This window comes from Streptomyces changanensis (assembly GCF_024600715.1).
In the GTDB taxonomy this organism is placed as follows: Bacteria; Actinomycetota; Actinomycetes; order Streptomycetales; family Streptomycetaceae; genus Streptomyces; species Streptomyces changanensis.
In genome coordinates this window covers 4,678,198-4,735,868 of record NZ_CP102332.1, presented here as the reverse complement: position 1 = coordinate 4,735,868, position 57,671 = coordinate 4,678,198, and the positions used below count along the sequence as shown (strand labels likewise).

The window sequence follows — 57,671 nt, the reverse complement described above, 5'->3', positions numbered from 1 at the left end:
TCCGTGGCGAAGAGGCCCGCGAACCAGTTGCGCTCGACGGCGAGGCCCGTGTCGATGTCCGTCTCCAGGCCGGTGTCGACGGACTCCTTGGCGGCCCGCAGCGCCAGCGCCGGGCCCTGGGCGAGCTTGGCGGCCCAGGCGTGCGCCTGCTCGTACACCTCGGCGGCCGGGACGACCCGGTCGACGAGGCCGATCGCCAGCGCCTCGTCGGCCTTGACGTGGCGTCCGGTGAAAATGAGGTCCTTGGCCTTGGAGGGGCCGACGAGGCGGGCGAGCCGCTGGGTGCCGCCGGCGCCGGGGATGAGGCCGAGCAGGATCTCGGGCTGGCCGAGCTTGGCGTTGTCCGCCGCGATGCGGAAGTCGGCGCAGAGCGCCAGCTCGCAGCCGCCGCCCAGCGCGTAACCGGTGACGGCGGCGACGACGGGCTTGGGGATCCGGGCCACGGCGGTGAAGGAGTCCTGGAGCCCCTTGCCGCGGCGCACCATGGCCGCGTGGTCCATGACCTGCATCTCCTTGATGTCCGCACCGGCCGCGAACACCTTCTCGCCGCCGTACACGACGACGGCGCGGACGTCGTCGCGGCCCGCGGCCTCCTCGGCGAGCTCCTTGAGCCGGTCCTGCGTGGCGATGTCCAGCGCGTTCATCGGGGGGCGGTCCAGGCGGATCGTGCCGACGCCCGCGGAAACTTCGAGAGTCACTGTCATACGGGGCAGGTTAGCCGCCGTTAACGACGGAGGGACCGGTGCGGTTCGTCACAGCACCGGTCCCTCCGAACGGAGCGCGTCCGTCCGCTACTTGGTCCACTCCGCCCAGGACATGTTCCAGCCGTTGAGGCCGTTGTCCGGCTGGATCTGCTTGTCCTTGGAGTTCTTCACGACGACCACGTCGCCGATGAGGGAGTTGTCGTAGAACCAGGCCGCCGGCATGGAGCCGTCGTAGGCGCCGCGCACGTCGCGCAGGCCGACGCAGCCATGGCTGACGTTGGCGGAGCCGAAGGTGCCGGCCGACGCCCAGTAGTTGCCGTGGACGAAGGTGCCCGAGGAGGACAGGCGCATCGCGTGCGGCACGTCCTTGATGTCGTACTCGCCGCCGAAGCCCACGGTGGCGCCGTTCATCCGGGTCACCTTGTACTTCTCGCTGATGACCATCTGGCCGTTGTACGTCGTCGTGGACGGCGCGCCGGCGGTGATCGGAATCGTCTTGATCAGCTTGCCGTCGCGGACGACCTTCATGGTCTTCTCGCTCGCGTCGACCGTGGAGACCTGGCTGCGGCCGACGGTGAAGGTCACCGTCTTGGCCTGCTTGCCGTACACGCCGGGGCGGCCCTCGACACCGTCCAGGTCGAGCCGCACGGTCACCTTGGTGCCGGCGGCCCAGTACTTCTCGGGGCGGAAGTCCAGGCGGTCGTTGCCGAACCAGTGGCCCTCGATCGGCACAGCCGGGACGGCGGTCACCTTGATGGCCTTCTCCACGGCCTCCGGATTGGTGATGCCGCGGGTGAAGTTGATCGACACCGGCATGCCGACGCCGACGGTCGAGCCGTCCTCCGGCGTGTAGTGGCCGAGGAAGGTGTTCTTCGGGACGAGGGTGGTGAAGGTGGTGTCCTTCGCCGACTCCCGGCCGTCGGCGTCCTTGGCGACGGCGTGCACCTTGTACCTGGTGCCCGCCGCGAGGTGCCTGACCGGCTGCCAGCCGGTGGCGTCGGCGGACAGCTTGCCCTCGACGGGCGTGCCCTTGGAGTCGGTCACCTCGACCGTGGTGAGCGTGCCGTTCTCCGCGGCGACCTTCAGCACGCCGCTCGTCTCGACCGCCTCGGCGCCGTCCTTCGGCGTGACGGTCACGACGGCCTGCGAGGGCCCGGTGGCGACCTGTCCCGCGCCGTCCTTGCCCGCGGCCCCGCCCTTGTCGCCGTCCGCCTGGCCGCCGCCTCCACAGGCGGTCACCAGCAGCAGCAACGTTCCGGCAACGACGGCCAGCGGCCCCCTGCCCCGGCCGCGCCGCCCCTGCGGCGCCGCCCCGGCCGACGCCCCCGATATCGGCTGCCCCTTCACGCTGTACCTCTTCCCCTCGCACGGCCCCCGGCACCGCCGTGGCCTGCACCCCCGCGCGCTGTAGCCGCGCGCACCGCGATAGATAATCACACCGCGCGCCTGGTGGAGCGCCCCGGATTGTCACCGTTGGGTCCCAACTTGTTCACACGGCAACTTTCCCGGAGGGGGTGCTTCCGGTCGAGGGGGTCAGCGCAGCGCCGAACCGGCCCTCCACTGCCGCCAGTCCATGTTCCAGCCGCCCAGGCCGTTGTCGGGAGCGACCTTCCGGTCACGCGAGTTGACCACCTCGACGACGTCCCCGACGAGGGTCCGCTCGAAGAACCAGCCCGCGGGCGTCTCGGTGCTCCCGCCCTTCACATCGCGCAGTCCGACGCAGCCGTGGCTGACGTTGGTCCTGCCGAAGGTGGTCGGGGACGCCCAGTAGTTGCCGTGCAGGAAGGTGCCCGAGGTGGTCAGCCGCATGGCGTGGGGCACGTCCTTGATGTCGTACTCGCTCTTGCCGCGGGCGTCCTTGAAGCCGACGGTCGCGCCGTTCATCCGGGTCACCTCGTACAGCTCGGTCACCACCATCCTGCCGTTGTAGGTGGTGGTCTTCGGGGCGCCGGCCGTGACGGGGAGGGTGGCGAGGAGCCGGCCGTCGCGGCGCACCTGCATGGTGTGGGCCTCGGCGTCGACGAGGGACACCTGCGAGCGGCCGATGGTGAAGCGCACCGTGCGCTGCTGGATGCCGTAGACGCCGGGCGCCGCCTCGACGTCCCTCAGCCGCACGTCGACGGTGACCTCGGTGCCGGGCCGCCAGTACTCCTCGGGGCGCAGGTCGAGCCGGTCGGCGCCGAACCAGTGGCCGGCGACCTCGACGGGCGGGTCGGCGGTGACGCGGATGGCCCGCTCCACCGCCGCGCGGTCCCGCACCGGCCGGTTGAAGCGGAAGGAGACGATCATGCCGGTGCCGACGGTGGAGCGGTTCTCCGGCGAGAAGTAGCCGATGAAGCGGTGGTCGGGGACGAGCGTGGTGAAGGCGGAGTGCCGGGCCGAGCGGCGTCCGTGCCCGTCGAGGGCGACGGCGTCGACGGCGTACTTGGCCGCCGTGGCCAGCCGTGTGCCGGGGGCCGGGCGCCAGCTCAGCCCGTCCGGGGAGAGGGCGCCCGGCACGTCGGCGGGCTGCGCGTCCTCGATGCGGCGCACCCGTACGGCCTCCAGCCGGCCGTCCGGGACCCGTACCTCCAGCCGGGCGTCGGGGGCGACGCCTTCCGCTCCGTCCCGGGGGGTGATCCGGATGGTGTCCCCGACCGCCCGGTCCGGGCGCCCGCCCGGCGCACCGGGGGCGCCCGGCGCGCCCGCGCCGCCCGCCGCCGCGCACCCGGTCAGCCCGACCGCCACTCCCGCCCACAGCGCCGCCGCGGCGACGCCCAGACCTGCCCTTTTGCGTAGGTGTCTCACGCCCCGCCCAACGACGGGCCCCCGGCGGGGGAAACGTCTGTACGGGTCCTGTTCGGGCGGGTCATGTTGGGAGCAGGTGCGCGCGGGCAGAACACGGGGAGGACCGGGGCGGGGTCGTCGGGGACCCCGGCCCGGACGCCGCACGAGCCGCGGGAGGCCGGCAGGTGTCGAGCGCAGCCGAACAGAGGCCAGTCGAGGGCGCGGTGCCGGGGGCACCGGACGCGCCCGCCGGGGCGCGTCGCACGCGGCCGGACGGGGTACGCCGGGGCGCGGTCCCGGTGACGAGCACGGGACCGGGGGCCGGTACGGGGGCGGAGGCACCGCCGCCGACGCCACCCGCCTGGCCGGGGGCGCCGACCCCGCTGGGCGCCCGGGTCCGCACGGGTCCCGGCGGGGTGACGGGCACCAACTTCGCCCTGTGGGCGGGCGGCGCGGAGGCCGTCGAGGTGTGCCTGTTCGCGCCCGACGGCGCGGAGACGCGGGTGCCGCTGACGGAGCAGACCCATGGCATCTGGCACGGCTTCGTGCCGGGCGTAGGGCCGGGCCGCCGGTACGGCTACCGGGTGCACGGGCGGTGGGACCCGTGGACGGGCGCCCGCTGGAACCCGGCGAAGCTCCTCCTCGACCCGTACGCACGGGCCGTGGACGGTGACTACACCCTGCCCCCCGAGGTGTACGGGCACGTGCGGGACTGGCCGGACCAGCCGGTCGCGGACACCGTGCGCGACGACCGCGACTCGGCGCCGTACGTGCCGAAGGGCGTCGTGGTCCACGACGACGTGCCGGGCGACGAGTGGGCCGACGACCGCAGGCCGAAGACGCCGTGGGCGGACTCGGTCATCTACGAGCTGCACGTGCGGGGCTTCACCATGCGCCACCCGGGCGTGCCGCGGGAGCTGCGCGGCACGTACGCGGGGCTCGCCCACCCGGCGGCGGTCGAGCACCTGGTGCGCCTGGGGGTGACGGCGGTGGAGCTGCTGCCGGTCCACCAGTTCGCGCACGAGGACCACCTCCTGCGGCGCGGGCTGCGCAACCACTGGGGGTACAACTCCATCGGCTACTTCGCGCCGCACGCCGCGTACGCCGCGACGGGCACGGGCGGGGAGCAGGTCGGGGAGTTCCGCCGGATGGTGCGCGCCCTGCACGAGGCGGGCATCGAGGTGATCCTGGACGTCGTCTACAACCACACGGCCGAGGCGGGCGAGCTGGGGCCGATGCTGTCGCTGCGGGGCATCGACAACCGGGGCTACTACCGGCTCCAGCACGACGCCCGCCGGTACGCCGACTACACCGGGTGCGGCAACACCCTGCACGTCGTCCAGCCGCAGGTGCTGCGGCTCATCACGGACTCGCTGCGCTACTGGGTCACCGAGATGGGCGTGGACGGCTTCCGGTTCGACCTGGCGGCCGCGCTGGCCCGGTCGATGCACGACGTCGACATGCTGTCGCCGTTCCTGGCGGTCATCGCGCAGGACCCGGTGCTGCGGCGGGTGAAGCTGATCGCCGAACCGTGGGACGTGGGCAGCGGCGGCTACCAGGTGGGCGCCTTCCCGCCGCTGTGGACGGAGTGGAACGACCGCTACCGTGACGCGGTGCGGGACTTCTGGCGGGGCGCGCTGCCCGACGTGCGGGACCTCGGCTACCGGCTGTCCGGGTCCAGCGACCTGTACGCGTGGGGCGGGCGGCGCCCGTACGCGTCGGTCAACTTCGTCACCGCGCACGACGGCTTCACGCTGCGGGACCTCGTGTCGTACGAGCGCAAGCACAACGAGGCCAACGGCGAGGACAACCGCGACGGCACGGACGACAACCGGTCGTGGAACTGCGGTGCCGAGGGCGCGACGGACGACGAGGCGGTGGGCGCGCTGCGCCGCCGCCAGATCCGCAACATGCTCACCACGCTGCTGCTGTCGACGGGCGTCCCGATGATCGTCGCGGGTGACGAGATGGGCCGTACGCAGGGAGGTAACAACAACGCCTACTGCCAGGACAACGAGACCGGCTGGGTGGACTGGTCGCTCCTCGACGAGCCGTGGGCGCGGGAGCTGCTGGCGCTGTCCCGTCGGCTGCTGGCGCTGCGCCACGCCCATCCGGTGCTGCGGCGCCGGGCGTTCTTCTCGGGCCGGCCGCAGGGCACGGACGGGCTGCGGGACCTCGCGTGGTTCACGGCGGGCGGGGAGGAGATGACGGAGGCCGACTGGTACGCGCCGGCCCGGACGATCGCCTTCTACCTGTCGGGGCGTGACATCCCGGGGCGCGACGAGCGGGGCGAGAAGGTCGTGGACGACAGCTTCCTGGTGATCCTGCACGCGGGTGACGGCCCCGTGGAGCACCGGCTGCCGGGCGTGCCGTGGGCGGCGGAGTACGCGCTGGTGGTGGACACCTCGCGGGAGGAGCAGGAGCGGGCGCCGGAGGTGGTGTGCCCGGGCGGCGGGACGGTGACGGTACCGGCCAGGTCGGCGCTGCTGTGGCGGGTGGCCGACTGAGGGGCGGCCGGGCCCGCCGGGGCGCGGGACCGGCCGAAGGGGCCGGACGGCCGAAGGGGCGGGGGCGCGGGGCCGGCCGAGGCGCGGGGGCGGCGGGCGCGGGCTGGTGAGCGGCGCGTGCTGCTGGTGGGCGGCGCACGCGGGCGGGTGGGCGGCGCGGCTGTTCGGCGGAAAACCGCGTGAGACCTGTCAGTGGTGAACCCTACGCTCGGTCCTGATGCCTTCCTCGCCCCCACCCGCCGCCCCGTCCCCCGTCGCCAAGCGCTCCGCCGTGCGTTCCCTGCTGCGGCTGTGGCCGTACCTGCGCCCCGTCCGGGGGCGCTTCTTCGCGGCGGCGTTCGTCGCCGTCGTCGCGTCCTGTCTGAGCCTGGTCATCCCGCTGGTCCTGAAGTGGATGGTGGACGGGCCCGTCGCGGACCGCGACCCGGGCGGGGTGTGGCTGGGGGCGCTGGCGCTGCTGGGACTGGGCGTCACCGAGGCGGTGCTGTTCGGGCTCCGCCGCTGGCTGGTGGCCCGGCCGATGACGGCGGTGGAGGCGGCGCTGCGCCGGGACCTGTACCAGCGGCTCCAGCGGCTGCCCGTGGCCTTCCACGACCGGTGGGCGTCGGGTCAGCTGCTGTCGCGCGGGACGACGGACCTGTCGCTGCTGCGGATGTTCCTCGTCTTCCCGCTGACGTTCCTCTTCGTCAACGCCGTGACGGTGCTCGTGGGCTTCGTCGTGCTGCTGTGGCAGGACTGGGGCCTGGGGCTGGTGCTGCTCCTGCCGGTGGTGCCGCTGATCGTGGGCTGCTCCCTGTTCGAGACGCGGTACTCGCGGGTGGCGCGCGCGGCGCAGGACCAGGTGGGCGACGTGACGACGGTGGTCGAGGAGAGCGTCCTCGGCATCCGCGTGGTCAAGGGCTTCGGCCGGCACCGCAGCCAGGCCCGCGCCTTCGCCGTGCTGGCGGAGCGGCTGCGCGGCACCGAGCTGGGCAAGGCCCGGCTGCTGGCGTCGATCTGGGCGTTCATCACGATCGTCCCGGAGCTGGCGATCGGCGCCGCCCTCGTGCTGGGCACGGTGCGGGTCGCCGACGGGGAGCTGTCGGCGGGGACCCTGGTGGCGTTCCTGTCGACGGCGCTGGCGCTGCGGTGGCCTGTGGAGTCGATAGGCTTCCTGCTGGCCATGAGCCAGGAGGCCGCGACGGCGACGGAGCGGTACTTCGAGGTGATGGACCAGGCTGAGGAGGACCCGGGCGGCCCGCCGGCCGCCGCCGCTGCCGCTACCGCCCCGCGGGACGCGCGCGGCGGGGTGGTGTTCGAGGGCGTGTCCTTCCGCTACCCCGACGCGCCGCCGGACGCACCGCCCGTGCTGCGCGGGGTCGACCTGCACATCCGCCCCGGCGAGACCATGGCGCTGGTGGGCGCGACCGGGTCGGGCAAGACGACGCTCACGGCGCTGGTGCCGCGGCTGCACGAGCTGACGTCGGGGCGCGTCCTGCTGGACGGCGAGGACATCGCGGCCATGCCCCGCGAGCGCCTGCGGACGCTGGTCGCGGTGGCGTTCGAGGAGCCGACGCTCTTCTCGGCGAGCGTCCGGGAGAACGTCCTCATGGGCGCCGGCGCCGGCGCGGGGGACGTGGAGCTGCGGCGCGCGCTGGACGTGGCGCAGGCGGGCTTCGTCGACGACCTGCCGCAGGGCCCGGCCACCGAGGTCGGCGAACAGGGCCTGAGCCTGTCCGGCGGGCAGCGCCAGCGGCTGGCGCTCGCCCGGGCGGTGGTGGGCGAGCCCCGCTTCCTCGTCCTCGACGACCCGCTGTCGGCGCTCGACGTGCACACGGAGGCGCTGGTGGAGGCCGCGCTGCGGGAGGTGCTGAGCGGTACGACGGCGCTGGTGGTGGCGCACCGCCCGTCGACGGTGCTGCTGGCCGACCGGGTCGCCCTCCTCTCGGAGGGCCGGATCGCGGCGGTCGGCACCCACCAGGAGCTGCTGCGGAGCAGCACGGAGTACGCGTGGCTGATGTCGGGTGCGGAGGGCGAGGGGCGATGACGACACGGGAGGAACGGCGGGGAAAGGGGCCCGCGCCCCGGGCGGAGCACGCGACCGCCGCACACGAGGAACGGGCGGAGCCCACCCCCGAGGAGCGGGCCGCGGCGGAACAGGCGGCGGAACGGGACCGGTTCGACCGGGACCAGCTGCCCGCCCCCGCGGGCGCCACGGGCGCGCTGCTGCGGTCGCTGCTGGCGCCCCGGCGGGCGCGGGTGGCGCTGTCGGCGCTGCTGCTCCTGCTCCAGCAGGCGGCGGTGCAGGCCGGGCCGCTCGTCGTGGCGTACGCGATCGACCGGGCCGTGCCGGCCCTGCGCCAGGGGGACCGGGGGCCGCTGGTCGCGGTGGCGGTCGGGTACGGGCTGTGCGCGGTGGGGGCCGGGCTGTTCCAGTACGCCTTCACCCGGACGTCCGCGCGCGTCAACCAGGACGTGCTGCTGGACCTGCGGGGCCGGATCTTCCGCCACGCCCAGGCGCTCAGCGTCGACTTCCACGAGCGCTACACCTCCGGGCGGCTCATCTCCCGGTCGACGACCGACGTGGAGTCACTGCGGGAGCTGCTGAGCGAGGGCCTGCAGGAACTGGTCAACGTGGTGGTGTCGTTCGTGGCGATCTCACTGCTCCTGCTCTGGCTGGACCTGGGCATCGGCGCCGTCGCGGTGGCGTCGTTCGGGCCGCTGTACCTGCTGGTGCGGTACTACCGGCGGCGCGCGTCGCGGGCGTTCAGCGCCCGGTCCACTGCCATCGCGGCGGTCATCGTGAAGTTCGCGGAGACGATGAACGGCATCCGGCCGGTGCGCGCGTTCCGCCGGGAGCGCGGCAACGACGAGGTGTTCGGCGCCCTCAACCACCACCACGAGCGGCGCAACGGCGACGCGATCCTGGAGATGGCCCGGTACGTGGTCGGCTCCCGCCTCGTCGCCAACACGGCCGTCGCCGGCATGGTCCTGTGGGGCGCGTACCGGGTCGCCGACGGCACCCTCGCACTGGGCGTGCTCGCCGCGGCCGTGCTGTATGTGCGGCGGCTGTACGACCCGATCGACCGGCTCGCGATGTTCCTCAACGCCTACGAGTCCGCCGCCGCCTCCCTGGAGAAGATCGCCGGACTCCTCGCGCAGGAGCCGACGGTGCCCGAGCCGGCCGTCTCCCGCGAACTGCCGCCCCGCCCGGCCGGCGCGCCGGGCCGGGAGGTCGTCTTCGAGGGGGTGCGCTTCGCCTACCGCACGGGCGGCGAGGTGCTGCCGCGCTTCGACCTGACGGTCCCGGCGGGCCAGACGGTCGCGGTCGTCGGCTCGACCGGGGCGGGCAAGTCGACCCTCGCGAAACTGCTGGCGCGGTTCTACGACCCGTCCGAGGGGCGCGTCCTCCTCGACGGCGTCGACCTGCGCGACCTCACCACGCCGGAGCTGCGGCGCGGGGTGGTGATGGTGACGCAGGAGGCGTTCCTGTTCTCCGGGACGGTCGCCGAGAACATCGCCCTCGGCCGCCCCGACGCGACCCGCGACGAGATCGAGCGCGCCGCGAAGGCGATCGGCGCGCACGACTTCATCGCGGCCCTGCCCGACGGGTACGACACGGACGTGCGCAAGCGCGGCGGACGCATCTCGGCCGGCCAGCGCCAGCTGGTCGCCTTCGCCCGCGCGCTGCTGGCCGACCCGGGGGTGCTGATCCTCGACGAGGCGACCAGCTCCCTGGACATCCCCGGCGAACGGGCGGTGCAGCGCGCGATGGACACCGTTCTGCACGGGCGGACGGCCGTGGTGATCGCGCACCGCCTGTCCACCGTGGAGATCGCCGACCGGGTGCTGGTCATGGAGCACGGCCGGATCGTCGAGGACGGCCCCCCGGAGCGCCTCATCACCGGCGACGGCCGCTTCGCCGGACTCCACCGGGCGTGGCGGGAGAGCGTCGTCGGCTGAGGTCGTCAGCCCGTGTACCCGTCGCCCTCGTGGGTCTCGGCCAGGTGGCGGCGGAGCAGCACGTTCGCGTCCGTGGCGGCGCTGACGTCCCCCCGGTGGCGGGCGCCGGCGCGCTGCGCCGCCAGTTCCAGACACGGCAGGCAGCCGGGCCTCGGCACGGGCGGCCGGTCGTGGACAGGTGTGCCGTATTCGGGCTGGCGTTCCATCGGTGCTCCGTAGGTGGCTTCGCGCCCCGCGTCGGCGGGGCGCTGGTTACGTTGGGTTCCCTCAGCGTCGCGCAGCGCGGTGACGCAACTCAACGCTGACGGCGTGCCAGTGATCGACTGTCACGGAGGGGGCCACGGTGAGCAGGAGGAACGCGACGGGAGGGGCGGCGTCCACGACGGCCGCCCTCTTCGGCGAGGTGCTGAAGCACCACCGCGAGGCGGCGGGCCTCACCCAGGACGCCCTGGCCCGCGACATCCCCTGCGACCGCTCCCACATCGCTCGCGTCGAGTCGGGCACGCGGGTACCCCAGGACACCTTCGCGAGCCGCTGCGACGAGCTGCTGGGCACCGGCGGGATGCTGCTGCGGCTGTGGGGCAAGGTCGACTGGTATCCGAACGTCGAGCACCCGGACTGGTTCGAGCGACGGGTCCGCATGGAGGCGGAGGCCGTGGTCGTCCGCGAATACCAGGCCCTCGTCATTCCGGGGCTCTTGCAGACAGCCGCGTATGTGCGGTCGCTGTTCTCCCTCCACTGCCCTGACGCCGAAGAGGTCGAGGAACGCGTCCGGGCCCGCCTGAGTCGCCAACCCCGCTACCTGTCACCGCAGGGGCCGCTCTACATCGTGGTGTTGGACGAGAGTTGCCTACGGACGGTCATGGGAAGCCCAGCAGTCATGCGGGACCAGTGCGCGCACCTGCTCGATGTCGCCGAGCGGCCCAACATCCGCCTTCAGGTGGCGCCGTTCGCGGATCCGCGGATCGACCGCCCCAACACGTCGTTGTCATTGATCAGGCTGCCCGACGGGGAGGAGTTGCTGTACTCGGAATCGCTTCTCCGAGGTCATTTCAGCACGGACCCATCCGACTTGGCGCGCTACAACCGCACCTATGATGTGATGCGGGCGGATGTTCTGTCGGCTCGCGAATCAGCAGCCCTGATCAGGAACGTGATGGAAGGGTACGAAGGCCATGGACAGGCGAAACCTCCACGCGGCGCACTGGATCAAGAGCAGCTACAGCGGAAACAACAGCGGCAACTGCATCGAAATCGCCCCCGCTTTCCCCGGCGCCGTCCCCGTGCGTGACAGCAAGGACCCGTTCGGGCCCGTCCTCGCCTTCGACCGGGCCGCCTGGGCGGCGTTCGTCGGTGCCGTGCGTGACGGGGGCCTCGCTGAGTAGCGCCGTCACCTGGGACCGGGACCTCCCCCTGCGGTACGTGCTGGGCCACGAGGAGTGGGACGGCGAGCAGGTCGTGTGGGCGCGGTGCGTCGACGTCGAGGGGCTGTTCGTGGACCGGGAGCCGGTGCGCGAGCGGCTGGTCCTCGAAGGGTGCGAGCCCTACGGGCGGCTGCGGCTGGCCGCCGAGCGGTGTGCGCGCGGGCCCGTACCGCTGGGGGAACTCACGGTCCTGGTGCAGGACGAGGCGGACGACTCCGTCGGCGACTGGTGGACGCTCGACCAGGCCGTCGTGGTCGGTGCGGCGGACGGCGACGTCGTCGTCGAGGCCGTCGTGACCGAGGAGCCCCGCGACCCCGCGCGGCCCGTGAAGCCCGAGGTGCTCGTGTTCAACGGGGTCTCCGGCGACGTCATCGGACGGGCCCGGGGCGTGGCGGGGCTCGACCGGGTACGCCGCCGGCCGCAGGCGCCGCCGCTGCGCCTGCTCGGGTGCGAGCCGTGGGAGCCGCTGCTGAGGCGGATGCGGCGCGAGCGGAACGGCGGTGACGGCGGGCTGCTGCTGCGGGCGCTGGACCGGTCCGGCCGGACGCTGTACGTGGAGGAGGCGGTGTCGGTCGAGGTGACCGAGTGCCGCCCCTCGACGCTCGGCGGGGCCCTCGTGGACGTGACTCTGCTGTACGGGGCGCCCGACCCGCGCCCGTCGGCCGCCCGCGCGGCGCGGGACGCCTGGTTCGAGGGGCCGCCGCGCGAGCGCAACGCCTGGGCGGGGCTGTCGACCGAGGGGCGGCGGGAGTGGCTGCGGTACACGGAGCCGCGGCCCGGCCCGGACGCGGCGGGCGCGGTGTGCGAGCTGGACGGCCGGTTCGTCACCGACGTACCGGGGCTGGAGTGCGCCCTGGGCGAGGCGGTCGCCGGGCCGGGCCGCGGCTACTTCCAGTGCTGGGCGGCGCTGCGCGGCTGCCAGTGCGGCGGGGAGGCGCCCCCGGAGCCCTTCACGCTGGTGTGGCACGACGCCGACGTGGCCCGTGAGGCGCTGGCCGGGGTGAGTGTGGACAGCGCCGGGGAGCTGGGTTACGTCGAGAGCGTCGTGAAGCTGCTGCGCCGCGTCGGCGTCACGGTGGAGCTGCGCTGAGGGCCCGGAGCGGCACGCGCTCCGGGCCCTCGGCGGACGCCCCGGCGGCTCACATGACGCCGAGCCGCTCCAGCAGCGGTTCGCGGTTCTTGCGCCGCTGCACGTACCCGCGCCATCCGGCGAGCGGCACCATCAGCGTCCAGGCGGTGACGCCGATGACGAGGCCGGCGCGGCGGCCCCGCGCGTCCACGTCGGCGGCGTCGGCCAGCGGCACCTCGCCCTCCGGGTCGCGCACGATCTCGATGCGCTGACCGATCCGGTAGCCGGGGTTCGAGCCCCGGTACTCCAGCGGTTCGTCGAGCCGGCCCTCCGGGCCGACGAGGGTGTAGCTGTGGTCGTTGCCGCTGCCCTCGTGGGCGAAGACGAGCACGCTCTCGCGGACCCCGCGCCGCTCCAGCGCGGCCTCGGGGGCGTACTGCACCGAGCCCACCAGGACCAACAGGGCGGGCACCGCCGACAGCAGCGCCAGCCACCACGCCTGGTGGAGCAGGCGCAGGACGATGACGAAGGCGAGGCTCAGCACGACGCCCACGGCGATCGGGACGGCGTCGTAGCCGAGCGTGACGTAGGCCAGCGCGGTGTTGCCGACGGCGATGCCCCAGGCGAACAGCAGCACCAGCAGTGTGCGGAGCAGCATGGTCCGCCTGCTCGTACGGGTCCCCTCACTCATGGGAGCAGCGTACGGAACCGGGCCCTACGCGCCTGTCCCCGGGGTGGCGGGCCCGGCGGTCCCTACGCCCGCAGGGCGGTGATCAGCCAGGTGAAGGCCGGTGCCTGCGGCGGGAACGGCGGCCGGCCGTTGAGCACCCCGAGCAGCTGCCAGTACCGCTCCACCCGGACGTCCGTGAAGGTGGCCAGGTGGTCGGCGAGCCGGGCGCGGTCCGCCGGGGCCAGGGCCGGGTCGACGATCCGGTGCAGGACCTCCCTGCCGGCGGCCGACTGCGGGGCGACGCCCTCGCGCACCGCGCGGCCGGCGTGTTCGGCGACCAGCGCGGGGTCGGGGCCCTGCGGCCGCGGCTCCGGGCCGGTGGGCGCGCCGGCCACCGCCATCTCCCGCACGCGGGCGCGGAATGCCTCGTCGCCGACCAGTTCGGCCAGCTCCACCCAGGCGTCGAGCTGTTCCGAGGTGGGGTCGGTGGGCAGCTCCGCCGGGAGGGCGCGCATGGCGTCGGCGATGTGCCCGCCGGGTCCGTCGGTGGGAAGGCCGTCGAAGGTGGCGTGGACGAAGTCGTCGATGATGCGCTGCCGTTCGTCGGCGGACATCCGGGTCAGTTCGTGCATGAGTCTCATCTCCTCGGTGGTGGTTCCGTGCCGGGCCACCCGCCGCAGCACCGCGCGCCGCACGTGGAGCGTGCGGAGCTCCGCCTCGACGGCGCGCAGGTGCGCCGCGGCCACGTCGTGGACGGTGACCTGCCGGGCCAGCACCCGGCGGACCGTGTCGAGGTCCAGGCCCAGTTCGCGCAGGGTGCGGACCAGGTCGAGGCGGGCCACGGCGTCCGGGTCGTAGAGCCGGTAGCCGCCCGTGGAGCGGTCGGTCGGCTCGACGACGCCGTTGTCGGACCAGAAGCGGATGGTGCGCACCGGCAGTCCGGTGCGGCGGGCGAGCTCGCCGATCGTCAACAGGGCGGCGCGGTCGCTCACGGGATCCATCGTCGACCTTCCAGCGGGTGGAGACTCAAGTCCTGCGTGGGAGGGGTCCGGTGACGGTACCGCCGGGGGACCGCCCCGCACCGGCCGGGCCGCCCGGGGAAACACGGGGTTGACGTCCGCTTAACGAACATGACTTTTCAGGCAACGGACGACTTCCGGCCAACTTCTTGACGCGGTCCTGACAGGGCGCGCACTCCAGTGCGACTCTTCCCCCGTTCTTGCTCCGCCAGCTCTGTTTGCACCGCCCGGGGACACACCCAGGTCCCCGGTACCCCCCTCGCAAAAGGAGTCCGCGTGAGATCCACGCCAAGCCGTCGCGCGACCGCGACGGGCGCTCTGATAGCCGCCGCCGCCATGTTCGCCGTGGGCGTCCAGACCGGACCCGCCTCCGCCGGCGCCGCATGGGGCACCGCGGCCCCGAAGGGCCAGGCCGCCGGCCAGGCCGATCCGGGCGCCCTCCCCGCCGACCTCTCCCCCGCCCAGCGCACCGCGCTCATCCGCGCGGCCGACGCGGGCAAGGCCGAGACCGCGAAGGAACTGGGTCTCGGCGCCCAGGAGAAGCTCGTCGTGCGCGACGTGACGCAGGACCGGGACGGCACGACCCACACGCGCTACGAGCGCACGTACGCCGGCCTGCCGGTCCTCGGCGGCGACCTCCTCGTCACCGAGACGAAGGCGGGGAGGACCGAGGCGGTCGCCAAGGCCGCCCGCGCGGAGCTGAAGAACGTCGACCTCAGCGCCGACGTCGCCCCGGCCGCGGCCGAGAAGCAGGCGCTCGGCGCCGCCCGCGCCGAGGGCTCGAAGGCCACCGAGGCGCAGCAGGCGCCCCGCAAGGTGGTGTGGCTCGCCCAGGGCAAGCCCGTCCTCGCGTACGAGACCGTCGTGGGCGGCCTCCAGCACGACGGCACCCCCAACGAGCTGCACGTGGTCACCGACGCCGCGACGGGCGCCAAGCTGTACGAGTGGCAGGCGGTCCACAACGGGACCGGCAACACCCAGTACAGCGGCCAGGTCACCCTGGGCACCGCCCAGTCCGGCAGCAACTTCACGCTGACCGACACGGCGCGCGGCAGCCACAAGACGTACAACCTCAACCGCGGCACCTCCGGCACCGGGACGCTCTTCTCCGGCTCCGACGACGTCTGGGGCGACGGCACGCCGACCAACCTGGAGACCGCGGGCGCCGACGCCCACTACGGCGCGGCCCTCACCTGGGACTACTACAAGAACGTGCACGGCCGCTCCGGCATCCGGGGTGATGGCGTCGGCGCGTACTCGCGCGTCCACTACGGCAACAACTACGTCAACGCGTTCTGGCAGGACAGCTGCTTCTGCATGACGTACGGCGACGGCTCCGGCAACGCCAAGCCGCTCACGTCCATCGACGTCGCCGCGCACGAGATGACGCACGGCCTGACCTCGGTCACGGCCAAGCTCGTCTACAGCGGCGAGTCCGGCGGCCTCAACGAGGCGACGTCCGACATCTTCGCCGCCGCGGTCGAGTTCCACGCGAACAACGCCAAGGACGTCGGCGACTACCTCGTCGGCGAGAAGATCGACATCCGCGGCAACGGCACCCCGCTGCGCTACATGGACAAGCCGAGCAAGGACGGCTCGTCCAAGGACGCCTGGTACTCGGGCATCGGCAGCATCGACGTCCACTACTCCTCGGGCCCGGCGAACCACTGGTTCTACCTGCTCTCCGAGGGCAGCGGCACCAAGACGATCAACGGCGTGGCCTACGACTCGCCGACCTCCGACGGGTTGCCCGTCACCGGCATCGGCCGCGACAAGGCCGCGCTGATCTGGTTCAAGGCGCTCACCACCAAGTTCACCAGCACCACGAACTACGCGGGCGCCCGCACCGGCACGGTCGCCGTCGCCACCGAGCTGTACGGCGCCGGCAGCGCCGAGGTCAAGGCCGTCGAGCACGCCTGGGCCGGCGTCAACGTCGGGGCCCGCCCCGGTGGCGGCGACCCGGGCACGGGCAAGGTCTTCGAGAACACCGCGGACGTCTCCATCCCGGACAACGGCGCCGCCGTCACCTCGACCGTCGACGTCACCGGCGTCGCGGGCAACGCCCCCTCCGCCCTCAAGGTCGACGTCGACATCGTCCACACCTGGCGCGGCGACCTGGTCGTCGACCTGGTCGCCCCGGACGGCTCGGTCTACAACCTGAAGCCGTACAGCTCGTCCGACTCGGCCGACAACGTGAAGGCGACCTACACGGTCAACGCCTCCAGCGAGGTCGCCAACGGCGCCTGGAAGCTCCGCGTCCAGGACCGGGCCGCGCAGGACACCGGCTACATCAACGGGTTCAAGCTCACCTTCCCGTAGCCGCCCGCCCGGCGACGGGCGCACCGCCCGGTGACGGGCGCACCGCCCGGTGACGGGCGCACCGCCCGGTGACGGGCGCACCGCCCGGTGACGGGCGCACCGCCACCCCCCACGGATGCAGAGGCCGCCGTCCCCCTCGGGACGGCGGCCTCCGCGCGTACCCGGGGACGGCGGTCGCCCGTGTGCCCGGTGCCGCTCCGTCACCCCCGGCCCACCGGGTCGGGACCGGCGGACTCCTCCCGCGGTACCGGTCGGGGTCCGCCGTACGGCCGAGGCGGCCCGGGACCGCAGGACGATGCCGCAGCGGCGGGCGGCACGGCAGGCTGGCCCCGGGCCCGTCGCCCCCCACGAGGGGAGGGGGCGACGGCCCGGGGCGCCGCTCAGCGCAGCAGGACGCCCGCGCCCTCGCCCGGCGACTCGGCCGGCAGTGCCACCAGCCCGAGGTCCGCCCCGGCGGCGAGCAGCCGGTGCGCGGGCAGCACCCGCACGGTGTAGCCGAAGGGCCCGGTGCGGTCCAGGCTCAGCGGACCCTCGTACACCCAACGGCCCTGCTGGTCGGGACCGCCGCCGCCGGCCGGCTTCAGCGGGAAGGTCCGGGCGTCGGCGAGCGCGTCCCGCGTGTCCACCCGGCCCGCGACCGCCTGCACCTCCACGTCCTCCGGCTGCAGCTCGCCGAGGGTGACGCGGACCCGCAGGGCGAGCGTGGCGCCCAGCTCGGCGACCTCGCTGCTCTCGTCCGCCTCCACGTGGTCGACGGCCACGCCCGGCCAGGCCGCGCGGACCCGGGCCTTCCAGGCGGCCAGCTCGCCCGCCCCCTCCAGGTCCAGCGCGCGGTGGGCCCGCGCCGCCGGGGTGTACAGCCGCTCGACGTACTCGCGCACCATGCGCCCCGCCACCACCTTCGGGCCGAGCGAGGTGATGGTGCGGCGGACCATCTCGATCCACCGCTCGGGCAGGCCGTTCGCGCCCCGGTCGTAGAAGCGCGGCGCGACCCGCTGCTCGATCAGCTCGTACAGGGCGTGCGCCTCCAGGTCGTCGCGGCGCTCCTCGTCGGTGGTCGGACCGTCGGCGGTGGGGATCTCCCAGCCGAAGTCCGGGTCGTACCACTCGTCCCACCAGCCGTCCCGCACCGAGAGGTTGAGGCAGCCGTTCAGCGCGGCCTTCATCCCGCTCGTGCCGCACGCCTCCAGCGGGCGCAGCGGGTTGTTGAGCCAGACGTCGCACCCCGGGTAGAGCTTCCGCGCCATCCCCATGCCGTAGTCCGGCAGGAAGACGATGCGGTGGCGGACCCGCGGGTCGTCGGCGAAGCGGACCATCTCCCGCACCAGCCGCTTGCCCCCGTCGTCGGCCGGGTGGGCCTTGCCCGCGACGACGATCTGGACGGGCCGGGTCGGGTGCAGCAGCATCTCGCGGAGCCGGTCGCGGTCGCGGAGCATCAGCGTGAGCCGCTTGTAGGACGGCACCCGGCGGGCGAAGCCGATCGTGAGGACGTCCGGGTCAAGGACCCCGTCGATCCAGCCGAGCTCCGCCGACCCGGCGCCGCGCTCCCGCCAGGAGGCCCGCAGCCGGGTCCGCACCTCGTGCACCAGCTGCTCGCGCAGCTCGCGGCGGAGCTCCCAGACGGCGGCGTCGTCGATCTCGGCGAAGGCGTCCCAGCGCTCCGAGCCGCCCACGCTGAGGGCGTCCTCGGCCCGCTGGGCACCGATCCTGCGGGCGCCCAGCCGGAGCACCTCGGGCGCCACCCAGGTGGGGGCGTGGACGCCGTTGGTGATGGAGGTGATCGGCACCTCCTCCGCGTCGAAGCCGGGCCACAGCCCGGAGAACATCGAACGGCTCACCGAGCCGTGCAGGGTGGAGACGCCGTTGGCGCGCTGGGCGAGGCGCAGCCCCATGACGGCCATGTTGAAGACGTGCGGCTCGCCGCCCGGGTACGTCTCGCGGCCCAGCTGGAGCAGGCGCGTGACGTCCACGTCCGGGAGCTCGGCGCCGGGGCCGAAGTGGCGGGCGACGAGGTCGCGGTCGAAGCGATCGATGCCGGCGGGCACGGGCGTGTGCGTGGTGAACACCGTCCCGGCCCGCACGGCCTCCAGGGCGGCGTCGAAGTCGGTGTCCTGATCGGTCAGCTCCCTGATGCGCTCCAGGCCCAGGAAGCCGGCGTGGCCCTCGTTGGTGTGGAACACCTCCGGGGCGGGGTGGCCGGTGAGGGCGCAGTACGCCCGTACGGCCCGGACACCTCCTATCCCCAGGAGCATCTCCTGCAGGAGCCGGTGCTCGCTGCCCCCGCCGTAGAGCCGGTCGGTGACGTTCCGCTCGCCCGGCCCGTTCTCCTCGACGTCCGAGTCGAGCATGAGGAGCGGGACCCGGCCGACCTGCGCCACCCACACGTGGGCGAAGAGGGAGCGGCCGCCCGGCAGGGCGAGGGAGATCCGGACCGGGGTGGCGTCGGGGCGGCGCAGCAGGGTCAGGGGCAGCTCGTTGGGGTCGAGGAGCGGGTAGTGCTCCAGCTGCCAGCCGTCGCGGGAGAGCGACTGGCGGAAGTAGCCGTGCCGGTAGAGCAGGCCGACGCCCACCAGCGGGACGCCGAGGTCGCTGGCGGCCTTGAGGTGGTCCCCGGCGAGGATGCCGAGGCCGCCGGAGTACTGGGGCAGCGCGGCGGTGACGCCGAACTCCGGGGAGAAGTAGGCGACGGCCGCGGGGGGTTCGTCGCCACCCCCCTCCGCGTGGTTCTGGTACCAGCGGCGGCCGCGCAGGTAGTCGTCGAGGTCGTCGGCGGCGGCGGTCAGGCGGCGCAGGAACCGCCGGTCGCGGGCGAGTTCGCCGAGCCGCGCGGCGGAGACGGTGCCGAGAAGCCGCACCGGGTCGCCGCCGGCCGCGCGCCACCCCTCGGGGTCGACGGCCTGGAACAGCTCACGGGTCTCGGCGTGCCAGGACCAGCGCAGGTTCCGCGCGAGGTCGCTGAGGGGTCGGAGGGGTTCGGGCAGGACGGGGCGGACGGTGAACCGACGGATGGCCTTCACGTGTTCCACCTTCGCAGGCGAGGTACGTACAGTGGCGGACCCACCACGGTATGCGTCCGCCGTTCCGGGATGACGGTAGTGCCACGGCGCCGCGCGCGGCCATGGCGCACGGCGCACGTGGCACGGGGGGCGCACTCAGGGGCGCGCGCGTACCGGCGTGTCGCCCGGACGGGTGCGCGCGGCCGCCAGGTCCCGCACCGGCACGGCGTACGGGGTCCCCCGGTTGACCGCCTCCGGGTCGAACGCGCCCGTGGCGGCGTACCGCGCGGCGATGGCGCGGCGTTCCTCCGGGGGGACGACGGCGTCGGCGTCGGTGAACCCGCCGGGGGCCCGCTCGTGGGCCAGGTGGATGACGGCCTCGGGCCCCAGGCGCCGGTTGGCGCGCTGGAGCTCCGTCATGGCCGGCCGCCGGTGCGCGTCGTAGGCGGCGAGGGCCTCCACCGGGTCGCGGTGGACCCCCAGGGCGTGGGCGAGGGCCCGAGCGTCGACGATCGACTGGGTGGCGCCGTTGGAGCCGGTCGGGTACATGGCGTGGGCCGCGTCCCCGACGAGGGTGGTGCGGCCGTGGCTCCAGCGGCCGAGGGGCTCGCGGTCCACCATGGGGTACTCGTACGCGCCGTCGGCCGCGCGCAGGACCTCCGGGACGCTGACCCCGCCGAACTCCCAGCCGGCGTAGTGGTCGAGGAACCGCTCGACCGGGACCGGCCGGTTCCAGTCGCCGAGGAACCGCTCGTCCACGGCGTCGGCCGGCATGGCCAGCGCCCAGTTGACGAGGACCCCGGGGCGGCGCGGGGACGGCTCGGTCATCGGGTAGACGACCGCCTTCTGCCGGTCGTCGCCCGCCACCAGCATGAACGGCGCGGTGCGGTGGGCGTCCATCGGCGACACGCCCCGCCACACCAGCACGCCGTTCCACGGCGGCTCGCCCTCGTCCGGATGGAGCGCGGACCGCACCGCCGAGCGGATGCCGTCCGCGCCGACCAGCACGTCCGGTTCGAGGTGGGTCACGCCCCGCACCCCGCCGGAGCAGTGCTCGATCCGCACGCGCGGCCGCGCGCCGCCGGGCGGTTGCTCCACCCCGGTGACGCGGGCACCGGTGACGAGCGTGCCGGGGCCGAGGCGCTCCTCGACGGCGTCGGCGAGCACGCGCTGGAGGTGCGCGCGGTGCACGGACAGCTGCGGCCAGCGGTAGCCGGCGCGCAGACCGCGCTCCTCACGGGCGATCAGGGCGCCGCAGCGGTGGTAGTAGCGCAGCTCGCGAGTGCGGACCGCGTCGGCCTCCAGCCGGTCGAGCAGGCCGAGCGCGTCGAGCTCCCGCACGGCGTTGGGCATGAGGTTGAGTCCCGCGCCGAGGGGCCGCAGCCCGGGCGCGGCCTCCACGACGGTGACCCGCCCGTGGCCGGCGGCGTGCAGCGCGAGCGCCGTGGTGAGCCCGGCGACGCCGCCGCCCGCGACGAGGATGTCGGGTGACGTGTCGCGCAGGGCGCAGCGCGCGGCGGCCCGCCGGGCGGGGGTGTCGGGGCGGACGCCCGCTCCGCCGCCCAGAGTGGCGTCCTCGACGGCGCCCGGGGCGGTGCCCGGGGCGGTGCCGAGGGCGGACGTGGTGCCGGGGGTCGGGTCGGGCGTGGCGTGCGGGCCGGGAGCGCCGTCGGTGACGTTGCCCGGGGCGGCGGTCGTGTCGGCCGGGGTCCTGTCGGCGGCGGTCGTGTCGGCGGGGGGCCTGTCGGCGGCGGTCGTGTCGGCGGGGGTCGCGGGCCGGACCGGGGTCGGCGTCCGGTCGGTGCTCGCGGGCCTGGCCGGCGCGGGGGTGCCGTCCGGGGCGGGGGTGCCATCCGGGACGGGGGTGCCGTCTGCGATGCGGGGGGCGCCCGGGGTGCGGGAGGTGCTGTCCGGGGTGGTGTCCGGAGTCATCTGGCGTGGTCCTCTCAGGCGGCCGGGGTGCGGGGCGGGACCGTGGCGCGGCGGACCAGGTTCTCGTTGTCCCGGGTCAGGTCGAGGACCGAGCGGAGCAGGGCCACCGGGGCGCCGCCGCTTCCCGTCTCGTAGAGGCGCAGGTCGTCGTGGTACGCCTTGCGGGCGATGCCGAGGTGACGGGCGCGGAAGGTCTTCAGCAGCCGCAGCACCCGCGTCAGGGACACGGCCGCGGCCGTGAGGGCGGGCGGCGTCCGGTGCCCGCTCTCCCAGCTGAGCGCGGCGGTGAGCTTGCCCACGGCGGAGACGCCGCCGCGGTGCGCGGCGTGGAAGGCCCGCCAGGACGGCAGGCTGTACCGCACGGACTCGTCGAGGAAGGCGTCGTACCGGGGGTCCGAGCGGTCGCTCTGCCAAAGCGTCAGGTCGACCAGCCAGAGCGGGACCTGCGCGGCGGCCGGGCCGAGGTACTCGCGGCCCGCGACGTCGATCCCCTCGAAGTACGGGCGCAGCGTGCGGGCGAAGAACTCGGGCGCGACGTGGGCGACGGTGAAGTCGATCGAGTCGACCATGGACTGGACGTGCTGTGCGGTGCGGTCCAGTGCGCAGGCGAAGCCCGGGTCGTACGGTTCGAGGCGGGCCAGCTCCCCGCAGGTGCCGAGGGCGGCGACGAGGCCCGGGAAGACCATCCGGACGGCGTCCTGGAGGTGGGCCTCCGTCTCCGATCCGGTGTAGCTGCGGCGGCGCCGGCCGAGCGGGTTCCAGGTCGTGTAGTGGTGGACCGTGTCGCGCGGCACCATGTCGGTGCGGCGGCCCAGCTCCTCCAGGACGGGCAGGACCTCCGGCACCGCGGCGACGGGTTCGGTGCCGTGGCGTTTGAGGGAGCCGAGGAGCACCCCCAGGTCCCGCATTCCGGCCAGGGCCTCCACGACGCTCCACCCGGCGACCCGGTCGAGGTCGGGGACGAGGGCGCGCAGGGCGACGGTGAGGGCGGCGGTGTCCGCGTCCCGGTTGATGCCGGGGACGGCGGCGAGGACCGCGTCGGCGCCGAGCGGGTCGGCGGCGCGTATCTCGGCGATGCGGTAGCGCGGTTCGGCGCAGGTGACGAGTCCTGGCTCGACGACGTCGTACAGGCTCAACGGAAGGCCCCTCTCGGGCGGGTGTGGCGGGTGTGGACGGGGTGGTCGCGGTCGGGCCCTCGGGCGGACCGCGGCGGGGGTGGCGGTGTGGCGTGTGCGCCCCGCCGGGCCCCCGGCGTCACCGCGGGGCGCTCACCCGGCCCTGGCGCGGGGTGGCCGCCGGTACGGGGGCGGGCGGGCGCGGTCGCACGGGGCGCGGGGCGGCCGCCGCGAGGACGGCGCCGGACGGCGGGGCCGTACGCGAGCAGGGGGTCCGCGCGGGCGGCGCCGCCCGTCCGGGGGTACGGACGCGAGCGGCGGCGAAGGCCGCGGGGACGGCGGGGGCGGCGGGAGCCGCGGGGGCGGCCGGGGCCCCGGGGGTGGTGCGGGTGGTGGCCGCCGCGTCGGCGGGGTGGTCCCCGCTCGTGCGCGGGGGGCCGTCGCCGGGGGGTGGGGGCGCGGCGCCGGTGGCCGCCGGGGCCGCGGTCAGGGGCGGCGGGGCGCAGGCGTGCGGTGCCCGCGCCGTACCCGCCGCAGGCACGTCACCGCTCCCGGCGGGCCGGCGGGAGCGGCGAGGCCGCCGCGGCACGCGGGGCGGAGCGCGGGGAGGTACCGGCAGTGGCCGCCGCGCCGGGCATGCCGTCGGGCCCCGTCACGCGGCCGTCGCGTCGCGACTGCGAGTAATCCTGACCCGACCTGGTCACCATGTCTCCTCCGCGGAACGGCTGCGCCCTGCAGAGCCTGTCCGCCCCCGGCCACCTGCGGCAATGAACGACCGTCCAGCGGTCCTTAAGAACCGGCCAGCCTTCGCGTACCGTTGCGACCGGAATGTTCCCGTACGCGGGGAGCGGCGCGCCCGGCCGGGGCGGCGTCACGCGACCGCCCGGGCCGGGCCGGGGCCGGGTCACGCGACGTTCGCCGCGTGCGACCGGTACTCCCCCGGGGTCTTGCCGAACCACTTGCGGAACGCCAGGTGGAAGCCGACCGCGCTCTGGTACCCCACCCGCTGCGGCACGGCCGACTGCGGCAGCGAGGTCTCGCACAGCAGCCGGGCCGCCTCCTGCATCCGCCGCCCCGTCAGGTGGCGGGCGGGCGCCTCGCCGACGAGCTCGCGGAAGGCGGCGGTGAAGGCCGAGCGGGACATGCCGACCTCGCGGGCGAGGGACTCGATCGTCCAGGGTTCGGCGAACCGGGTGGCGATCATGACCATGGCGCGGCTGATGCCCGGGTGGTGCAGGACGGGCAGGACGCCCGGCTTCTCGGTGAGGTCGCGCAGCAGGGGCCGGAGCGCCAGGACGAGCGCCATCTCGAAGGCGCGCAGGGTGATGAGCCGGTCGCCGGGACCGGTGGGCCGGTCGGGTGAGGCGAGCAGCCGCAGCGTGTCGCGCAGCAGGGGCTCCCGGTCCACCTGGGTGGTGTCGAGGACGAGTGCCCAGGGCAGCGCGCGGTACAGGCCGGACGCGGCGCTGGAGTCGTAGTGCAACCCGGCGCACAGCAGCCGGGTCTCGGGACCCTCGCCGCCGAAGCTGATCGCGCCGGAGGTGCCGGGCTGGCGCTCGGGCAGGACCGTCCGCAGGGGCACGCACTGCCGGTCGGGCCGATCGGAGAGGCGGTGGGCCGCGCCGGTCGGGAAGAGGGCGAGGTCGCCGGTGACCAGCCGCTGCGGGGGGTGGTCGGTCCCGCTGATCCAGCAGTCGCCCTCGACGACGTAGTGCAGGACCGCGCAGCTGCGCTCGGCGTCGCCCTCGATGGCCCAGGGCGCCCGCACGTGCCAGCGGCTGTCGAACACGCCGGTGAGCCGCAGTGGTTTCAGCAGTTCGCTCAGGAGGTCGTCGCCGTCGTTCTCGGTCGTGTCCATGGACGATCCTTCAACCCCCGCCCCGGTTTGTTAATTGATCGGCCAAAGCCGCCGCCGCCAGCCTGAAAGGTGCCGTCCAGTCAGCAGAGACACCCTATCGAAGGGCCCTTCAGCCATATGTCCGATCACATTCCGATGCGCGTCGCCGTGGTGGGGGCGACCGGATTCCAGGGCGGCGCGGTGGCCCGCCTCCTGGCCGCGCGCGGCCACCGCGTACGGACCCTGTCGCGCCGCCCCGAGGGGGACCGGCCACCGCTGCCGGGGGTCGCCTGCGCCTCGGGCGACCTGGGCCGGGCGGAGGACGTCCGGGCGCTCTTCGAGGGCGCGACGCACGCCGCCGTGACGATGCCGCTCGTGTACGACGCGGAGCGCGTCGCCCGGTACGCGCGGAACGTCGCCGCGGCCGCCCGCGCGGCCGGGGTGCGCCGGATCGTCTACAACGCCAACACCCGCGTCCCGGCCCGGCCCACCCGGACGGCGGCGTTCGAGACGCGGCGGGCCGCCGAGGAGGCGCTGCGCGGGAGCGGGGTGCCGCTGGTGGTGGTGCGCCCGCCGGTCTACCTCGACAACCTCTTCAGCCCCTGGAACGGCCCGGCCCTGGTCGACGACGGCGTCCTCGCCTACCCGCTGCCCGCGCACACCCCGACGGCGTGGCTCTCCCACGAGGACCTGGCGGAGGCGGTGTGCGCGGCGCTCACCGCGGACGGCGTCGAGGGGCGCGTCCTCGACGTCGGCGGCGCGCTGACCCTGACGGGTGACGACCTGGCGGCGGCCTTCGCCCGCGGCCTGGGGCGCTCGGTGCGGTACGTGCCCCTGGACCCGGCGGTCTTCGAGGAGCGCCTCGCCGGGGTGCTGGGCGCCGGGGCGGCGGCGGGCGTCGCCGGGCTGTACCACCACATGGCGTCAGGGGCCGACCCCGATCTGATGGCGGGTGACGCCGGCGCCGCGGCCCGGCTGCTGGGGGTGCGTCCGGGACCGGTCGAGGACTGGGTGGCCCGCCGGCCGTGGCAGATCTGGGCCGGGGAGGCGACCGGGGCGGGGAGATGAATCCGGCCCTTGTCGGAGCGGCCCGAACGGCCGCCTGACACTCCCGACCTGCGGACCGACCCCGCGATTCCATCGAACGGGGTCGGTTCTCGGCTGTCTGGCCGGACGGCTTTTCGGGCGGACAGGTGTGAAACCCGCTGATTGCGCACCCGAAGGGGGTGGGAAGGCTCCTCCGGTACCCCGCCCACCCGAGTGAACCCGGAGAGGAGCGGTGATGCCTGCGCCGCGCCACGCGTCAACGGAGCAGTTACAAAGAGCGATACCCCGTAAGCAACCCTCAGGTGATGCCGTGAACCCGCTGATTGGTCGCATTCCCGTCCTGGACCTCTCCCCGATCGTCGACTGCGGCAGGAGGCCCGCGAAGGCGGTGGCCGGTGAGACCTTCCAGGTCTCGGCCACGGTCTTCCGCGAGGGTCACGACGCGGTCGGCGCCGACGTGGTCCTCACGGACCCGTCGGGGCGGACCGGCCCGTTCACCCCCATGAGAGAGCTGGCGCCCGGCACCGACCGGTGGGGCGCCGAGGTGACCCCCACCTGCGAGGGCCGCTGGACGTACCACGTCGAGGCGTGGAGCGACCCGGTCGCGACCTGGCGCCACCAGGCCGGCATCAAGGTGCCCGCGGGGATCGACACGGAGCTGGTCCTGACCGAGGGCGCAGCCCTCCACGAGCGGGCCGCCGAAGGGGTGCCGAAGGACGAGGGCCGCGAGACCGTCCTCGCCGCCGTCGACGCGCTGCGCGACACGCGCCGCGCCCCCGCGCAGCGGCTCGCCGCCGCGCTCGCCACCGAGGTCCGCGAGGCCCTGGACCGCCACCCGCTGCGCGAACTGGTGACCGCCTCCCGGCGGTTGCCGCTGCTCGTCGAACGGGAGCGGGCGCTGTACGGGTCCTGGTACGAGATGTTCCCGCGGTCCGAGGGCGCCTACCGCGACGCCGGCGGACGGCTGGTGTCGGGCACGTTCCGCACGGCCGCCGACCGGCTCCCGGCGATCGCGGCGATGGGCTTCGACGTGGTGTACCTGCCGCCGATCCACCCGATCGGCACCACGCACCGCAAGGGCCCGAACAACACCCTGGAGGCCGGCCCGGACGACCCGGGCGTGCCGTGGGCCATCGGCTCGGCCGACGGCGGCCACGACGCCGTCCACCCGGACCTCGGCACGATCGAGGACTTCGACGCGTTCGTCGCCCGCGCCCGTGACCTGCGGCTGGAGGTCGCGCTGGACTTCGCGCTCCAGTGCTCGCCGGACCACCCGTGGGTGAAGCGGCACCCGGCCTGGTTCCACCACCGGGCGGACGGCACCATCGCGTACGCCGAGAACCCGCCGAAGAAGTACCAGGACATCTACCCGATCGCCTTCGACAAGGACATGCGCGGCCTCGTCCGCGAGACCGTGCGGGTGCTGCGGCACTGGATGGCGCACGGGGTGCGGATCTTCCGCGTGGACAACCCGCACACCAAGCCGGTGGTGTTCTGGCAGAAGGTGATCGCCAACGTCAACCGCACGGACCCGGACGTGATCTTCCTGGCGGAGGCGTTCACGCGGCCCGCGATGATGCGCACGCTCGGCGCGATCGGCTTCCAGCAGTCGTACACGTACTTCACCTGGCGCAACACCAAGCAGGAGCTGACCGAGTACCTGACGGAGCTGTCGACGGAGTCCGCCGCCACCATGCGGCCGAACCTCTTCGTCAACACCCCGGACATCCTGCACGCCTACCTCCAGCACGGCGGCCGGCCGGCCTTCGAGGCCCGCGCGGTGCTGGCGGCGACGCTGTCGCCGACGTGGGGCGTGTACGCCGGGTACGAGCTGTGCGAGAACACCCCGGTCCGGGAGGGCAGCGAGGAGTACCTCGACTCGGAGAAGTACCAGCTGCGCCCCCGCGACTGGGCGGCGGCCGAGCGGGAGGGCCGCGGCATCGCCCCGCTCATCACCGCGCTGAACCGGCTGCGGCGCCGCCACCCGGCGCTGCGGCGGCTACGGAACCTGCGCTTCCACCCCGTCGACAACGACGCGATCATCGCGTACAGCAAGCGGACGGGTTCGAACGTTGTTCTGGTGGTCGTGAACCTCGACCCCCACCACACCCAGGAAGCCACGGTTTCGTTGAACATGCCGGATCTCGGCCTCGACTGGCACGAGACCGTACCGGTGCGCGACGAGCTCACCGGCGAGACCTATCACTGGGGCAGGACCAACTACGTGCGCCTGGAGCCGGGCGTATCGCCCGCGCACGTGTTCGTGGTGTGCCGGGGATCCGGGGGCTGCCCCCCTGATCAGCACGGTTCGGTCCTGCGACCGTCTCCCCCGATCGGAGGGTCACCCACATCATGACCGTCAACGAGCCCGTCCACGACACGTTCGAGGACACACCCGCCAAGGACCGGGACCCCGACTGGTTCAAGCGGGCCGTGTTCTACGAGGTGCTGGTCCGCTCCTTCCAGGACAGCAACGGCGACGGCATCGGCGACCTCAGGGGCCTCACGGCCAAACTGGACTACCTGCAGTGGCTCGGCGTCGACTGCCTGTGGCTGCCGCCGTTCTTCAAGTCGCCGCTGCGCGACGGCGGTTACGACGTGTCGGACTACACGGCGGTGCTGCCGGAGTTCGGCGACCTCGCCGACTTCGTCGAGTTCGTGGACGCCGCGCACCAGCGCGGCATGCGGGTGATCATCGACTTCGTCATGAACCACACCAGCGACCAGCACCCGTGGTTCCAGGAGTCCCGCGCCCACCCCGACGGCCCGTACGGCGACTACTACGTCTGGGCCGACGACGACAAGCAGTACCAGGACGCGCGGATCATCTTCGTCGACACCGAGACGTCGAACTGGACCTTCGACCCGGTGCGCAAGCAGTACTACTGGCACCGGTTCTTCTCGCACCAGCCGGACCTGAACTACGAGAACCCGGCCGTGCAGCAGGAGATCCTCTCCGCGCTGCGGTTCTGGCTGGACCTGGGCATCGACGGCTTCCGCCTCGACGCCGTGCCGTACCTCTACCAGGAGGAGGGCACCAACTGCGAGAACCTCCCGGAGACCCACGCCTTCCTCCAGCGGGTCCGCAAGGAGATCGACGCCGCCTACCCCGACACCGTGCTGCTCGCCGAGGCCAACCAGTGGCCGGAGGACGTCGTCGACTACTTCGGCGACTTCGCCGGCGGTGGCGACGAGTGCCACATGGCGTTCCACTTCCCGGTGATGCCGCGCATCTTCATGGCGGTGCGCCGGGAGTCCCGCTACCCCGTCTCCGAAGTCCTGGCCAAGACCCCGGCGATCCCGGCGAACTGCCAGTGGGGCATCTTCCTGCGCAACCACGACGAGCTGACCCTGGAGATGGTCACCGACGAGGAGCGCGACTACATGTACGCGGAGTACGCCAAGGACCCGCGGATGCGCGCCAACATCGGCATCCGGCGGCGCCTGGCCCCGCTCCTCGACAACGACCGCAACCAGATCGAGCTGTTCACCGCCCTGCTGCTCTCCCTGCCCGGCTCGCCGATCCTCTACTACGGCGACGAGATCGGGATGGGCGACAACATCTGGCTCGGCGACCGCGACGGCGTCCGCACCCCGATGCAGTGGACGCCCGACCGCAACGCGGGCTTCTCGTCCTGCGACCCGGGACGGCTCTACCTGCCGACGATCATGGACCCGGTCTACGGCTACCAGGTGACGAACGTGGAGGCGTCGATGGCCTCGCCGTCGTCGCTGCTGCACTGGACCCGCCGCATGATCGAGATCCGCAAGCAGAACCCGGCCTTCGGCCTCGGCTCGTACACCGAGCTGCCGTCGTCGAACCCCGCGGTCCTCGCCTTCCTCCGGGAGTACGGCGACGACCTGGTGATGTGCGTCCACAACTTCTCGCGCTTCCCGCAGCCGACCGAGCTGGACCTGCGCCAGTTCGACGGGCTGCACCCGGTGGAGCTCATCGGCGGGGTCCGCTTCCCCGCCGTCGGCGAGCTGCCGTACCTGCTCACCCTCGCGGGGCACGGCTTCTACTGGTTCCGGCTGCGCGCGGACGCGGTGCTGCCCACGAAGACGGCGGCCCGGTCCACCAGGTGGCCCACCGCGCCCGCCGACACCGCCCCGCACCCCGCCCCGGGCGCGGTCCCCGGCCCGGCCCCCGGCGCGGGCCCCGGCCCGACGGCCGGACCGGCCCCGGGAGTGGTCGCGCCGGCCGTGCCGACGGCGGCCCCGGCCGGGAGACCGGGCGGCGATCCCGCCCGGCTCCCGCGGCACTGACGGATCCTCAGCCCCTCGGGACCCCCTCCGGCCCCACGCCCCCGTACGTCCGGGGCGGGGCGTTTCCCTCGCTCCGCCCTGGGCACTGTCCACCTCATACGTCGATTCGGGTCTATAAGGACCATCCCCGCCCGACACGTCCCGCACAGCCGGACAGCCCATGCCGCATTCCGGGACACTCTGCACGTTCCGTGCATTCTGTAGTACCCGGGGAAAGGACGCGCTGCCATGTCGGAGACCGCATCCACCGCCCGGGCCCCCGTCGCCCTGCTGCCGTCGCTGGCACCACTGCTCCACGAATGGCTCCCCCGCAGACGATGGTTCGCCGGGAAGGGCCGGCCGGTCACCGGCTTCGCCCTCGTGTCGGCCACCGAGCTGCTCCCGCTCGACACCGCCGGACCCGCTCTGCTGCACCTGCTCGTCCGCGTGCAGCAGCCGGGCCCCGGCGGGCCGACCACGTCACCCACGCCGACCACACCGCCCGGTGACTGCTACCAACTGCTGCTGGGCGTCTGCGACACCCTGCCCCCGCGGCTCGCCCCCGCCCACATCGGCCGCGTCACCCAGGGCCCGCTCGCCGGGCGCACGGTGTACGAGGCGCTCCACGACCCGCGGCTCGCCGCCCTGCTCCTGGAACGGCTGCGGTCGCCGGGCACCATCGGGCCGCTGACCTTCCACCGCACGGAGCCCATCCCCGACGGGCTGGCCCCGCGCGTGCTGGACGCCGAGCAGTCGAACACGTCCCTCGTCTACGGCGACGCGTACATCCTGAAGATCTTCCGGCGGATCCACCCGGGGGCCAACCCGGACCTGGAGCTGCCGCTCGCCCTGGCCAGGGCCGGCTGCGCCCGCGTGCCGGCCCCCGTCGCCTGGTTCGAGTCGGGTCCCGGCCACCCCGACGGCGCCACGCTCGGCGTGCTGCAGCCCTTCCTGCGCGGTTCGCAGGACGGCTGGCAGCTCGCGCTCGACGCGCTGGCCAAGGGGCGGGACTTCACCGACGAGGCCCGGGCGCTGGGCCGGGCCACGGCCGAGGTGCACACCGCGCTCGCCGACGCGCTGCCCACGGTGACGCTCGCGCGGCCGCAGGCACGGCACCTGGCCGTCGCGATGGGCCGCCGGCTGGACGCCGCCGCGCAGGCGGTGCCCGCGCTCCTGCCGTACGCCCCGGGACTGCGCGCCGCCTTCGAGGCGGTCGCCGTCCTCGCCGAGGAGGGCAGCACCTGGCGCGCCCAGCGGGTCCACGGCGACCTGCACCTGGGACAGGCGCTGCGCACGCCGCGCGGCGACTGGGCGGTGATCGACTTCGAGGGGGAGCCCACGAAGCCGCTCGCCGAGCGCCGCCGCCCCCAGCCGGCGGTCCGGGACGTCGCCGGGATACTGCGCTCCTTCGACTACGCCGCCCACTCGCACCACCCCTGGCAAGCGGAGTGGGCGGAACGTTGCCGCGAGGCGTACTGCGCCGGGTACGCCGAGGCGTCCGGCACCGACCCGCGCGCCGAAGAGGCGCTGCTGCGGGCCTACGAGACCGACAAGGCGGTGTACGAGGTCGTGTACGAGGCCCGCCACCGCCCCGACTGGCTCCGGGTCCCGATGGCGGCCATCCACCGCCTCGCCGCGCCGCAGGACGGCGCGGGCGCCGGACCGCACTCCCCCGGCCGGGCGCGCTCCCGTCGCCCCCGGCTCGCTCCCGACACCCTGACGTGACCGCACCGAGGAGGCTCTCCCCCGTGACCCCCCGCCGTCCGACCCGCAAACCGCCCGCGACGACCGCCCAGCCGCTCGTCACCGCCCTGCAGGCGCCGCAGACCGCCGTCCCCGGCCGGCCGCCAAGGCCCCGGGACGGCGCCGACGGCGTGCCGGCCCACCCCCTCGGGGACACCGACCGGGCCCGGCTGCTCGCCGGCGAGCACCACGACCCGCACGGGCTGCTGGGCGCCCACCCGCTGCCCGACGGCGTGGTGTTCCGGGCCCTGCGCCCGCACGCCCGCGCGGTCGCCGTCCTCCTCGCCGACGGGGAGCGGCACGCGCTCCACGACGACGGGGACGGCCTGTTCTCCGGCGTGCTGCCGCTGCGCGAGGTCCCGGCCGACTACCGGCTGCTCGTCTCGTACGAGTCGGCCGAACTGGAGGTCGTCGACCCGTACCGCTTCCTGCCCGCCCTGGGCGATCTCGACCTCCACCTCATCGGGGAGGGCCGCCACGAGGAGCTGTGGACCGCGCTCGGCGCGCGGGTGATGACCCACCAGGGCGTCACCGGTACGCGCTTCACCGTGTGGGCGCCGAACGCGCGCGGCGTGCGGCTCGCCGGCGACTGGACGTACTGGGACGGCACGGGTCTGCCGCTGCGGTCCCTCGGTTCCACCGGCGTGTGGGAGCTGTTCGTCCCCGGCGTCGACGAGGGCGCCCTGTACAAGTTCGAGGTCGTCGGCCCCGACGGCCACCACTCGCTGCGCGCCGACCCGATGGCCCGCCGCACCCAGTGCCCGCCGGAGACGGCGTCCGTCGTCACCGCCTCGCACCACGAGTGGGGCGACGCCGCGTGGATGGCCCGCCGCGGCGAGCGGCCCGTGCACGAGGCGCCCTTCTCCGTGTACGAGGTGCACCTGCCGTCCTGGCGTCCCGGGCTGACGTACCGTCAGTTGGCGGACGAGCTGACGGCGTACGTCACGGAGCTCGGCTTCACGCACGTGGAGCTGATGCCCGTCGCGGAGCACCCGTACAGCCCGTCGTGGGGGTACCAGGTCACCTCCTACTACGCGCCGACCGCCCGGCTCGGCTCGCCCGACGACTTCAAGTACCTGGTGGACCGGCTGCACCAGGCCGGGGTGGGCGTCCTCGTCGACTGGGTGCCGGCGCACTTCCCGAAGGACGACTGGGCGCTGGCCCGCTTCGACGGCACACCGCTGTACGAGCACCCGGACCCGCGCCGGGCCGAGCACCCGGACTGGGGGACGCTGGAGTTCGACTACGGCCGGACGGAGGTGCGCAACTTCCTCGTCGCCAACGCCGTCTACTGGTGCCAGGAGTTCCACATCGACGGCCTGCGCGTCGACGCCGTCGCGTCCATGCTGTACCTCGACTACTCGCGCGAGTACGGCGAGTGGGCGCCCAACGAGCACGGCGGACGGGAGAACTTCGACGCGGTCCGCTTCCTCCAGGAGATGAACGCGACCGTCTACCGCCGCTGCCCCGGCGTGGTCACCATCGCCGAGGAGTCCACCGCCTGGGAGGGCGTGACCCGCCCGACCGAACACGGCGGCCTGGGCTTCGGGCTGAAGTGGAACATGGGGTGGATGCACGACTCGCTGGTGTACGTCTCCAAGGAGCCGGTGCACCGCAGGTACCACCACAACGAGATGACGTTCTCGATGGTGTACGCGTACAGCGAGAACTACGTCCTGCCGATCTCGCACGACGAGGTGGTCCACGGCAAGCAGTCCCTCGTCACGAAGATGCCCGGCGACTGGTGGCAGCGGCGCGCCAACCACCGCGCGTACCTGGGCTTCATGTGGGCCCATCCCGGCAAGCAACTGCTGTTCATGGGGCAGGAGTTCGCGCAGGGCGCCGAGTGGTCCGAGCAGCACGGCCCGGAGTGGTGGCTGCTGGCCGACGACTACCACTCGGCCGGCGACCACCGGGGCGTGCGCGACCTCGTCCGCGACCTGAACGCCGTGTACGCCGTGACGCCCGCCCTGTGGGAGCGGGACACCTCCCCGGAGGGCTTCCGCTGGGCGCTGGGCGACGCCGCGGACGACAACGTCTTCGCCTTCGTCCGGTACGACGCGCAGGGCGACCCGCTGCTGGCGGTGAGCAACTTCTCGCCGGTCGTGCGCCACGACTACCGGCTGTGGGCGCCGGAGTCCGTCCCCGCCTGGGTCGAGGTCCTCAACACCGACGCGGTGGAGTACGGCGGCGGCGGCGTCCGCAACGCCGACCCGGTCAAGCGGGAGCCGGAGGGCGTGCGGATGACGCTGCCGCCGCTGGCGACCGTGTGGTTCCGGCCGGCCTGACGCGCGGCACGGGCCGGCCGGACCCGGGGTGCGGGCCGGCCCGACCCGTGGTTCAGGCGGCCGGTGCGGCCGGCGCTCCGGCCGCCGACCGCACCACCCCGAGCCGCTGGGTCGCGCGGGTCAGCGCCACGTACAGGTCGTTGACCCCGTGCGGCCCGGCGGTGCGGATGGCCTCCGGGTCCACCACGACGACCGTGTCGAACTCCAGGCCCTTCGCCTGCCGCGGTTCGAGCAGGACCACCGGCCGGGTCAGGTCCGGTTCGGCGCCCCAGGACGCCCCGGGCAGCGCTGCGGCGAGCGCGGGCAGCCGCGCGGCGGGCGCCACCACGGCGAGCCGCCCCTCGTCGCGGACCTCGCGGGCGACCGCGTCGGCGACGGCGGCCGGCACGTCGTCGGCGGTCGTCTCCCAGGGCGGCACGCCCGTGGAGCGCACCGAGCGCGGCGGCCGGAAGTCCGGCTCGACGGCGCGGCGCACCTCGGCGGCGAGCTCCATGATCTCGGCGGGCGTGCGGTAGTTGACGCCGAGCGTGACCTGCTCGTAGCGGTCCCCGACGTACGGGGCGAGGATCTCCCGCCAGGAGCCGCAGCCCGCCGCGTCGCCGGTCTGGGCGGGGTCGCCGACGAGGGTCATCGAGCGGGTGGGCACGCGCCGCATCAGCAGGCGCCAGGCCATCGCGGACAGTTCCTGCGCCTCGTCCACGATGACGTGCCCGAACGCCCAGGTGCGGTCGGCGGCGGCGCGCTCGGCGGCGCTGCGGTGGTCCGCCTCCTCGTGGCGCTCGGCGAACCGCTCCGCGTCGATCACGTCCTGGACGCCGAGGACCTCCGACTCCTCGTCCTCGAACTCGTAGGTCCGCGAGGCGTACGCCACGTCGAGGACGCCCTGCGCGTAGGCGATCCGCTCGGCGCGCTCCCGGGCGGCGGCGGCGCGGGCGGCGGAGTCGTCCTCGCCGAGGAGTTCGGCCGCCTCGTCGAGGAGCGGCACGTCGGCGGGGGTCCACGCGTCGGCGCCGGTCCACGCGTCGGCGGGGTCGCGCCGGACGAACTCGGCCTCGCCGTCGGGGAGGTAGCCGAAGGGATCGGCGAGGAAGCGGGCGACCAGCTCCTGCGGCGTCAGCACGGGCCACAGCCCGTCGATCGCGGCGTGCACCGCGTCGCTCGCGGCGACCTCCTTGCCGAGCTGGGCGACGTCCGACGGGTCGAGGAGGTTGGGCCCGCCGTAGGGGTCGGCGCCGATGCGCTCCACGAGCTGCGCGGTGAGCGCGTCGACGATCCGGGTCGCGAAGCGGGGCCGGGCGAGGTTGTGGGGCAACCCGGTGCCCCGGGCGTCCCAGCGGGCGTCCTCCGCCATGTCGCGCGTGAGGAAGAGCGTGCCGTGGTCCTCGTGGTCGATCTCGACGGGCTCCTCGGTGGGCGGCACGGTCTGCCGGTCGCGCACGTACCGGGCGAGCACCTCGGCCATGGCGGCGCGGCCCTTGATCTCCGCGGCCTCGGGGGTGTCGGTGCCGGTGGCGCGCACGCCGGGGAAGAGCTCGCCCGGGGAGGCGAGGAGGACGCCCGTCTCGCCGAGGCTCGGCAGGACCTCCCCGATGTACCCGAGGAAGGCCGGGTTGGGGCCGACCACGAGGACCGCCCGGCGGGCGAGCAGCTCGCGGTGCGCGTACAGCAGGTACGCGGCCCGGTGCAGGGCGACCGCGGTCTTGCCGGTGCCGGGGCCGCCCTCGACGACGAGGACGCCCTGGTGGGGCGCGCGGATGATCCGGTCCTGCTCGGCCTGGACGGTCTGCACGATGTCGCTCATCCGGCCGGTGCGGGCGGAGTCGAGCGCGGCGAGGAGGACGGCGTCCGCGTCGCGCCCCTCGTGGCCGCTGCGGGTGGTGTCGCGCAGGTCGAGGATCTCGTCGTGGAGGCCGGTGACCCGGCGGCCCTCCATGGTGATGTGGCGGCGCCGGGACAGGCCCATGGGGGTGTGGCCGGTGGCCAGGTAGAAGGGACGGGCGACGTCGGCGCGCCAGTCGACGACGAGCGGGGTGCGCTCGTCGTCGTCGTCGCGGATGCCGATCCGGCCGATGTGGTGGTCCCGGCCGTCGCGGAAGACGAGCCGGCCGAAGCACAGCCCGTGGTCGCCCGCGTCGTACGCGGCGAGGAGCCCGGACTGCTCGGCGATGAACACGTCGCGCTCCAGCCTCGCCTGGGCACTGGTGCCACCGGCCCGCAGGGCGTCCCGCACGGCCGCTTCGGCCCGCTCGCGCAGGACGTCCAGCCGGGCGTGGAGCCCACTCACGAAGCGCTGTTCCGTCCGTACTGCCTCGGACTCGTCGATTGACATTCCACTCCCGACGCGATACTGTGACTTCGTCAATTCACGTGCTCACTTTGTCGTGCCCGCACGCGAATCCACGAGTATACGCGTCACCCGCCCCCGACCGCCTCAGCGGTGCGGGGCTTTTTCATGTCCCGCGCGCCTCCGCCCGCCTCTGCGGGCTTCCGCCCCTCCCCGCCGCCGGCCGCGCGGGAGGCGACGGCGGGCGGCGGGCGGCGGTCCGTTCAGCCCTGCGGGGTCAGGCCGGACAGGGCCTCGGGGGCGACCCGGCCGGTCCGCTCGCGCTGCGGGAAGTCACCGACCTTGACACGCGCGACCTCCTTCGCGGTCGTGTAGTCGACGACCGACACCTCGTCGCGCTCGGAGAGCGTCACCCAGCAGTGCCTCCCGTCCTGGCCCGTCACCGACCAGTACGGCAGGGAGCCCTGCGGGTAGTGGACGAAGCCGTCGGTGGTGAGGCCGGGGCGGGAGACGACGGCCGTGTAGTCGTCGATGGTGCCCGCGACGCACAGCTTGTCCTGCGCCCCGTTCATCGCCATGCCGTGGTGCGCGGAGTTCTGCGGATAGTCGTCGGGCTTCAGCGCGGCGCCCGCCGCGCTGAACGGCATCTCGACGGTACGCAGCGTACGGCCGGCCCGCAGGTCGTACTCGACGAAGCCGTTCAGGTACGACAGCTGGGCGTACATCGTCGAGCCGTCCGGCGTGACGACGGCCGGGCGGATCCCCTTGTCGAAGGTGTACGTGCGCAGGACCTTCCACGTGCGGGCGTCGGCGACCGTCACCTGCTTGGCGCCCTTGAGGAAGTCGAGGGCCTTCGGCAGGGAGGTCACACCGATGGACATGTTGTAGACGAGCGAACCGTCGGCCGAGTAGATGTTCTCGTGCGGGTACGTCCCGGTGGCGAACTCGCCGGTGACGCGGCCGGTGGCGGTGTCGAGGGCCTGCGCCTTGGCGGCGGTGATCGCCGAGACGACGAACGTACGGCCGTCGGCGGAGAGCGCCGCGTGGTCGGCCTTCAGCCCGGCGAGGTGCGTGCGCCACAGCTGCCGGCCGGTGGCCACGTCGAACGCGGCTGCGTCACCGAGGTTGCCGCGCGAGACGTACAGGGTGCGGCCGTCGGGCGAGAGGTGGGCGTCGTCCACGAACTTGTCACCGCCCGCCTGCTGGCGCACCACCTCGTAGGCGGCCCGCCGCAGGACGTCCATGCCGGCGAGCACCTCCTCCAGGTCCGGCGCGACGTCGAGCGTGCCGAGGTTCCGGTAGGTACGGGAGTCGAGGAAGCTCACCGTGCCGTCCGCGCTGTTGCCCACGAGGACGACGTCCCTCAGCGGTTCGGCGGGTGCCGGGGCGGCTCGCAGCGCGGTGGGGGCGGCCCCGGCGGCGGGGGCGGTGGCCGAGGCGGCGGGGAGGGCGAGGGTGAGCGGGAGGAGGAGGGCGAGCGCGGCGGTCGAGCGGGCCAGACGTGACATGGGGGGACCATCCCTTCGCACCGGTACCGGGTGGCGGTCGTCGTCAGCTCAAGGTCATGCGCATGTCATCCACTGCACGACTCGCCATGTTACCGGCGGTAGCGGCATCCGGACCCCGGACGGAGCGGCGGAACCGTCCCCGCGCGGCACGCAGTGACGCGCCGGGCGCGGGACCGGGCTCCTCTCCCGGTGCCGCGCCCGGCGCGGTGTACCGCGCGGCGGCGGGGTGCGCCCCCTGTGGGGCGGGGGGTTCGCCGCACAGGGCGGGGGGGGACGCCCCGCGCCGGGCTCCGTACGCCCCTAAGGCGCGGTCGTCAGACCTTGGCGGGCGGCGCCGCCTGGGCGGGCTGCTGCCGGCCGTCGGCCGGGGTGCCGTCGGAGCCGGTACCGGCGGGCGGGGTGGCGCCGCGGGGCGCGTCGCCCCGGGCGCGGTCGGCGTCGGTGTCGGCGTGCTCGTCATCCGGGGCGCCGTGGCCGTCGTCGAGCAGCGTCGTCTCGTCGAACGGCAGCCGCCCGGCGAGCACCTCGGACACCCGCTCCTTGTCGATCTCCTTGGTCCAGGTGCCGATCAGCACCGTCGCCACGGCGTTGCCCGCGAAGTTGGTCAGCGCACGCGCCTCGCTCATGAACCGGTCGATGCCGACGATCAGGCCGACGCCGTCGACCAGGCCCGGCTTGTGGGACTGCAGCCCGCCGGCGAGCGTGGCCAGGCCCGCGCCGGTGACGCCGGCGGCACCCTTGGAGGCGATGACCATGAAGACCAGCAGCGAGATCTGCTCGCCCACCGCCAACGGCTGGCCCATCGCCTCGGCGACGAAGAGGGAGGCCATCGTCAGGTAGATGGCGGTGCCGTCGAGGTTGAAGGAGTAGCCGGTCGGGACGGTGATCCCGACGACCGGCTTGCTGACGCCCAGGTGCTCCATCTTCGCGATCAGGCGCGGCAGTGCCGACTCGGAGGACGAGGTGGAGAGGATCAGCAGGAACTCGCGCCCCAGGTACTTGAGGAGGGGCACGATGTGCACGCCCGCGACCAGCCGCAGCAGGGTGCCGAGGACGAGGAAGACGAAGACGACGCAGGTCGCGTAGAAGCCCAGCATGATCACGGCGAGGGACTTCAGCGCGTCCACGCCGGTCGAGCCGACCACCGCGGCGATGGCGCCGAACGCGCCGACGGGCGCCGCCCACATGATCATCGCCAGGATGCGGAAGACCAGCCGCTGGATGTGGCCGATGCCGCGCAGGACCGGCTCACCCGCCCGGCCCATGGCCTGCAGCGCGAAGCCCGCGAGCAGCGCGACCAGCAGGGTCTGCAGGACCTCGCCCTGGGTGAACGCCGACACCAGCGTCTTGGGGATGATCCCGAGCAGGAAGTCGACCGTGCCCTGGCTCGCCCCCTCGGCCTGCTTCTCGCCGGCGGCACGGGTCTCGTCGGTGATGTGCAGGCCGGAGCCGGGTTCCAGCAGGTTGCCGACGACCAGGCCGATGGCGAGGGCGACGGTCGACATGACCATGAAGTACCCGAGGGCCAGACCGCCGACGGCGCCCACCTTCGCCGCCTTGCGCACCGAGCCGACCCCCAGCACGATCGTGCAGAAGATCACCGGCGAGATCATCATCTTGATGAGGTTGACGAAGCCGGTGCCCAGCGGCTTGAGCTCCTGCGCGACGCCCGGGGCGGCGAAGCCCACGACGATGCCGAGCACCACCGCCGCGATGACGGCCAGATACAGATAGTGGGTACGTTCCCGCCGTGCGGCCACGGGTCCTCCTCGATGAGTGCGCTCCACGTCCCGGTGGATCCCCGCGACTATCCATCACGCCTGTGACCCCGGTCACCGTTGCGTACGTTTCGTTCACGCGTTTTCGGCCAGGCAGACTGGTCCGCATGCGCCTACCCCGCCCCCGCAGCCTCGCCGGGCAGCTCTTCGCGATGCAGGCCGTGCTGGTGGCGGCCATCGTGGCGGGGTGCGCCGTCTTCGCGTACCTCACCGACCACGCCCAGGCGGAGGAGACCGCCCGGCGGCAGGTGACCGCCACCGCCACGGCCGTGGCCCGCTCCCCCGCCGTCCTCACCGCGGTCCGCTCGGACCACCCGACCACGGCCCTCCAGCCCTACGCCGACGCGCTCACCGGCGAGGGCGGCGTGACCTTCGTGGTGATCATGGCGCCGGACGGCCGGCGGTGGACGCACCCGGAGCCGGACCGCATAGGCGGGAGGTACCTCGGCCACATCGACGGCGCGCGGCGGGGCGGCACGGTGACGGAGACGTACGAGGGCACGCTCGGCCCCTCCGTGCGCACGGTGACGCCCGTGTGGGACCGCGACCGGGTCGTCGCCCTGGTCAGCGCGGGCATCACCATCGACCGGATCAGCGAGCAGGTGCGGCGGCAGGTGACCGCGCTGCTCGGCTTCGCCGCCGGGGCGCTGGCGCTCGGAGCCGTCGGTACGTACGTCGTCAACGCCCGGCTGCGGCGGCACACCCACGGCATGAACGCCGCCGAGCTGAGCCGCATGCACGACTACCACCAGGCCGCCCTGCACGCGGTGCGCGAGGGGCTGCTGATGCTGGACGGCCACCGGCGGATCGCGCTCGTCAACGACGGCGCGCGGGAGCTGCTGGGCCTGCCGCCGGACGCCGTCGGCACCCCCGTCGCCGAGCTGGGGCTGCCCCCGTCGCTGACGGACGCGCTGCTCGCCACGGAGCCGCGCGAGGACGAGCTGCACCTGACCGCCGACCGCGTGCTGGTGGTCTCCACCCGGCCGGTGGTCGGCGGCGAGCGGCGCGGCGCGGTCGTGACGCTGCGGGACCACACCGAGCTCCAGGCGCTCTCCGGCGAGCTGGACTCCGAACGCGGCTTCACCCAGGCGCTGCGCGCCCAGGCGCACGAGGCGGCCAACCGGCTGCACACCGTCGTCTCGCTGATCGAGCTGGGCCGGGTGGAGGAGGCCGTCGAGTTCGCGACGGCCGAGCTGGAGCTCGCCCAGGCGCTGACGGACCGGGTGGTCGACGCGGTCGGCGAGCCGGTGCTCGCGGCGCTGCTGCTCGGCAAGTCGGCGCAGGCGAGCGAGCGCGGTGTCGAACTCGTCCTCACCGGGGACAGCCGCGTCGACGACGGCGTCCTGCCGCCCGGCCTGGCCGCGCGCGACCTGGTCACCGTCCTCGGCAACCTCGTCGACAACGCCGTCGACGCGGCGCAGGGCTCGGCCGGGTCCCGCGTCACCGTGGCGCTCGGCACGGCCGGCGGCGAGCTGCTGCTGCGCGTGGCGGACTCGGGGCCCGGGGTGCCCACCGGCGACGCGGAGTCGGTGTTCGAGCGCGGCTGGTCGACGCGCGGCCCGGGGCGCGGCATCGGCCTGGCCCTGGTCCGCCAGGCCGTGCACCGCGCGGGTGGGCGCATCGACCTGGGCCGGGGCCCGGACGGCGGCGCGGAGTTCACGGTACGGCTGCCCCTGGGCCCGACGGCGGCGCCGGCACCGGCCCCGGCACCGGCGCGCGCCGCGGGCGGGGCGGGCGCGGCGCTTCCGGTGGCCGGCGGGGAGGCGGCCTCGTGACCGGGGACGCCATCAGAGTGCTGGTCGTCGAGGACGATCCCGTCGCCGCGGACGCGCACGCCCTGTACGCCGGGCGCGTGCCCGGCTTCACCGTCGTCGGCGTCGCCCACTCCCGCACCGCCGCCGTCCGGCTGCTGGAGCGCACGCCCGTCGACCTGATCCTCCTGGACCTGTACCTGCCCGACGGCTACGGGCTCCAGCTGCTGCGCTCGCTGCGCGCCGCGGGGCACGCGGCCGACGTGATCGCGGTGACCTCGGCGCGGGACCTCGCGGTCGTCCGCGAGGGCGTGTCGCTCGGCGTCGTGCAGTACGTGCTGAAGCCGTTCACCTTCGCCACCCTGCGGGACCGGCTCGCCCGGTACGCCGAGTTCCGCGCGGCCGTCGGCGAGGCGTCGGGCCAGGACGAGGTCGACCGCGCCCTCGCGGCGCTCCGCACGCCGCAGCCCGCCGCGCTGCCCAAGGGGCTCAGCGGACCCACGCTCTCCGCCGTCACCCGCACCCTGCGCGAGGCCCCCGCCGGGCTCACCGCCGCCGAGGCGGGCACCGCCGTGGGCATCTCCCGGATCACCGCCCGCCGTTACCTGGAGCACCTGGTGACCACCGGACGGGCCGAGCGCACCCCGCAGTACGGGCAGGTCGGGCGCCCGGAGTTCCAGTACCGGTGGCTCACCGGGCCGGCGCCGGGCGGCCGCTGAGGGCGCCGTGGACGGCGCCGTTGACCGGGTCCCTTCACAGGGTCTTTAATTACCTAGGAGTAGGTACGTTCTGGACGTTCCTCCAACATTCGGTCTTGGTCGAACACACCGTAGCCAGGTGTGACGCCGCACACCTAGCTTGTGCGCGTGCACCCGTCTCCCCCTTCCTCCCCTCCTCCGTTCAACGCCCTGGCCGCGCGCCGGCTGCGCGAGGGCCTCGGCATGGCGCCCGGTCACGTGGCCTACGGCCTGCGCGCGCAGTACGGGCTGGACGTCCCGCCCGAGACCGTCGTCGCCTGGGAACGCGGCACGGCCCGGCCCGGCAACCGCGAGCTCACCGCCCTGGCGGGCGTGTTGTGGTGCTCCCCGGGCGACCTGCTGGCCGCCGCCACCACCCTGCGCGAGCACCGGCTGGCGCGCGCCATGGCGCCGGAGGACCTGGCCCGCCGGGTCGGCGTGGACACCCGGTCGTACCTGAGGATGGAGGAGTCCGGCCGCTGGCGCGGCAACGAGCGCCAGACCGCCGCGCTCGCCGAGGCCCTCGGCCTCGGCCCCCGGGAACTGCTCAACGCCACCGGCAGGGACGAGGAGCTGGCGGCGGTCCTGCGCGACGCGGCGACCACGCGCTGGCAGGCGTACGTCCGGCCCGCCGCGAAGCTGCTGCCCCTGCGCCGCGACCACCTGGAGGAGGTGCTCCAGCGGCTGCACGCCGACTACCAGGCGCGGATGGTCGCCACGTACAGCTGGGGCGACTCCGGGGGGAGCGGCGGCGAGGCCGGGCGGGAGTTCCTGGACCGCATCGTGGACCACTTCTGGGCGCTGGCCCGGCTGTAGCGGCCCCGTCCGCGCGGGCGCGCGGGGTCACCGCGCGCCGGGGCGGCGGGACGTGCCGGTCTCGGGGGCGTGAGGGTCTCGGGGGCGTGAGGGTCTCGGGGGCGTGAGGGTCTCGGGGGCGTGACCGTCTGGCGCGGCGTCACGGTCTCGGGGGCGTCACGGTCTCGGGGGCGTCACGGTCTCCGGGGTGTCACCGGCTCGCGGGGCCGACGGGGTCACCGCTCGTGGGGGCGCGGGTCGAAGCTGAAGAGCTGGCCCGCCGCGTCCGGGGCGCAGGGCCGGTGGACCACCGCCGTCCACGCCCGGCGTTCCCCGTCCGGCACGGTCACGCACAGGCCGGTGGCGGCGTTGCGGACGCGGTGGCCCCGGTGGGCCCCGCCCTCGGCGGGCTCGATGCCGTACGCCTCCTTGGCGCCCCGCTTGCCGCACTCCTGGTCGGCGAGGGGCGCCTCGACGTCGGCGGGGGCGTCGACCGGGGCGCCGGAGCAGCCGCGCCCGAAGTCCGGGTGGTCGGTGACGAGGCGCCACAGCCCGCCGTCGAGGCGGTCGAGGGAGTACCGCGGCACGTCCGCGCCCGCGCACTCCACCTGGTACACCTGACCGCTGTCCTGGCCGGGCCGCTCGTTGAGGCAGAGTCCGGAGTGCACGGCCCGGACGTGGACGGGGCCGGGCGCGGGCGCCGTGACCCGGGGCCGGTCGTCGTGGCCCCGCTCGTCCGTGCCGCGCAGCAGGGTGGCGACGGTGGTGAGCGCCACGACCAGGGTGAGACCGCCGAGGACCGGCACCACGAGCCGCGCCGTCCACCACCGCCGCACGCCGGCACCGGCCGTCCCCCGTCCGGACCCGCGCGCGGCCGGTCCACCGGCCGCGGAGCCGCTGCCACCGCTGCCGCCGGCACTTCCGGGGCCTGCGGGGCCTGCGGGGCGGCCCGTTCCCCCGGTACCGCTCCGGCCGCCGGGCGCGGATCCGTTCCCGTCGCCCGCCGCGTGGCCGGATCCCGTGGCGTCGCCGCCCCCGCGGCCCGGCCACGCGGCGAACCCGCCGGGCATTCGGCGCGTCCCGTCCGACGCACCTCCGGAGCCGTTGCGGCCCGCGCCCCCGGCCCCGTCCGCCCGGATCCCGCCCGCCCCGGAGCCGCCCCAGCGGCCCGCCGCCCCGTCACCCGCGGCGCCCCGGACCGGTGAAGCCCCGTCACCCGACGCGCCCTCGGCCGCCGCGGCCCCGCAGCCCGTCGTGGCGCGGGCCTCGCGGGTGGCGATCTCCTCGCGGGCCGCCATCCACCGCTCCGTCTCCGCCGGGCCCGCCCCGCACGCGCGGACGAAGACGGCGAGCAGCTCCTCGCGGGGCAGGGTCGCCCGCGCCAGCATGTTCGCCACGGTGGAGCGCGGCAGGCTGTCGCCGACCGCCTCGGCACGGGCGGACAGCTCGCGGTAGGTGAGGCCGGACCAGTCCTTGAGCGCCTGCAAGCGGGCGACGAACGCCGCGGGGTCCCGTGCCTCCGCCGGGCCGGGCGCCCTCTCCCGGTCGGACATGCCATCCCCTCCCTGGCCCGCCCCGGACAGGGGTGGGACATGTCCGGGACAAGGCCCCAGCCTTGTTGATCCGGCGGAGAGGCTCAAGAGTGGGTTTCGGCCGCACCACGCACGAGCGGCCTTGATCCTCCACGGGGGGACGATCAAGGCCGCTCGGGCGCCGGCGCGACCGCCCGCGGGCGGGTCGCTGGGGTGATGCGGGTGCCGCGGGTCGCGGTCGGCGCGGGTCGCGGGTGGGCGCCGGTCAGAAGACCGACTCGGCCTCCAGCACGCGGTCCTCGGGCACGGTCTTCAGCCGGGTCGTCGCGTCCGCGAGCGGCGCCATCGCGATGGCGGTGCCGCGCAGCGCCGTCATCCGGCCGAAGTCGCCGCGGTGGGCGGCCTCCACCGCGTGCCAGCCGAAGCGGGTCGCGAGGACGCGGTCGTACGCGGTCGGCGTGCCGCCGCGCTGGACGTGGCCGAGGATCACCGGGCGGGCCTCCTTGCCGAGCCGCTTCTCCAGCTCCTTGGCGAGCCGGGTGCCGATGCCCTGGAAGCGCTCGTGGCCGAACTGGTCGATTTCGCCCTTGCGGTACTCCATCGTGCCCTCGGCCGGGTGCGCGCCCTCCGCGACGCAGACCACCGCGAACTTCTTGCCCCGCGCGAACCGCTCCTCGACCATCTTGACCAGGTCGTCGATCTGGAAGGGCCGCTCCGGCAGGCAGATGCCGTGGGCGCCGCCGGCCATCCCGGACTCCAGGGCGATCCACCCGGCGTGACGCCCCATCACCTCGACGACCATCACGCGCTGGTGGGACTCGGCGGTGGTCTTCAGCCGGTCTATGGCCTCGGTGGCGACCATCACGGCCGTGTCGAAGCCGAAGGTCCGGTCGGTCGAGGAGATGTCGTTGTCGATGGTCTTGGGGACGCCGACGACCGGCATGCCCGCGTCCGACAGCATGCGCGCCGCCGTCAGGGTGCCCTCGCCGCCGATGGGGATGAGGACGTCGATCCCGTACCGGCGCTGCAACTCGCCGCAGTTCTCGGCGGCCTCCTGCAGCCGGGCGCGCTCCAGGCGGGCCGAGCCGAGGATCGTGCCGCCGCGGGCGAGGATGCCGCTCACCGCGTTGAGGTCGAGGGGCCGGTAGTGGCCGTCGAGGAGGCCCTTGAACCCGTCCTCGAAGCCGATCACCTCGTCCCCGTAGCCGGTGAGCGCGCGATGCACGACCGACCGGATCACGGCGTTCAGGCCGGGGCAGTCGCCGCCTGCGGTGAGAACTCCGATGCGCATCGTGCTGTGTCTCCTGCTCGGTAGTCGTGTCGTCGGGCCGGTGTCGCGGACGCCGGAGGGCCGGTACTCGTCGGGGGCGCGCCTTTCCGAATTGTCCCACGGCCGGGTGCGCCGAGCGCCCCGCCGGCCGCCCGGGAGGGGGTTCCGGACCCCGACACCCGGCAAGCGCTCTACCCACTCCCGGAGGTATTGTCAAGAGGGTATGGCCATCTCCCAGGGGATGTTTTGGGCCAGTACGGGTACCAGACGCACACTCGCTTGACGGACAGGAGACCACGGCGTGGCGCGCAGCGTGTACGTGACCGGGATCGAGCGCGGGGACGGCCGCCAGGTCGTGGAGCTGGGGGTCATGGAACTCCTGACCCGCCAGGTGGACCGGGTGGGGGTGTTCCGCCCGCTGGTGCACGACGGGCCCGACCGCCTCTTCGAGCTGCTGCGCGCCCGCTACCGCCTCCCGCAGGACCCCGCGACCGTGTACGGCATGGACTACCAGGAGGCGTCCGCGCTCCAGGCCGAGCAGGGCACGGACGAGCTGGTGTCCCAGCTGGTCGAGCGGTTCCACGCGGTGGCGCGGGAGTACGAGGTGGTGCTCGTGCTCGGTACGGACTTCGCCGCCACCCAGCTGCCCGACGAGCTCGCCCTCAACGCGCGCCTCGCCAACGAGTTCGGCGCCTCCGTCATCCCCGTCGTCGGGGGCAAGGGCCGGCCGGCCGACGCGGTGCGGGCCGAGGCGCGCAACGCGTTCCGCGCGTACGAGGGGCTGGGCTGCGACGTCCTCGCGATGGTGGTGAACCGGGTCGCCGCCGACGACCGGGAGGCCATAGCCGAGCGGCTCTCCGCCCGCCTCCCCGTCCCCTGCTACGTCCTGCCCGACCAGCCGTCGCTGTCCGCGCCCACGGTCGCGCAGATCACCCACGCGCTGGGCGCCCGGGTGGTCCTCGGTGACGACGCGGGCCTGGCGCGCGACGCCCTCGACTTCGTCTTCGGCGGCGCGATGCTGCCGAACTTCCTCAACGCGCTGACCCCGGGCTGCCTGGTGGTGACCCCCGGCGACCGCGCCGACCTGGTGGTGGGCGCGCTGGCCGCGCACTCGGCCGGCACGCCGCCGATCGCGGGCGTGCTGCTGACGCTGAACGAGCAGCCCAGCGAGGAGATCCTCACCCTGGCCGCCCGCCTCGCCCCCGGCACCCCGGTCGTCGCCGTCAGCGGCAACAGCTTCCCCACCGCCACGGAGCTCTTCGCCCTGGAGGGCAAGATGAACGCGGCGACGCCGCGCAAGGCGGAGACCGCGCTCGGCCTCTTCGAGCGGCACGTGGACACCGCCGACCTGCTGAAGCGGATCTCGGTGGCCCGCAGCGGCCGCGTCACGCCGATGATGTTCGAGCACGAGCTGCTGGAGCAGGCCCGGGCGGACCGCCGCCGGGTCGTCCTGCCGGAGGGCACGGAGGAGCGGGTCCTGCGCGCCGCCGACGTGCTGGTCCGCCGCGACGTGTGCGACCTGACGCTGCTCGGCGACCCGGAGGCGATCCGCCGCAAGGCGGCCGACCTGAGCATCGACCTGTCCGGTGCCCAGCTGATCGATCCGGTCACCTCGGAGCTGCGGCAGCGGTTCGCGGAGCGGTACGCCGAGCTGCGCGCCCACAAGGGCGTCTCGGTGGAGCTCGCCTACGACGTCGTGTCGGACGTGAACTACTTCGGCACGCTGATGGTGCAGGAGGGGCTCGCCGACGGCATGGTCTCCGGGTCGGTGCACTCGACGGCGGCGACGATCCGGCCCGCCTTCGAGATCATCAAGACGAAGCCGGACGCGTCGATCGTGTCGTCGGTCTTCTTCATGTGCCTGGCGGACAAGGTGCTCGTCTACGGCGACTGCGCGGTCAACCCCGACCCGGACGCCGACCAGCTCGCCGACATCGCCGTGCAGTCGGCGGCCACGGCGGCCCGGTTCGGCGTCGAGCCGCGGATCGCGATGCTGTCGTACTCGACGGGCACCTCCGGCACCGGCGCGGACGTGGACAAGGTCCGCGAGGCGACGAAGCTGGTGCGCGCGGCGCACCCGGAGCTGAGGATCGAGGGCCCCATCCAGTACGACGCGGCCGTGGAGCCGACCGTCGCCGCGACCAAGCTGCCCGAGTCGGAGGTCGCGGGCCGGGCGACCGTGCTGGTCTTCCCCGACCTGAACACGGGCAACAACACCTACAAGGCCGTGCAGCGCTCGGCGGGCGCGGTGGCCGTGGGCCCCGTCCTCCAGGGCCTGCGCAAGCCGGTGAACGACCTGTCGCGCGGCGCCCTCGTCAGCGACATCGTGAACACCGTGGCCATCACCGCCATCCAGGCGCAGGCCACCCGGCCCGCGTGACCCCCCGCGCGGGCGGGGGCGGCCGCCCCTCCCACCCCCGGGGGCCCGCCGCCCCGGCCCCGCGGGCCCGCCCCGCCCCCGCCCCTCCCGTGACGACAGAAAGCACCGCCACCGTGACCAGCCCGACCCGCGTCCTCGTCCTCAATTCCGGCTCCTCCTCGGTGAAGTACCAGCTCCTCGACATGGGTGACGGCTCCCGTCTCGCGGCCGGCCTCGTGGAGCGGATCGGCGAGTCCGGTTCGCGGCTGGTGCACACGCCGCTCGCGCGGGGCGGGGAGCGGCGCGAGCGGACCGCGCCGATGGCCGACCACACGGCCGCGCTGGGGGCGGTCGCCGAGGAGCTGGCCACCGACGGCCTGGGCCTGGACTCCCCCGACCTGGCGGCCGTCGGCCACCGGGTCGTCCACGGCGGGCTGCGGTTCTCCGCGCCGACCGTCGTCACCGACGAGGTGCTGGCGGAGGTGGAACGGCTGGTCCCCGTCGCCCCGCTGCACAACCCGGCGAACATCACCGGCATCCGCACGGCGATGGCGCTGCGGCCCGACCTGCCGCAGGTGGCGGTCTTCGACACGGCGTTCCACACCACGATGCCGGAGTACGCGGCCCGGTACGCGATCGACGTGGAGACCGCCGACGCCCACCGCATCCGGCGCTACGGCTTCCACGGCACCTCGCACGCGTACGTCTCGCGGGAGACGGCCCGGCTGCTGGGCAAGGACCCGTCCGAGGTCAACGTGATCGTGCTGCACCTCGGCAACGGCGCGTCCGCCTCGGCGGTGGCGGGCGGGCGGTGCGTGGACACGTCGATGGGCCTGACGCCCCTGGAGGGCCTGGTGATGGGCACGCGTTCCGGTGACGTCGACCCGGCCGTCACCTTCCACCTCCGGCGGGTGGCGGGGATGTCGGTGGACGAGATCGACACGCTGCTGAACAAGAAGAGCGGCCTCGTCGGCCTGTGCGGCGACAACGACATGCGGGAGATCCGCCGCCGGATCGACGAGGGCGACGAACGGGCAAGGCTCGCCTTCGACATTTACGTCCACCGGCTGAAGAAGTACATCGGGGCGTACTGCGCGGTGCTCGGCCGGGTGGACGCCGTGGCGTTCACGGCCGGTGTCGGCGAGAACGCGGCGCCCGTGCGGGAAGCTGCGATGGCGGGCCTGGAGCAGCTGGGCCTCGCGGTGGACCCCGAGCTCAACGCCGTACGGTCCGGCGAGCCGCGGCTGATCTCGCCGGAGGGCGCGCGGGTGGCCGTGGCGGTCGTCCCGACGGACGAGGAACTGGAGATCGCACGACAGACGTACTCGCTGGTAAGCAACTGAAAACGGGAAACTCCACGCACTTCGATGAACTCGGCTGAGCGGTCACCCGCCCATTTGTACATTCCGCCAGACGGAATATTCCGCACAGAAACAAACCGATAGGATCCGCCTTATGCGCCGTTCCAAAATCGTCTGCACACTGGGCCCCGCCGTCGACTCCTACGAGCAGCTGAAAGCGCTCATCGAGGCCGGCATGAACGTGGCCCGTTTCAACATGAGCCACGGAACCCACGCTGAGCACGAGGAGCGGTACCACCGCCTCCGCGAAGCGGTCGAGGACACGGGCCGCGCCGTCGGCGTGCTGGCCGACCTCCAGGGCCCGAAGATCCGGCTGGAGACCTTCGCCGAGGGCCCGGTCGAGCTCGTGCGGGGTGACGAGTTCACCATCACCACCGAGGACGTCCCCGGCGACAAGTCCGTCTGCGGCACCACGTACAAGGGGCTGCCCGGCGACGTCGCCAAGGGCGACCAGATCCTGATCAACGACGGCAACGTCGAGCTGAAGGTCCTGGAGGTGGACGGCGCCCGCGTCCGGACCATCGTCATCGAGGGCGGTGTCGTCTCCGACCACAAGGGCATCAACCTGCCGGGCGCGGCGGTGAACGTCCCGGCGCTCTCCGAGAAGGACGTCGAGGACCTGCGGTTCGCGCTGCGCATGGGCTGCGACATGGTCGCGCTCTCCTTCGTGCGCAACGCCGGCGACGTCAAGGACGTCCACCGCGTGATGGACGAGGTGGGCCGTCGCGTCCCGGTCATCGCCAAGGTCGAGAAGCCGCAGGCCGTCGCCAACATGCAGGACGTCGTCATGGCGTTCGACGGCGTGATGGTGGCGCGCGGCGACCTGGCCGTCGAGTACCCGCTCGAAAAGGTCCCGATGGTGCAGAAGCGGCTCATCGAGCTGTGCCGCCGCAACGCCAAGCCGGTGATCGTGGCGACCCAGATGATGGAGTCGATGATCACCAACTCGCGCCCGACCCGCGCCGAGGCGTCCGACGTCGCGAACGCGATCCTGGACGGCGCCGACGCCGTGATGCTGTCGGCCGAGTCGTCCGTGGGCGCCTACCCCATCGAGACGGTCCGGACGATGTCGAAGATCGTCGTGGCGGCGGAGGAGGAGCTGCTCTCCAAGGGCCTCCAGCCGCTGGTGCCCGGCAAGAAGCCCCGTACGCAGGGCGGTTCGGTGGCCCGCGCGGCCGCCGAGATCGCCGACTTCCTGCACGGCAAGGCCCTGATCGCCTTCACCCAGTCCGGTGACACCGCCCGCCGGCTGTCCCGCTACCGCGCGACGCAGCCCATCCTGGCCTTCACCACGGACGCCGCCACCCGCAACCAGCTCACCCTGAGCTGGGGCGTCGAGTCCTTTGTCGTCCCGCACGTCGACAACACCGACGCGATGGTCGACCTGGTCGACGCGGAGCTGCTGAAGCTCCAGCGGTACAACCCCGGCGACACCATGGTCATCACCGCCGGCTCGCCCCCCGGCGTCCCCGGCACCACGAACATGGTCCGCGTCCACCACCTGGGCGGTCCGGAGACCGACTGACCCGCGGACGCCGGTCCACCCGCCGTCGTGCCGGGGTGGTGTCAGCCCTCGATGAAGTTCTTCAGGCCGGGCACCTTGAGGGTGCCGCCGAACTGGGCCGCCTGGACGACCTCGACGTCGGTGAAGAAGGCGTAGGGGACGTCCAGCGGGGGCGGGGTCTCCGGGCTGAAGGTGATCGGTATGAGGCCGAAGAGGTTGCCCTTCAGCTTCTCGGTGTACATGGTCACCGTGCCGCCGGTGATCGTCGAGGTGGAGCCCGGACGGGACGTGACGTGCCCGGTGCGGCCCTCGCCGTGGACGGTGAGCTGGTGCAGGTCCTTGATGTCCACCTCGGACGCGGTGAACTTCAGGGCCTTCTTCAGCGTGCCGCTGCCCGTGCGGACCTCGACGATGCCGTGGTACTTCAGCCCGCGCAGCGTGAGCCGCGTGCTCTCCAGCCGCCACGGGTGGTCCGCGACGTGCGGCACGCCGGGCTCGGGCTCCGCGTCGGCGAGGGCCTGCGGGTCCGGGGTGGGGCAGGGGAACGGGGGCTTGGCGCCGTCGGGGACGTCCTCGTCCTTCTTCGGCTCGCGTCCCTTGACGTCCTCGGGCAGCTCCTCGACCTCGGCGCCGACCTGGTCGGCGGCGTCCTTGATCGCCTCCTTGGTCGCGTCCCCGGTCCCGGTCCCGTCCGCGGTCCCGGTCCCCGGCTTCGTCCCCAGGGCGGTGTCGCCGTCCGTGTCGGGGCGCTCCGGCCGGTCGGGCCCGTCGGGCACGGGCGGCTTCGCGGTGGCCGTGAACGAGGGGGCGGGTGTCGGTGCGGCCGTGGGCGCGGAGGGTGTGGGCGCCGAGGCCTCCTGCTCGCCGGCCAGTCCGCCGAGCAGGTCCTTGACGGCGCCACCGACCCCCAGCGGGTCCAGCGGGTGGCGGGACGCGGACGGCGTGGGCGCGGGGGTGGCGGCCGGGGACGGGGTGGCGGCCGGGGCCGTCGTACCGGCCTGCGGGTCCTTCCCGGGCGCCGCCGGCTTCGTCGCCGCGTCCGCGGACGGGGTCTTCGTCGGTACGGGCGGCTTCGGGCCCGTACCCGTACCGCCGCCGTCCGGAAAGGCGGTCGCGGAGGGCGACGGGGACGGGGAGGGCGAGGCCGTCGCGGACGTGCTCGGCTTCGGCTCCTGCGACTCGGCCGGCTCGTCCGACTGCGTGACGCACGGACCGGGTGCGAAGGGGATGTCCTTCTCGTCGGCGAGCGCCGGCCTCGGCGTCAGGCTGATGCCGACCAGGACGGCCGTGGGCATCGCGGCCAGGGCCAGCGCCTTGCCCGCCGGGGCCTGCAACTTCGTCAGCAGCGACTTGCGCGGAGCCGCGTGCCGCGGCCCCCTCCTGGTGCGTGCGGCCTCGCCGTCGGCCACCGCCGGCTGCGTCTCGTCACCCCGCACTGTTCCTCCCGCCGTTGGCGTCGACAGTCGTCTCGGTGTCGTACGTGCGTGCGTGGAACGGCTCCAGCGGGTCGTCCGCGCGGGGCCGCAGGTCGTGTTCCGGCTCGTCCTCCGGCCGGCCGGGCGCCCAGGCGATGGAGAGCGCTCCACCGACGAGGGCCATGAGGAAACCGATGACGAAACCGCCCAGGTTCGCCACCGGGATGGAGACGAGGGCGAGGAGGATGGCGGCGACGCCCGCGAAGATGCGTACGGCCTGCTGGTACCACATGGTCAGGCCGAGGGTGACCAGCAGCCCCCCGATGATCAGTGCTCCGGCGCCCGTGGTCGTCGCCATCGAAAGGGTCATCTGCCCGAGTTGGAGACTCGCGTACGGGAAGTAGGCGATGGGGATTCCACCCAGCAGGGTGAAGAGGCCCGCCCAGAACGGCCGGCTGCCCCGCCAGTCACGGAACCGCCTCCTGAGGACGCGGACGTAGTGCTCGTTCTGCTCCGGCGACTCGGCGCTCATGGAAGCTCCCTGGTACTGGTGTTGCTTGTCGAGGTGGGAGTCGGGCGGGTGGGGACGCTGCGAGCGCCCCACCCGCCCTCACGGTTCACCGGTCAGTAGCACTCGACGCCCGGGCCGTCGCCCTTGAGCAGCTTCATGCTGAGACCGCTCAGCTTGAAGGACGCGGCCGTGGTCGCCCACGCCCTCTGCTCGACGTTGCGGAGCTGGGCACGGGTCGCCTGCTGGGCGAAGCCGTTCTGGTTGATGTTGTGGTCCTTGACGACCGGGCCCTTGGCGAACTTGCCGCCCTGGCCGGTGTCCTTGGCCGCCATGCCGATGTCGATGTTGTCGAACTCGGCGTCGGCCTTCAGATCCGTGACGTCGAGGTACAGGTTCTCCGCGACGACCGGGTTCTTCGGGTCCTCGCCGGCCTTCAGCTTCAGCGTGATCTTGCCGAAGACCGGGACGTCCGGCGTGACCACCGACTGGCACATGTTGGTGATCCTGGCGTTCTTGAACGTCGAGATCGCGACCGGCCGCGGGACGACCTGGTCACCTTCCTTGACGTTCGCGTACCCCATGTCGACGCCGCCGTACTGGGCGAACCCGCGGCCGTCGAGGTACTCCGCCGTGACCTTGAACTCCTGGCCGGAGACGGCGAACGACGCGGCGAGCGCGCCCTGGGCGAGCCCGACGCCTATCGCGGCCGTCGCGGCCACACCGGGGACCATCACGACGGCGAACCGCTTCCATCTGGTCCCACCGCGCATCTGGGACTGCATAGATTCCTCCTTCTCGGACGTACATCTCCGGGCCGGACCCGGAAGGCCCGTCCTGGGATGGGAGAAGTGCTACGTCCTCGGGAAGGGGAACGCCCGCGGATCGGGCGCGAACAGCGTCCGGATCACCGGCGATCACCCCCGAGCGACAACCACCGTGCCGCTCGGCGCAGGCGTCCGCGCGGCCCGTTCGGACAGGCCCTGCCGGTCGGCAGGAACCCCCCTGTCCACGGCCGGCGCAGGTGCCCCGGCCCACTCGGTGGGGACCCAACCACTCGCGGCGCGGCTGATGGCCGGGCTGGTACGGGGTTGGACCGAGCGTGGCCGATCGTGGTCCATTCGGGCCCGGGGCACAAGGGGGTTCGTTACCCGCTAGTAACGACTCGATAAACCGGGTGCGACGGCGTGCCGTCGCCCAGGCACTCACGGTGCTACCCACCGGTTCGACAGAAGGTGATTTCGGGGGCGATGGCGGGACATAAGGGCGGCGTCGACTTACTGGAAGTAACAGCGGCCGCGTTTGCCAAGATTTGGCAAAGCGCGGCCGCCGTCCCTCGCTCTCCGCCGGTTCGACGGACCGTCAGGCCGGTGCGCGGCTCAGAACAGCACGCGCGCCAGGTCGCCGCGGGCCTTGATCACGCGCGGGTCGTCGGAACCGATGACCTCGAACAGCTCCAGCAGCCGCACCCGCGCCGCGTCGCGGTCGTCACCGGCCGTGCGCCGCACGGTGTCGACGAGCCGCCCGAAGGCGTCCTCGACGTGTCCGCCCACCAGGTCCAGGTCGGCGGCGGCGAGCTGCGCCGGCACGTCGGCGGGGTCGTCGGCGGCGTTCTTGCGGACCTGCTGCGGGTCCGCGCCCTGCACGCGGCCGAGGAGTTCGGCCTGGGCGAGGCCCAGCTTCGCCTCGGTGTTGCCGGGGTCGTCGACCAGGACGTTCTTGTACGCCTGGACGGCGCCCGGGATGTCGTTCGCGTCCAGCGCGCGCACCGCCGCCTCCAGCAGGGCGTCGTACGGCCCGGCCGGCACGGCGGCGGCGCCGGCCCCGGGGCCCTCGCCCTCCGCGTCGACGACCAGACCGGTGAGGCCGAAGCGCTGCTCGGCGACCTGGACCAGCTGGTCGAGGGTCTGGCGGATCTGGGCCTCGGGCGCCGCGCCCTGGAAGAGCGGCAGCGCCTGACCGGCGACGACCGCGAAGACCGCCGGGATCCCCTGGATCCCGAACTGCTGCATGAGCATCTGGTTGGCGTCGACGTCGACCTTCGCCAGGAGGACGCGGCCGCCGTACTCGACGGTCAGGCGCTCCAGCAGCGGCCCGAGCTGCTTGCAGGGCTCGCACCACTCGGCCCAGAAGTCGATGACGACCGGCACCTCGGCCGACCGCTGGATGACGTCGCGCTCGAAGCCGGCCTCGTCGACGTCGATCACCAGGGCGGACGGGGGCACGGCGCCGGAGCCGCCCTCCCGGGACGCCTGCGCGCGGGACTGCTCCGCCTTCGCCTTGGCCTCTGTGGCCGCCTTCACCGCGGCGAGGTCGACGACGCCGCTCATGGACATGTTCCTAGGCTGCATGGGTACATCCTCCCCCTTCCGCGCGCGTTACCGGTACGTCATGGCTCGAGCCGTGGTGGCACCGGGTCCCCACCGGGTGCCGTGGTCGTCGCTGCGGGCTGGTCCCAGCCTTTCGCTACGCGTCGTAGCGTAACTGGGGCGCGGGGGACGCGGGCCGGGCGAGCGGAGTGAAGTGGCTCACACGCGTGGCATCGGGGGCAGCCGAGCTACCCGCCGGTATGGTCGCCGTCATGTGCAGCCGCCCCGCCGCCACTCCCCCCACCGGCCCCGGCCGCCCCGGGCGTCCGCGCAGCGCCGCGGCGGACACCGCGATCCTGGAGGCGACCCGCGCGGCCCTGGTCGAGCTGGGCTGGTCCAAGCTGTCGATGAGCGACGTCGCCACCCGCGCGGGCGTCGCCAAGACCACCCTGTACCGGCGCTGGGCGGGCAAGAACGAGCTCGTCGTGGACGCCGTCGCCGTCCTCTTCGACGAGCTGGAGCTCCCCGACCGGGGCAGTCTCGCGGCGGACGTCGAGGGCGTGGTGCGCCAGTTCGCCGCGCTGCTGGAGCGGCCGGAGGCGAAGACGGCGTTGATGGCCGTCGTCGCCGAGTCGACCCGCGACGAGCCGCTGCGCGAGCGGATCCGCACCTCGATCGTCGAACGGCAGAAGCGCCTCGTCCTGCAGGGCAGGGCCCGCGCCCAGGCCCGGGGGGAGCTGCCCCCGCCCGCCGAGGGCCAGGAGGGCGGCGGCACGGCGGACGGCACGGACGACCTGATCTTCGACGTGATCGCGGGCGCGGTGGTCCACCGGGCGCTGGTGAGCGGGGAGCCCGTCGACCGGGAGTGGGCCCGGCGGTTCACGGCGCTGCTCCTCGGCGGACTCGCCGCCGTCTCCCCCGACTGACCCGCCGGGGGGCGTCCCGGCGGCACCACCGCCCGCGAGCCGCCACCCGCGGGTCACGGCTCGCGGGTCACAGCTCGCGGGTCACAGCTCCCGGTACATCACGTGCAGGCCGGTGTAGCCGCGCACCGGGTGGCGGAAGGCCCCCGGGACGGTGCCGACGACCCGGAACCCCAGGTCCTCGTAGAGCCGTACCGCGTGCTCGTTGGTCTCCACGACGGCGTTGAACTGCATGCCCCGGTACCCCGCCGCCCGGGCCCAGTCGAGGCTGTGGCGGACGAGGGCCCGTCCGATGCCGCGCCCGCCGTGGGCCGGGTCGACCATGTAGCTGGCGCTGGCGACGTGCGCGCCGTTGCCGGCCTGGTTGCGGTTCATCTTCGCCGTCCCCACGACCGTGCCGGCCGGGTCGACCGCGACGACCGTGCGGTGCGGCGGCTCCAGGAGCCACCAGCCGCCCGCCTCGTCCTCGGCGAGGTCCACCGGGTAGGTGAAGGTCTCGCCGGCGGCGACGATCTTCCGGAAGAAGGGCCAGATGGCGGGCCAGTCGCCGGCGGTGGCCTCACGGATCTCGACGTGCATGGGGCCCAGCATGCACGCCGGGATCCGCCGGGGTCGAACGGTTTCCGGCGCAGCCGAACGCCCCCCGCCGGAGCCGAGCGCCCCGCCGGGACCGAGCGGCCCTCGGCGGCGGGGGCGCGGGGCGGTCAGAAGCCCGCCGGTTCGGTGTACGTCCCCCACTCGTCGCGCAGGACGTCGCAGATCTCGCCGAGGGTCGCCTCGGCGCGTACCGCGTCGAGCATGGGCCCGATCATGTTGGAGCCGTCCCGGGCGGCGGCGAGCATCGCGTCGAGCGCGGAGCGCACACGGGCGTCGTCGCGCCGGGCCTTTCGGGCGGCGAGGACGCGGACCTGCTCGCGCTCCACCTCGTGGCTGACGCGCAGGATCTCCAGGTCGCCGGTGACGGAGCCGGTGTGGCAGTTGACGCCGACGACCTTCTTGTCGCCCTTCTCCAGGGACTGCTGGTAGCGGAAGGCGGCCTCGGCGATCTCGCCGGTGAACCAGCCGTCCTCGATGCCGCGCAGGATGCCGGAGGTCATGGGACCGATGGGGTGCCGGCCGTCGGGGTGGGCCCGCAGGCCGCGCTCCTTGATCTGGTCGAAGATCTTCTCGGCGTCCGCCTCGATGCGGTCCGTGAGCTGCTCGACGTACCAGGAGCCGCCCAGCGGGTCGGCGACGTTGGCGACGCCGGTCTCCTCCATGAGGACCTGCTGGGTGCGCAGGGCGATCTCGGCGGCCTGCTCGGAGGGGAGGGCGAGGGTCTCGTCGAGGGCGTTGGTGTGCAGGGAGTTGGTGCCGCCGAGCACCGCGGCGAGCGCCTCGACCGCCGTGCGCACGACGTTGTTGTAGGGCTGCTGGGCGGTGAGGGAGACACCCGCGGTCTGCGTGTGGAAGCGCATCCACTGCGCCTTGTCCGTCTTGGCGCCGTAGACCTCCTTCATCCAGCGGGCCCAGATACGGCGGGCCGCGCGGAACTTTGCGATCTCCTCGAAGAAATCGAGGTGCGCGTCGAAGAAGAAGGACAGACCGGGGCCGAAGACGTCGACGTCCAGGCCGCGCGAGAGGCCGAGCTCCACGTAGCCGAAGCCGTCGGCGAGGGTGTACGCGAGCTCCTGCGCGGCCGTCGAGCCGGCCTCGCGGATGTGGTAGCCGGAGACCGACAGGGGCTTGTACGCGGGGATGTGCGCCGCGCAGTGCTCCATCAGGTCGCCGATGAGCCGCAGGTGGGGCTCGGGCTGGAAGAGCCACTCCTTCTGGGCGATGTACTCCTTGAAGATGTCCGTCTGGAGCGTGCCGTTGAGGACGGACGGGTCGACGCCCTGCCGTTCGGCGGCGACGAGGTACATGCAGAAGACGGGCACGGCGGGGCCGCTGATCGTCATCGACGTGGTGACGTCCCCGAGCGGGATGCCCTGGAAGAGGACCTCCATGTCGGCGGCGGTGTCGATGGCGACGC

39 protein-coding genes and 1 pseudogene (2 of these 40 only partly in view) are annotated in these 57,671 nt (G+C 74.0%); 19 read left to right on the top strand and 21 right to left on the bottom strand.

The window, feature by feature from the left end:
* The 3 genes from NRO40_RS21060 to NRO40_RS21050 all read right to left on the bottom strand — a co-directional run.
* A protein-coding gene (locus NRO40_RS21060) for an enoyl-CoA hydratase/isomerase family protein (RefSeq protein ID WP_058942640.1) crosses the window boundary here: on the bottom strand, positions 1–704 show its 5' portion. It extends 64 nt beyond the left edge of the window; only the first 704 of its 768 coding nucleotides appear in the window; it begins with the start codon at positions 702–704; its stop codon lies off the left edge, out of view.
* 87 nt (positions 705–791) lie between these two features.
* Positions 792–2,051, bottom strand: coding sequence for a L,D-transpeptidase (locus NRO40_RS21055; protein WP_079047122.1), 1,260 nt, complete (start codon positions 2,049–2,051; stop codon positions 792–794).
* A 186-nt stretch (positions 2,052–2,237) separates the two neighbouring features.
* Positions 2,238–3,491: a L,D-transpeptidase gene (locus NRO40_RS21050; protein ID WP_058942639.1), complete on the bottom strand. Its 1,254-nt coding sequence runs from the start codon at positions 3,489–3,491 to the stop codon at positions 2,238–2,240.
* Between the two features lie 278 nt (positions 3,492–3,769).
* Here NRO40_RS21050 and glgX point away from each other — a divergent pair, with 278 nt between their 5' ends.
* The 3 genes from glgX to NRO40_RS21035 all read left to right on the top strand — a co-directional run bounded on the left by glgX (position 3,770) and on the right by NRO40_RS21035 (position 9,919).
* Positions 3,770–5,977, top strand: a complete 2,208-nt coding sequence (gene glgX, locus NRO40_RS21045; protein WP_058942638.1) for a glycogen debranching protein GlgX — start codon at positions 3,770–3,772, stop codon at positions 5,975–5,977.
* A gap of 217 nt (positions 5,978–6,194) precedes the next feature.
* Positions 6,195–8,003: an ABC transporter ATP-binding protein gene (locus tag NRO40_RS21040; RefSeq protein ID WP_058942637.1), complete on the top strand. Its 1,809-nt coding sequence runs from the start codon at positions 6,195–6,197 to the stop codon at positions 8,001–8,003.
* A complete protein-coding gene (locus tag NRO40_RS21035) occupies positions 8,000–9,919 on the top strand; it encodes an ABC transporter ATP-binding protein (protein WP_058942636.1) in 1,920 nt (639 codons plus the stop codon). The genes NRO40_RS21040 and NRO40_RS21035 overlap by 4 nt, the downstream gene beginning before the upstream one ends.
* Positions 9,920–9,924: 5 nt before the next feature.
* Here the strand turns inward: NRO40_RS21035 and NRO40_RS21030 are convergent, their stop codons facing one another.
* Positions 9,925–10,125, bottom strand: a complete 201-nt coding sequence (locus NRO40_RS21030) for a hypothetical protein (protein ID WP_058942635.1) — start codon at positions 10,123–10,125, stop codon at positions 9,925–9,927.
* 137 nt (positions 10,126–10,262) lie between these two features.
* On the opposite strand from NRO40_RS21030, the gene NRO40_RS21025 reads away from it, so the two are divergent.
* Genes NRO40_RS21025 through NRO40_RS21015 form a run of 3 tightly spaced genes read left to right on the top strand, consistent with a single transcriptional unit; the run spans position 10,263 to position 12,433 of the window.
* Entirely contained in the window at positions 10,263–11,210 is a 948-nt protein-coding gene (locus tag NRO40_RS21025) for a helix-turn-helix domain-containing protein (RefSeq protein ID WP_257375473.1), read from the top strand.
* Positions 11,128–11,304, top strand: coding sequence for a DUF397 domain-containing protein (locus NRO40_RS21020; protein ID WP_257375576.1), 177 nt, complete (start codon positions 11,128–11,130; stop codon positions 11,302–11,304). The genes NRO40_RS21025 and NRO40_RS21020 overlap by 83 nt, the downstream gene beginning before the upstream one ends.
* The gene (locus tag NRO40_RS21015; protein WP_058942633.1) at positions 11,282–12,433 is read left to right on the top strand and encodes a hypothetical protein; all 1,152 of its coding nucleotides are present in this window, start codon (positions 11,282–11,284) and stop codon (positions 12,431–12,433) included. The genes NRO40_RS21020 and NRO40_RS21015 overlap by 23 nt, the downstream gene beginning before the upstream one ends.
* Before the next feature lie 49 nt (positions 12,434–12,482).
* Here the strand turns inward: NRO40_RS21015 and NRO40_RS21010 are convergent, their stop codons facing one another.
* Together NRO40_RS21010 and NRO40_RS21005 are read right to left on the bottom strand one after the other, a co-directional pair.
* On the bottom strand, positions 12,483–13,103 hold the full coding sequence (locus NRO40_RS21010) for a hypothetical protein (protein ID WP_058942632.1): 621 nt from the start codon (positions 13,101–13,103) through the stop codon (positions 12,483–12,485).
* A gap of 62 nt (positions 13,104–13,165) precedes the next feature.
* Positions 13,166–14,083: a helix-turn-helix domain-containing protein gene (locus NRO40_RS21005; protein ID WP_198549355.1), complete on the bottom strand. Its 918-nt coding sequence runs from the start codon at positions 14,081–14,083 to the stop codon at positions 13,166–13,168.
* Between the two features lie 294 nt (positions 14,084–14,377).
* Between NRO40_RS21005 and NRO40_RS21000 the strand changes: the two genes are divergently transcribed.
* A complete protein-coding gene (locus tag NRO40_RS21000) occupies positions 14,378–16,420 on the top strand; it encodes a M4 family metallopeptidase (protein WP_257375472.1) in 2,043 nt (680 codons plus the stop codon).
* Between the two features lie 380 nt (positions 16,421–16,800).
* Here NRO40_RS21000 and glgP read toward each other — a convergent pair whose 3' ends face one another.
* From glgP to NRO40_RS20980, 4 genes are all read right to left on the bottom strand, one after another.
* Positions 16,801–19,437, bottom strand: a complete 2,637-nt coding sequence (gene glgP, locus NRO40_RS20995) for an alpha-glucan family phosphorylase (protein WP_058943666.1) — start codon at positions 19,435–19,437, stop codon at positions 16,801–16,803.
* A 135-nt stretch (positions 19,438–19,572) separates the two neighbouring features.
* The gene (locus NRO40_RS20990; protein WP_306674884.1) at positions 19,573–21,348 is read right to left on the bottom strand and encodes an FAD-dependent monooxygenase; all 1,776 of its coding nucleotides are present in this window, start codon (positions 21,346–21,348) and stop codon (positions 19,573–19,575) included.
* Between the two features lie 14 nt (positions 21,349–21,362).
* The gene (locus tag NRO40_RS20985) at positions 21,363–22,484 is read right to left on the bottom strand and encodes a monodechloroaminopyrrolnitrin synthase PrnB family protein (protein ID WP_058943664.1); all 1,122 of its coding nucleotides are present in this window, start codon (positions 22,482–22,484) and stop codon (positions 21,363–21,365) included.
* Between the two features lie 883 nt (positions 22,485–23,367).
* Positions 23,368–24,321: an AraC family transcriptional regulator gene (locus NRO40_RS20980; protein WP_058943663.1), complete on the bottom strand. Its 954-nt coding sequence runs from the start codon at positions 24,319–24,321 to the stop codon at positions 23,368–23,370.
* A 117-nt stretch (positions 24,322–24,438) separates the two neighbouring features.
* On the opposite strand from NRO40_RS20980, the gene NRO40_RS20975 reads away from it, so the two are divergent.
* From NRO40_RS20975 to glgB, 5 genes and pseudogenes are all read left to right on the top strand, one after another.
* Positions 24,439–25,368: an SDR family oxidoreductase gene (locus NRO40_RS20975; RefSeq protein ID WP_198549409.1), complete on the top strand. Its 930-nt coding sequence runs from the start codon at positions 24,439–24,441 to the stop codon at positions 25,366–25,368.
* Between the two features lie 298 nt (positions 25,369–25,666).
* Complete coding sequence (locus tag NRO40_RS20970) at positions 25,667–27,703, top strand: alpha-1,4-glucan--maltose-1-phosphate maltosyltransferase (protein ID WP_079047295.1); 2,037 nt, start codon at positions 25,667–25,669, stop codon at positions 27,701–27,703.
* Positions 27,700–29,394 (top strand): annotated as a pseudogene (treS, locus tag NRO40_RS20965) (maltose alpha-D-glucosyltransferase); the annotation flags it as partial. The gene NRO40_RS20970 and the pseudogene treS, both read left to right, overlap by 4 nt.
* Positions 29,395–29,841: 447 nt before the next feature.
* Positions 29,842–31,317: a maltokinase N-terminal cap-like domain-containing protein gene (locus NRO40_RS20960; RefSeq protein WP_107115163.1), complete on the top strand. Its 1,476-nt coding sequence runs from the start codon at positions 29,842–29,844 to the stop codon at positions 31,315–31,317.
* Positions 31,318–31,340: 23 nt separating this feature from the next.
* On the top strand, positions 31,341–33,623 hold the full coding sequence (glgB, locus tag NRO40_RS20955) for a 1,4-alpha-glucan branching enzyme (protein ID WP_408057033.1): 2,283 nt from the start codon (positions 31,341–31,343) through the stop codon (positions 33,621–33,623).
* Positions 33,624–33,675: 52 nt separating this feature from the next.
* On the opposite strand, the gene NRO40_RS20950 is transcribed toward glgB, so the two are convergent.
* The 3 genes from NRO40_RS20950 to NRO40_RS20940 form a co-directional block, all read right to left on the bottom strand.
* Positions 33,676–35,952: a HelD family protein gene (locus NRO40_RS20950; RefSeq protein WP_058943660.1), complete on the bottom strand. Its 2,277-nt coding sequence runs from the start codon at positions 35,950–35,952 to the stop codon at positions 33,676–33,678.
* Positions 35,953–36,170: 218 nt separating this feature from the next.
* Complete coding sequence (locus NRO40_RS20945; protein WP_058943659.1) at positions 36,171–37,415, bottom strand: YncE family protein; 1,245 nt, start codon at positions 37,413–37,415, stop codon at positions 36,171–36,173.
* Between the two features lie 314 nt (positions 37,416–37,729).
* Positions 37,730–39,175: a cation:dicarboxylate symporter family transporter gene (locus NRO40_RS20940; protein WP_107115161.1), complete on the bottom strand. Its 1,446-nt coding sequence runs from the start codon at positions 39,173–39,175 to the stop codon at positions 37,730–37,732.
* A gap of 125 nt (positions 39,176–39,300) precedes the next feature.
* On the opposite strand from NRO40_RS20940, the gene NRO40_RS20935 reads away from it, so the two are divergent.
* The 3 genes from NRO40_RS20935 to NRO40_RS20925 all read left to right on the top strand — a co-directional run bounded on the left by NRO40_RS20935 (position 39,301) and on the right by NRO40_RS20925 (position 42,497).
* Entirely contained in the window at positions 39,301–40,968 is a 1,668-nt protein-coding gene (locus tag NRO40_RS20935; protein WP_058943658.1) for a sensor histidine kinase, read from the top strand.
* Positions 40,965–41,663: a response regulator gene (locus NRO40_RS20930; RefSeq protein ID WP_257375471.1), complete on the top strand. Its 699-nt coding sequence runs from the start codon at positions 40,965–40,967 to the stop codon at positions 41,661–41,663. Before NRO40_RS20935 ends, NRO40_RS20930 begins: the two co-directional genes overlap by 4 nt.
* A 141-nt stretch (positions 41,664–41,804) precedes the next feature.
* Entirely contained in the window at positions 41,805–42,497 is a 693-nt protein-coding gene (locus tag NRO40_RS20925) for a helix-turn-helix domain-containing protein (protein ID WP_079047291.1), read from the top strand.
* A 215-nt stretch (positions 42,498–42,712) separates the two neighbouring features.
* Here NRO40_RS20925 and NRO40_RS20920 read toward each other — a convergent pair whose 3' ends face one another.
* Both NRO40_RS20920 and NRO40_RS20915 read right to left on the bottom strand, forming a co-directional pair.
* Positions 42,713–44,029 carry a helix-turn-helix domain-containing protein gene (locus tag NRO40_RS20920; RefSeq protein WP_058943656.1) on the bottom strand — a complete coding sequence of 439 codons (1,317 nt, stop codon included), beginning with the start codon at positions 44,027–44,029 and terminating at the stop codon, positions 42,713–42,715.
* A 244-nt stretch (positions 44,030–44,273) separates the two neighbouring features.
* A complete protein-coding gene (locus NRO40_RS20915; protein WP_058943655.1) occupies positions 44,274–45,299 on the bottom strand; it encodes an ATP-dependent 6-phosphofructokinase in 1,026 nt (341 codons plus the stop codon).
* Positions 45,300–45,579: 280 nt separating this feature from the next.
* Between NRO40_RS20915 and pta the strand changes: the two genes are divergently transcribed.
* From pta to pyk, 3 genes are all read left to right on the top strand, one after another.
* Positions 45,580–47,658, top strand: coding sequence for a phosphate acetyltransferase (pta, locus tag NRO40_RS20910; protein WP_058943654.1), 2,079 nt, complete (start codon positions 45,580–45,582; stop codon positions 47,656–47,658).
* Positions 47,659–47,771: 113 nt separating this feature from the next.
* Positions 47,772–48,980: an acetate kinase gene (locus NRO40_RS20905; protein WP_058943653.1), complete on the top strand. Its 1,209-nt coding sequence runs from the start codon at positions 47,772–47,774 to the stop codon at positions 48,978–48,980.
* 112 nt (positions 48,981–49,092) lie between these two features.
* On the top strand, positions 49,093–50,523 hold the full coding sequence (gene pyk / locus NRO40_RS20900; protein ID WP_058943652.1) for a pyruvate kinase: 1,431 nt from the start codon (positions 49,093–49,095) through the stop codon (positions 50,521–50,523).
* 41 nt (positions 50,524–50,564) lie between these two features.
* On the opposite strand, the gene NRO40_RS20895 is transcribed toward pyk, so the two are convergent.
* The 4 genes from NRO40_RS20895 to NRO40_RS20880 all read right to left on the bottom strand — a co-directional run bounded on the left by NRO40_RS20895 (position 50,565) and on the right by NRO40_RS20880 (position 54,776).
* On the bottom strand, positions 50,565–51,938 hold the full coding sequence (locus NRO40_RS20895; RefSeq protein WP_058943651.1) for a hypothetical protein: 1,374 nt from the start codon (positions 51,936–51,938) through the stop codon (positions 50,565–50,567).
* Positions 51,928–52,449 carry a DUF6114 domain-containing protein gene (locus tag NRO40_RS20890; RefSeq protein WP_058943650.1) on the bottom strand — a complete coding sequence of 174 codons (522 nt, stop codon included), beginning with the start codon at positions 52,447–52,449 and terminating at the stop codon, positions 51,928–51,930. The genes NRO40_RS20895 and NRO40_RS20890 overlap by 11 nt, the downstream gene beginning before the upstream one ends.
* A 92-nt stretch (positions 52,450–52,541) precedes the next feature.
* Positions 52,542–53,210 (bottom strand): DUF6230 family protein, encoded by a 669-nt coding sequence (locus NRO40_RS20885; protein WP_058943649.1) that lies wholly within the window; start codon positions 53,208–53,210, stop codon positions 52,542–52,544.
* 594 nt (positions 53,211–53,804) lie between these two features.
* Positions 53,805–54,776, bottom strand: a complete 972-nt coding sequence (locus tag NRO40_RS20880; RefSeq protein WP_058943648.1) for a tetratricopeptide repeat protein — start codon at positions 54,774–54,776, stop codon at positions 53,805–53,807.
* A gap of 230 nt (positions 54,777–55,006) precedes the next feature.
* Here NRO40_RS20880 and NRO40_RS20875 point away from each other — a divergent pair, with 230 nt between their 5' ends.
* Entirely contained in the window at positions 55,007–55,660 is a 654-nt protein-coding gene (locus NRO40_RS20875; protein WP_058943668.1) for a TetR/AcrR family transcriptional regulator, read from the top strand.
* Positions 55,661–55,741: 81 nt separating this feature from the next.
* Here the strand turns inward: NRO40_RS20875 and NRO40_RS20870 are convergent, their stop codons facing one another.
* Both NRO40_RS20870 and NRO40_RS20865 read right to left on the bottom strand, forming a co-directional pair.
* Entirely contained in the window at positions 55,742–56,236 is a 495-nt protein-coding gene (locus tag NRO40_RS20870; protein WP_058943667.1) for a GNAT family N-acetyltransferase, read from the bottom strand.
* Between the two features lie 125 nt (positions 56,237–56,361).
* A protein-coding gene (locus NRO40_RS20865; protein WP_058943647.1) for an acyl-CoA mutase large subunit family protein crosses the window boundary here: on the bottom strand, positions 56,362–57,671 show its 3' portion. It continues 391 nt past the right edge of the window; 1,310 of the gene's 1,701 nt are visible here — the last part of the coding sequence; its start codon lies off the right edge, out of view — the gene reads right to left on this strand; its stop codon occupies positions 56,362–56,364.

Coding starts and splice junctions, on each gene's coding strand:
- NRO40_RS21040 (WP_058942637.1), top strand. CDS start 6,195: ATGCCTTCCTCGCCCCCACCCGCCGCCCCGTCCCCCGTCGCCAAGCGC.
- NRO40_RS21035 (WP_058942636.1), top strand. CDS start 8,000: ATGACGACACGGGAGGAACGGCGGGGAAAGGGGCCCGCGCCCCGGGCG.
- NRO40_RS21030 (WP_058942635.1), bottom strand. CDS start 10,125: ATGGAACGCCAGCCCGAATACGGCACACCTGTCCACGACCGGCCGCCC.
- NRO40_RS21010 (WP_058942632.1), bottom strand. CDS start 13,103: ATGAGTGAGGGGACCCGTACGAGCAGGCGGACCATGCTGCTCCGCACA.
- NRO40_RS21005 (WP_198549355.1), bottom strand. CDS start 14,083: ATGGATCCCGTGAGCGACCGCGCCGCCCTGTTGACGATCGGCGAGCTC.
- NRO40_RS20990 (WP_306674884.1), bottom strand. CDS start 21,348: ATGACTCCGGACACCACCCCGGACAGCACCTCCCGCACCCCGGGCGCC.
- NRO40_RS20980 (WP_058943663.1), bottom strand. CDS start 24,321: ATGGACACGACCGAGAACGACGGCGACGACCTCCTGAGCGAACTGCTG.
- NRO40_RS20975 (WP_198549409.1), top strand. CDS start 24,439: ATGTCCGATCACATTCCGATGCGCGTCGCCGTGGTGGGGGCGACCGGA.
- NRO40_RS20960 (WP_107115163.1), top strand. CDS start 29,842: ATGTCGGAGACCGCATCCACCGCCCGGGCCCCCGTCGCCCTGCTGCCG.
- NRO40_RS20950 (WP_058943660.1), bottom strand. CDS start 35,952: ATGTCAATCGACGAGTCCGAGGCAGTACGGACGGAACAGCGCTTCGTG.
- NRO40_RS20945 (WP_058943659.1), bottom strand. CDS start 37,415: ATGTCACGTCTGGCCCGCTCGACCGCCGCGCTCGCCCTCCTCCTCCCG.
- NRO40_RS20935 (WP_058943658.1), top strand. CDS start 39,301: ATGCGCCTACCCCGCCCCCGCAGCCTCGCCGGGCAGCTCTTCGCGATG.
- NRO40_RS20920 (WP_058943656.1), bottom strand. CDS start 44,029: ATGTCCGACCGGGAGAGGGCGCCCGGCCCGGCGGAGGCACGGGACCCC.
- NRO40_RS20915 (WP_058943655.1), bottom strand. CDS start 45,299: ATGCGCATCGGAGTTCTCACCGCAGGCGGCGACTGCCCCGGCCTGAAC.
- pyk (WP_058943652.1), top strand. CDS start 49,093: ATGCGCCGTTCCAAAATCGTCTGCACACTGGGCCCCGCCGTCGACTCC.
- NRO40_RS20890 (WP_058943650.1), bottom strand. CDS start 52,449: ATGAGCGCCGAGTCGCCGGAGCAGAACGAGCACTACGTCCGCGTCCTC.
- NRO40_RS20885 (WP_058943649.1), bottom strand. CDS start 53,210: ATGCAGTCCCAGATGCGCGGTGGGACCAGATGGAAGCGGTTCGCCGTC.
- NRO40_RS20880 (WP_058943648.1), bottom strand. CDS start 54,776: ATGCAGCCTAGGAACATGTCCATGAGCGGCGTCGTCGACCTCGCCGCG.
- NRO40_RS20875 (WP_058943668.1), top strand. CDS start 55,007: ATGTGCAGCCGCCCCGCCGCCACTCCCCCCACCGGCCCCGGCCGCCCC.
- NRO40_RS20870 (WP_058943667.1), bottom strand. CDS start 56,236: ATGCACGTCGAGATCCGTGAGGCCACCGCCGGCGACTGGCCCGCCATC.